The following is a 57671-nucleotide window of genomic DNA, read 5'->3' as shown; positions in this document are numbered from 1 at the left end:
TAGACTTTTCGAACGGATCCTTAGTATCGTAAGTTTACTTCGTCTCCGTCAATTCAGAAGGAACTCAACGTGACCGAACTGCACCCCGATCTGCGAGAAAATGTGCGTCTGCTGGGCGAATTACTGGGCCAGAGCATCCAGCGTTTTCCCGGGCAGGACTGCTACGAGCGGATTGAGGAGATTCGGGCTGCGGCCAAAGCTGACCGTCGGCAGGAGAGTGGCTCCGGGCAGCGCCTGGTAACACTCCTGGGGCAACTGAGCGACGATGAACTGTTGCCGGTCACCCGCGCCTTCAACCAGTTTCTCAACCTGGCGAACCTGGCCGAGCAGTACCATGGCATTCGCCGTAAGCAGGGCCACCCTTCCGACCTGATGGTGGAGTCCCTGGGTGAGGTCTTCGAGCGATTGAAATCCGGGGGCGTTGATCCTGAGGAATTGCATCAGCGGGTGGCTGACCTGCGGATTGAGTTTGTACTGACAGCCCACCCGACAGAAGTTGCCCGCCGTACCCTGATTCTGAAATACGACGAAATGTCGGATTGCCTGGCCCGGCTCGACCACGACGATCTGATGCCGGCGGAGCGTGATGAGATTGTGGCCCGCCTGTCACAGCTGATTACTGAGGCCTGGCACACCGACGAAATCCGCCATGAGCGGCCGACGGCTGTGGACGAGGCCAAGTGGGGCTTTGCGGTCATCGAGAACAGCCTCTGGCAGGCATTGCCCAGATTCCTTCGAAGCCTGGACCAGTCACTTTCTGATGCAACGGGCAAAGGCCTGCCCCTGCAGAATTCCCCGATTCGTATTGCCTCCTGGATGGGAGGGGACCGAGACGGTAACCCGAACGTGACTCACGATGTGACTCGTCAGGTCTTCCTGCTGGGCCGCTGGATGGCTGCCGATCTTTACCTGCGGGATATTCAGGCACTGAGGGCCGAGTTATCCATGTGGCAGGCCAGTGATGAACTGAGGGCGCGGGTCGGTGATTGCCGGGAACCCTATCGTCAGGTACTGGCCGAGTTGCGGGAGCGCCTGGTCCGTACCCGGGACTGGGCCGAGGCCGGCGTTAAAGGCCACTTAGCGGACGAGACCGGCATCCTGTTTGAGAACGAAGACCTGACGGCCCCCCTGGAGCTGTGTTATCGCTCACTGGTGGACTGTGGCCTTGAGCAGATCGCCAACGGCCCGCTGTTGGACACCATTCGCCGTGCTCACACATTCGGACTGCCGCTGATTCGCCTGGATATCCGGCAGGAGGCTTCCCGGCATGCGGAGGCGGTGGCGGAAATGGTGGATTACCTGGGGCTGGGAGACTATCTGTCCTGGTCGGAAGCGGACCGGCAGGCATTCCTGCTGCGCGAGCTGCAAGGCCGCCGGCCACTGGTGCCCCGCAACTGGGAGCCCTCAGAGTCCGTCAAGGAAGTGCTGGCTACCTGCGAGGTGGTGGCTGGCCAGACTCCGGAAGCGCTGGGTTCCTACGTTATCTCCATGGCCAGCAAGCCTTCGGATGTATTGAACGTGATCCTGCTGTTGCGGGAAGCGGGAATGAAGTTCCCGATGCGCGTGGTGCCGCTGTTTGAAACCCTCAGCGATCTCCAGGGCGCGCCAGACAGCATGGCCGCCCTGTATCAGGTTGATTGGTACCGCGAATACTGTCAGGGCCGCCAGGAGGTAATGATTGGCTACTCGGATTCGTCCAAGGATGCCGGTCAACTGATGGCAGCCTGGGCCCAGTACCAGGCCCAGGAAAAACTGACCCAGGTAGCCAGCCAGTATGGCGTGCATCTGACCCTGTTCCATGGTCGCGGCGGCACGGTGGGCCGCGGTGGCGGCCCGGCGAACCGGGCGATTCTGTCGCAACCACCAGGATCGGTGAACGGCAGTTTCCGGATTACCGAACAGGGGGAGATGATCCGTTTCAAGTTCGGTTTGCCCCGGCTGGCGGTTCAAAGCCTTACCCTGTACACCACTGCCGTCATTGAGGCGACCCTGGCACCACCGCCACAACCCGAGGACAGCTGGCGGGATATGATGGACTGGCTGACCGAGCGTTCCCTCAAATCTTACCGGGAAGTGGTAAGGGATAACCCGGATTTCGTGCCTTATTTCCGGCAGGTTACACCCGAAACTGCGCTGGGTAAGCTGGCCCTGGGCAGTCGACCGGCGCGCCGGAAAGCCACCGGTGGCGTGGAGAGTTTGCGAGCCATTCCCTGGATTTTTGCCTGGACCCAAATGCGCCTGATGCTGCCCAGTTGGCTGGGCAGCGATGTGGCCCTGGAGGAAGCCGCCCGGCATCAGCGCCTGCCAGAGCTGCGTGAGATGATGCGGGGCTGGCCGTTTTTCCGCACCTATGTCGACATGCTGGAAATGGTGCTGGCCAAAGCCGACCTGCGCATTGCCAGCTATTACGAGCAGACCCTGGTGGAGGATGAAAGCCTCAGGGCCCTTGGGGGTAGCCTCAGGGAACGGCTGAACGGCTGTATCGAGCGCGTGCTGGAGCTCAAGGATCAGCAAGCCCTGTTGGAGAGCGAACCGGTGTTTGCCCATTCCATGAGAGTGCGCAACCCCTACACGGACCCATTGCATTACCTTCAGGCGGAATTGCTCAAACGTGACCGCGAGAGTGAGGGCAAAGGTGAGGTGCCGGATATGGTGGAGCGGGCGCTGAAAGTCACCATGGCGGGCATCGCCGCTGGTATGCGTAATACGGGCTAACGTGCATAATAACGCCGGGGCCGGAAAGCCCTGAACCGGATAAAGGAGTCTTCCCCGTTGGCACTGTCAGAGCGACTGTCGCATTACCTCGCCCGCAAGGGTATCAGCTATCAGCAGATCGAAATTGCACCGGTAAGCAATCTCGATGCCGCGGTTCTTGCCTCTGGCAAGCCCCAGCATGATTTTATCCAGCCCACGCTGCTGATCGACATCAATGGTGTGGTCATGGCGGTGCATCGCTTTGACAGTACGTTGGATATGGACACCCTGCATCAGTTTACCGGGCGTCGCCTGCAGCCGCTAACCGCGCGCCAGACAGCAAGGCTGTTTGGCGACTGCGAGCCGGGATTCGTGCCACCGGTGGGGAATGCCTGGGACCTGCCGGTGCTGATTGACGAAGATCTCACCACCGCCGACCAGGTGGTGTTCTCAGCTGGCACCAACGATACCCTGGTTGTGATGGACGGCCGCTCGTTCCGGTTGGCACTGGCGGGTGCCCGGGAAGGGCATCTGGTTATCCGGGGGCAGGGTAATGGCTCCCGTGGCGCACTGAGCCTCGACGAAGTGGCTGACAAACTGCAGAAACTCTATCGTCTGCCGCCCATGCCGGCGCTGGCGTTGCGGATTCTGCGCCTGACCGCCAATACGGAAGCCACAGCCAGAGAGCTGGCGGAACTGATTGAGTTTGACCCGAGCATGACGGCCCAGATCATGCGCTACGCACGGTCGGCACTGTTCAATTACCCTGGTCAGATCAACTCGGTTCAGGAGGCCGTTACCCGGGTGCTGGGATTTGATCGGGTCGCCCATATTGCCATGGGTATTGCATCGGTGAGGGCTTTTGATGTGCCCAGGGGTGGAATGCTGGGCATGGATAATTTCTGGCGTCACTCACTGTATTGTGCCTTCCTGTGCCAAAGTCTGGCGGCGCGCTCCGGCCGGGACAAGGGGCTGGCGTATCTGTGCGGGCTGTTGCACAACTTTGGCCTGTTGCTGGTGGGGCACCTGTTCCCCTCTGAATTTCAGGAACTGAACGCTCTTCGGGAGATCAACCCTGAAGCAAGCATGCATTCACTGGAACAGGAAGTGTTTGGCCATAGCGAGCGCCAGGATATCCTGGCGGTTGGCCATGGTGCCATTGGCGGTATTCTGCATCGGCTCTGGCAACTGCCGGAACCGGTCATCAAGGCGGCAGGCATGCACCAGCACCCGGGTTATCATGGTGAGCATGAAGAGTATGTTTTGATGGTCCAACTGGCGAATGCACTGCTGAAAGAGCAGGGTATTGGCGACGAGTTCAACCCGGATGATATCCCCGCACTGACAGAAGCGCTTGGCCTGGAGCCCGCAACACTGGCGCTGGTTCAGGAAGAAATCCAGGCGGTTGCAACCGACCTGGATGTGCTGGCGTCGTCGCTTGCATCCTGAGCAAAACGGCGTCAGGCTTCTGTGCCTGAAGCCCCCTGTCTTCCGGTAATTCCAACCATGATACGGAGGTCGACTTTCTCTGTCGGGGCGGACTTCGTATAATGCTGCCTCAATTTTGGGCAGGCGCGCCAGCAAGTGGGCCTGAAGCCCCTGAGAGGTTGTCGCAAAGGCGACGGTTTTTGCCGCAACTTTTCAAACGATAATATAAGACAACGGGAGCACAACGTTATGAGAATCATCATGTTAGGCGCGCCAGGCGCTGGAAAGGGTACTCAGGCTCAGTTCATTACCGAGCGTTTCGAGATCCCCCAGATCTCCACAGGCGACATGCTCCGTGCCGCCGTCAAGGCCGAGTCCGAACTGGGCAAGCAGGTCAAGGAAGTGATGGCCTCCGGTGGGCTGGTGTCTGACGATATCATCATCGCCCTGATCGACGAGCGTATTCAGCAGCCGGATTGCAAGAACGGTTTCCTGCTGGACGGTTTCCCGCGCACCATTCCCCAGGCCGAAGCGCTGAAGAACCAGGGTATTGCCATCGATTACGTGGTGGAAATCGCAGTTGAAGACGAAGAAATTGTCAGTCGTCTGTCTGGCCGTCGTGTGCACGAAGGCAGTGGCCGTATCTATCACGTGAAATACGATCCGCCCAAGGTAGAGGGCAAGGACGATGAGACCGGCGAACCGCTGGTACAGCGTGAAGACGACAAGGAAGAAACCGTACGCAAGCGCCTGAACATCTACCACGAGCAAACAGCGCCGCTGATCGGCTTCTACCAGGACTGGGCCAGCAAGGCACCTGCCGACGCGCCCAAGTACGTGCGCGTGGAAGGCATTGGTAGCCTGGACAGCATCCGCGACCAGATCCTGTCCCAGCTTAAGTAATCGAAACCGGAGTAGCCCGGGAGGCTTGATTCTGTGAAGCTTTTAGCACTGGATACGTCTTCTGAGGGCTGCTCCGCCGCTCTATGGCTGGATGGCCAGATCAGCGAGCGGTTTGAACTGGCCCCACGGGGCCACACCCGCCTTCTAATGCCCATGGTTCGCGAACTGCTCGCCGAACAGGGGCTTTCCCGGAACGATCTTGACGCCCTGGCTTTTGCCCGTGGCCCGGGCTCCTTCACCGGTTTGCGTATTGCGACCGGGGTTATCCAGGGGCTGGCCTGGGGGCTTAACTTACCGGTTGTGCCGGTGTCGTCGCTGTCGGCTGTCGCCCTGGACGCCATTGAACAGCACCAGTTGGCCGATGGTGAACACATTGCGGTGGCCTTTGATGCCCGTATGGGCGAAGTGTACTGGGGTACCTTCCTGTGTCAGCAGGGGTTGCCGGTGTTGATCGGCGAGGAGCGGGTCTGCCCGCCCGGGGCGGTGAGCCTGCCGGACTCAGACGTATCAGCGAACTGGACTGGTGCCGGCCAGGGCTGGACATTAAAGGGCGATATGCCCGAAGTGGTGGTCTGCCGGATCAGAGCGGTGGATGACACCCTGGTGCCCCGGGCCGCCATGGTGGCACGATTGGCAGAACAGGATTTTCGCCATGGCATCGCGGTGCCGGCGGAGCTGGCGCAGCCGGTCTATGTCCGGGATGAAGTGGCCTGGAAGAAACTGCCCGGTCGTGCGTGAAAGGTCGTTTTCTGATCAGAAATGTTGCCGCCTGCCTTTCCAAGAGGCCCTGGTTCTTCCATAATGCAGCAACACACTTGAACCGTTTCTGTGGTTGCGCATTATGATCGGTGGTATTAATCCGGCCAATTCCTCCCTGATTCAAACGGGTAACAACAACCCGGCACGAGAGCGTACCGATGTCGCCAGGTCCCCGGCCGCTTCTCCCCAGGCCCCCGGTGCCGAGTCGGTTCGCCGTGACCTGAATGCGCCCCAGCAAAGCCGGGATACCGCTCCCGGTAACCAGACGGCTAGTGAAGCGACCGATCGTCGCGTTGAAGCCCGCAGGGCCGCTGAGGATGCCCGGCTTGAACGATTCCGCGCCGACGAGCTGCCTTTGCCAGCCTCAAGAGCGCTTTCGACCTTTGCCGGTGTGGCCGCCGCCGGGCAGGAATTCGAGGGTGGCTCGGTTATTTCCGGTATCGACATTCTCGTCTGATGCCAAACCCTTCCCATGATACTTGCCACTCCCTGACGGCGACCGTTGCCGTTGGTTGCAGCCCGCTGGGTGACCAGATGGCTGCACGACAGTTGGCGGAAGAGCTGGAGTTGCGTTGGCTGGGTATCGTCAAACCCAAACAGGTCCGGGAATTTCCGGTGCTGCTGTACATGGACGACGAAGGGCTTGCCCTCCAGTTGACCGGCAAAGGGGCGCCAGGACCGGTGCGGGCGGAGTTTGTGACCGGCAAAATGGGCTACCGTCGGGAGCATGGCGGCGGTACCGGCCAGTTGGTGGCCCGGGCGGTTGGTTTGCAGAAAACCAGGGCCCAGCTGCACGTACTGGATGCCACTGCCGGCCTCGGCCAGGACGCTTTCGTGCTTGCCAGCCTGGGTTGCCGGTTAACCCTGCTGGAGCGAAACCCGGTGATCCATGCCGTGCTGGCAGATGGCCTGGCAAGGGCCGCACTGAATATCGATTGCGCGCCCCTGGTGGCGCACATGCAGCTTGAAGCCGGCAGCTCCATTGACTGGCTTGAGAGCGCCGGCAAGGATGCGGCGGATGTGGTGTATCTGGACCCGATGTTCCCCCACCGGGACAAAGCCGCCCTGGTCAAAAAGGAAATGCAGGTGTTCCGGCAAGTTGTGGGAGACGATGACGATTCTGAACAGCTGCTTGCCGCAGCCCTGGCCTGTGCCCGTTACCGGGTGGTTGTGAAACGCCCCCGGAAGGCGCCCGCGGTGGCGGGGCCGGAGCCCACTACGCGGCTGGAAGGTAAAAGCAGCCGATACGATATCTATTCCATCAAGGCGCTGCCGGCCTGAGATAACCCGGGCCGGCCCGCCTCAAAGACTCACGCATCCAGCATGGTGACCTGCTGAATGGCTTGTCTTTTCTCAACGCTCAATACCAGCCGGGCATCTTCGGCCACCTCATCCAGACCTTCTCCGTAACAAAGCAGGCCGTTGTCATCGGTGGTCAGCACGCCGGTTTTCTGCATATTGGCGATGAAGTTCCGGAACAGGGTTTTGTCGAAGAACTCCGGCGCATTAAGGCCAAACAGGATAGACATCCGCTCGGCCAGCAGCGTGCTTTGCTCTTCCAGTTCCGCCGCGGTCAGTTTGCCCGAACCATACTTGCGGAGAATGCCCAGGGTAATGTGGTAGCGCTCCAGGGTCTGGATGATAAACCGGGACAGGATGCGGGCCCGCAGCATGGCTTCGGTGCCTTCTTCGGGGCGACCCAGGCGCTCGTCATCCAGTTGGATAACCAAGCCCTGATCAATCAGCACGTCGATCCACTTGTTAATAACCGATTCCACTTCATCCTGACCGAATTTCAGGAACAGTTCGGACTGCAGGTAAGGGTAGGCAACACTGGTAAGGAACAGAACCTTGTCTCTGCGCAGGCTGGTTTTGTTCTCGAACAGGCTGACAATCAGCGCCGGCAGTGCAAACAGGTGCTGGATGTTGTTGCGGTAGTAAGTCATCAGAATGGCGTTGGCGCCTTCCAGGGCAATGATATCGCCCAGTTTCTGGGGTTGGCGGGTGATCAGCCCCATGTTCTCACAGTAAGCAACCCAGTCCCGCGCAGAACCCTCTGGCAAGGTGACGGTGTTGGCGTACGGGTAGGCCCTGAGCAAGTGGGCATACTGGTCCATCAGCCTGATCAGCTGCCCCTCATCCATGGCCAGGCGCTCGGTGCCCAGTAAAACCGTGGCGGTCATGCCAATCGGGTTGACCGCCACCGAAGCGTTGATGTTGCTGGCTACCCGCTTGGACAGTTCATCCACGGCCTCGGTGAGCCACGTAGGCCGGTACTCGGCGTCGTAAGCCTCGCTGCGCCAGCTTTCATGGACTTCGTCCAGAACATCGGCCAGTGGTATGGCGTCACCAAAGTTCACCGCTACCCGGCCGAACGAGTTGGTCAGTTTCCGGGCCGTCTTGGCCAGGCCGAAGACGCTTTCCTTCTGTTTCTTTTTACCGCGCAGCTCGCCCAGGTAGGAGCGGCCCTCCATCACCTTCTCATAACCAATGTAAACCGGCACGAATACGATGGGTTTGCGGTGATCCCGCAGGAAACTGCGCACGGTCATCGACAGCATGCCCGGACGTGGTGGCAGCATGCGCCCGGTACGGGAGCGGCCGCCCTCGACAAAGTATTCCACCGAGTAGCCGCGGGTGAACATCACGTGCATGTATTCGTTGAAAACCGTGGCGTACAGCGGGTTATCCCGAAAGCTGCGGCGCATGAAGAAAGCTCCGCCCCTGCGCAGGATAGGGCCAACAACAGGCATGTTCAGGTTGATGCCGGCGGCAATGTGGGGCGGCATCAGGCCGTTCTTGTAAAGCACGTAGGACAGCAACAGGTAATCGATGTGCGAACGATGGCAGGGAACATAGACCACGGCATGGTCCTGGGCGACTTCCTTGGCCACCTTGATGTTGTTGACGGCGATGCCGTTGTAGATGCGGTTCCAGAGCCAGGCCAGCGCCAGTTCCAGGAACCGGATGGTCACGATGGACATGCTGGCGGCAATTTCGTCCGCGTACTTGTAGGCTTTGGCGCGAACCTTTTCAGGCGGGATGTCGTCTTTGGCGGCGGTTTCCCTTATCGCTTCCTTGACAGCCTGGGTGCGCACCAGGCCTTCCACCAGGGTACGGCGGTGAGACAGGTCAGGCCCCAGCACCGCCTGGCGAACCCGGCGGAAATGGGTGCGCAGAATACGTGCGAGTTTCCGCTTGGCTTTTTCTTCGTTGTTCCGGTATTCGTCGACCACCTGCTTGAGTGACAGGGGCTGGTTAAACTGCACATAGGTGTTGCGACCATGCACCAGAATGATCAGGAACTTCTGCAGCCGCCCGGCAACCGACCAGGTGTCTGACAACAACAGCTTGACCAGGGATTTCTCTTTATCCGGAGAACGGCCCCAAAACAATGAGACAGGAACAATCTGTACGTCCTGTTCGGGATGCTCCAGGCCAAACTGCACGAGGCCGGTGAACTCTTTGGTGGGAACCGGGGTTTGCCGACCTCCGCTGAACGGCCCGCCAATGCGTTTGTACAGATAGAAAAAGGAGTGGGCCGGCCCGTTTTTTACGGGCAGGCTGTCGGTTGCGCCGGGCAGTCGGGCATGGATGACCTCTTGCTCCAGCACCAGGCGGCTGGACAACGAGCTGTATTGGAGCACATAGCACACCGGTTTGTCCGGATCGAGCCCCAGGGCCTCCAGGGTATTGCCGCTGACATCGGTCCTGACCCATAAAAACAGGATCTTGCGGAAAAGAGACAGGATCAGGCTGCGAATGCCCTGATAAAGTCGCATAAGATGTTACTCCGGTACTGGAAACAGGCGCCAAGTTTAACGGGTTGAGGCGGGTGCGGAAAGCGGTATACAGATTCTTGGTAGTGATTGTGATGTGTTACATTGCCGCTCAGACAAACGGTTGCTGATAAGGCAAAAGCATGGTGAGCAAAAGCGAGCAGTGGTTGCCGGGCTGGCATGAGGACGCCCCAGTGCAGGGGGACCTGCTTCTGGCGTTTTCCGGAAACAATGTCCTTAAGCCGGATAACGGCTGGTTGTTGGCCTGGGGCGGTCCGGAAATGGGCGACAGTCGCCCGGAGGCCCTTGCGCTGGGTACCTGGAATGGTCGGCGCCTGTTTGTTTGTACCTTGCCAGACTCCGGGCTACCTGGCGCCCAGTTGGTTACCTTGAGGGACGCCCTGCTGGTGTCACCCGACGCGCCTGCAGATTTGCTCAGTACCGGCTTCCAGGTATTGCAGTGGTGGCAGGATCACCGCTTTTGCGGTCGCTGTGGAGAGCGAACCGAGTCACATCCCCGGGAGCGGGCTCGCTGGTGCAGCCGTTGCAATATTCCCTGGTATCCCCGAATCGCACCCTGTGTGATTGTGGTTATCCGGCGCGGCAGCCAGTTCCTGCTGGCGAGGTCTTCCAGGGTGACCCGGAATTTCTACAGCCTGATTGCCGGTTTTGTCGAGCCAGGGGAAAGCCTTGAGCAGGCCGTGGCCCGGGAAGTAAAAGAAGAGACCGGATTGGACGTTGGCAACATCCGCTACCGGAGTTCCCAACCCTGGCCTTTTCCCCATCAGATGATGGTGGGCTTTTTTGCCGATTTTCAGGGTGGCGAACTCAGCCTGCAGGAAGATGAGCTGGCGGATGCCGGCTGGTTCAGTGCCGACGATCATCCACCCATTCCGCCCGATACCACCATTGCCGGCCGCCTGATCAGTGCCATGAAACAGGAAATTGCCGAGAATGGGAGCGATGCCGGATGATGGCCGGGGCGTCTCCTCGGGTGCTGGTATTTGATTCCGGGGTTGGCGGGCTCAGCGTGGCTGCCCGAATTCACCAGTCGCTTCCCGGTGCGGACCTGGTGTATCTGGCGGACAACGCTGGTTTTCCCTACGGCGGTCAGAGCGAACAGGTGGTGATTGAGCGCTGCTGCTCTCTGATCCGGCAAAGTCTGCAACAGTCGCCTTGTGACATCATCGTGGTGGCCTGCAACACCGCCAGCACGGTGGTGCTTCCGCACCTGCGGGCCATGACGGAGCTGCCGGTTGTGGGTGTGGTGCCAGCTATCAAGCCCGCCGCCGCCTGCACCGTAAATGGTCGGGTTGGGCTACTGGCAACGCCGGCAACGGTACAGCGACCCTATCTGGACAAGCTCATTGCCGAGTTTGCCAGTGACTGCGACGTGGTGCGGCTTGGCCACCCTGGGCTCGTGTGCTGGGCAGAGCAGCTGGTGCAAGGCGCAGAACCGCCCCAGGCAGAACTGGATGCGGCTATGGCGCCACTGCGTGAGGCGGGTGTCGATACCGTAGTGCTCGGCTGTACTCACTATCCGCTGTTGTTACCCTGGCTCCGGAAAAGCCTGCCGGAGGTCACTGCATGGGTGGATTCCGGTGACGCCATCGCTCGCCGGGTCGCCTTTTTGCTGGGTGAATCCGGGCGTTTGGCGGCAGCGGAAACCCCCAGAGCGGATACCGGTGGCGTGGTGTCAGAGGCCCGCTTCACCGGGGACGCCCCGCCGGATGTTGCCCTGTTCATGGCCGAAATGGGGATTTCAGTGGCGCGGGTTTGCGAGCATTGGCCCGGCGTTACAACAGCCGGGTCAGCTTGAACATGGCGAGGAATTCCAGAGCCGGAATAGCGCGTTTATGGCAGCAGTAGGTTTTGAAGTTGTCACCCCGGAAGCGGGATTTGGTGAACTCCAGGCCTTTGAAGTTGTATAGGAAATTGCCTTTCTCGTAGATGCCGTGCATCAAACGTTTCAGTAATCGGCTTTCCTGGTGTTCCGTGGCCTGGTCCAGCGAGAGCGGAATCAGGCCCAGGTCCAGGAAGGGCACACCTTCGGCCTTGAAGGTGTCCATGGCGTGGGCCATCAGGGTGTAGAAAATGCCCTGTCGAAAATCGGCGTTGGCGCGGGAGATATTCGGTACGTAACTGATGATCTCGTTGTTGCGGTAGATCGGATCAAAATAGATGAAGCCCACCGCCTTGCCGTCCTGGTAGGCGTAAAAGTGTCGCTCGTTTTCCCGGTAGTCCATTTCCATGGGGCGAATCAGGAAGCGGATCTCGTTGCTCTTGCATTTGCGGGTGCGTATCCAGGCCTCGGAGATTTCTCGGGTGTGGTCGTCACTGAACCGCTCCATGACCGTAATGCCACTCTTCTCAGCCTGATTCAGTGCAGTGCGCAGAATCTGCTTTTTCTTGCCGGTCAGAGACCAGGACTTGAGATCAATCCGGGATTCGCAGCCAAACTGGGTGCCATACAGGCCGAAGCGAAGGTGTAGAAAATCCACCACCGATTTCGAAACCTGGATGTAGCAGGCGTTGGGAAAGGTCTGCTGGAACTTCTCCAGCATGGCGGGGAAATGTTCGGGTGCGCTCACTGGATCTGACAGGACAAAGGTACCGCCCCATTTGCGCATATAGGCAATGTAGCCCATACCCGGCACATCAAAATACTGCATGCCCGGCTGCAGGGTTGAGAACGACTGAGAGTGCTGACCGTATTTCTTGAGGTAGTTGACGCGCTCGGCGAAGCTGAACTGGCCGTCTGCCAGTTCCCTGATGTTGTCGAGGGCAAGAATCTGATCTGACATGATGAGGCTCCCGGTAACCTGTTGTTATTTTGAGTCGGAAGAGATTCAGGCTTGCTTGCGGCCAAGAATCGACCAGTAGCAATCCATGTTCAGAAGTTTGAAATGCTTTTTCTCGGTAACCTGAAGGCCCAGGCGCTGCATGTGTTCCGGGTAGTTGTAGATCTTGTGGAAGGCGTTGTTGGCAAACAGCCAGAAGATGAACACCGCCATGTACCAGTAAAGCTTCTTGAACATGCGGGAGAGGATGTTGCCGGTGGGGTAGCAGAAGTCACCAACCACCACGCTGGCGTCTGCCTTGCCCAGGCGAATCAGGTGTTCCAGCACTTTCACCATCATGTCTTCGTCAAACACGTTGAGGAAAAAGTTCGCCACTACCATGTCGTACTGCTCGAACTCGTTCACCTTCATGATGTCGCTGTGAATGCGGCGGATGGTCAGGTTCGGCGCTTCTTTCTGCTGGGCATCGGCAAACTTGCGGAGCATGGTTTCAGACAAGTCGACCACGGTCACATCGGCGCCCAGTTCGGCGGCGCGGATGGCGTCCCGGCCGTGCCCAACGCCGGCAAACAGGATGCGGTCACCGGGTTTGACGGTTTCCACGTCGAGCATGGCGGTTTTACAGCGGTGAATGTTCTTGCCGCTGTACAGGTTGCTCAGAAAGTCATAGACGGGGCCGATGTACTTGTACTTGTCGCGCATGATGACTGCTGCCTTCTTCTTGTTCGCTGGTTGAACGTCACCGTTATTGTGATTGTTATTCCGACAGCCTGTCGGACAGTCCGGTGATCGGTTACTGATAACCTGAGCTTAGAGAAGGGGTGGGTTCAAAGATGTGCAGTACTGCGCAATTCCAGATACACAAAGTAACGTATCGAAACACTTTGCAAACCGGGTCAATGTTTTAGTTAGGAGTGTCCTACAATCGAAAACCGGTTATCCGGTGTGGGCGAAGGCCAGGCCATCGCGGCTCAGCAGCCGGTCAATATCGGCCGCTGGTCGGGCGGGGCCGTAGAAGAATCCCTGCACCTGATGGCAGCCCAGGCTTGTCAGGTAGTTGAGCTGGTCGTCTGTTTCCACGCCCTCTGCGACGATCTCCAGTTTCAGGCCGTGGGCCATGGCAACGATGGCGTTCACTATGCAGGCGCCGTCCTCTCCGCTGCGAATGGCCCTGACAAAGGATTGATCCACTTTCAGGGTGTGGATGGGCAACCGGTGCAAATAGTTGAGGGAGGAGTAGCCGGTGCCGAAGTCGTCAATGGCGATGCGTACACCGCAATCCGCCAGTTCTTTCAGTTTCCGGCTGATCTGTTCCAGATCGTTCATGATCACGTTCTCGGTGATCTCGATTTCCAGATTGCCGACAGGAAAACGATGGGACTGGACCTGCTCCAGCAATGTCTCGACAAAGCGCGGATGCTCTACCTGGCTGGGTGACAGGTTGACTGCCAGGCGCAGGTTCGGATGCCCGCTGTTGATCCAGTGTCCTACGTCTCTGCAGGCCTGGTCCAGCACCCGCTCACTGAGCTTGCCGATTAGCCGGGTTTCTTCCGCCAGTGGCAGGAAGTCGCCCGGATAGATCAGCCCCCGTTCCGGATGTTGCCAGCGCACCAGAGCCTCCAGCCCCACCACCTGGTTGGACTTGGAGCAGACTTGAGGCTGGTAGAACACCCTGAGTTCGTCTCGCTCCAGGGCCAGCCGTAAATCCCGCTCAAGGCTGAGCCGGTTGGCGGTATTGATGCTCATGCTGTCGGAATAGAAACGATAGCCATCTTTACCGCGGGCTTTGACGTGATACATGGCAATATCCGCGTTCTGGATCAGCTGGTCCATGGAGTTTCCAGCATCCGGGAACACTGCGATGCCAATACTGACCCCCACAAAGACTTCGTGGTTACCCAGCTGGAAAGGATCTTTCAGGGTCTGTATCAGTTTCCTGGCAATGCCCCGGGCGTCTTCCGGGCTGTTTACCGAGGGCAGCAGCAGGGTGAATTCGTCACCGCCGAAGCGCGACAGGGTGTCGCCACGCCGCAGGCACTTTTCCAGCCTGTGGGTGACGGCCTGTAGCAGGCGGTCACCCATGGCGTGGCCCAGGGTGTCGTTGACCACTTTGAACCGATCCAGATCCAGGAACATAACCGCCAGTTTTTGCTTGGCCCGCCGGGCCTGGGTGATGGCCAGCTCCAGGCGGTCCTTGAACAGGGCGCGGTTGGGCAGTCTGGTGAGCAGGTCGTGGTAGGCCTGGAAATTGATGAACGCTTCGGCCTCCTTGCGCTCTGTTACATCCCGGGCGATGCCGTAATAACGGGCCGGCTGGGTGGTCGAGCCGCCCCGGGTGTCGCCGGTCTGGGGCCAGGTTTGCGGGTCTACCGGGAAGGCGGTGATTTCGAAATGCCGGGTTGCCTTGCTACTGCCTCGGGTTTTCAGGCGCACTTCCAGCGTTCTGGGGTTATCCACCGAGATATCCGGCCCCTGCAGGGCATAGGTGCCCCTGGCCACGTCCCGGTCGTCCAGAATGTGCCCGAAATGACGACCGCAGAGCTCCGAAGGCTGATAGCCCAGCAGGCTTTCCACCTTGTTGTTGATGAAACAGATATGGCCGGTTTTATCGAGCATGAATACGATATCCGGTGAACTGTTGACGATGTAGCGGTGCAGGGCTTCGGATTTCTCCAACCGGGTCTGGATCATTTCGTGGGCTTTGATCAGAGACTGTTTGCCCAGTACGCCCTCAACCGTGGTCAGCAGTTCCTCGGGATCAAACGGCTTGCGTATGTAGTCCAGGGCTCCCCGGCGCAATGCCCGACTGACGGTACCGAAAGATCCTTCGCCGCTGACCACAACCACACCGCAATCCGGCTGCTGGCTGGCGATGCGCTCCATCACTGCGAAACCATCGGTGTCTGGCATGTTGAGGTCGAGCAGTGCCAGGTCAAAGGCCTTCCCGGCCAGTTGTTCACAAGCCTGCTTTCCGCCATTGGCTTCGGTTACCTCGAAACCTCGGCCTCTCAGTAACTTGGCCAGGCTGGCCAGGAGGCGTGGTTCGTCATCGGCTATCAGAATCCTGGCCGGTTCGGACCCATGGAAGGGCTGCTTGCTCTGCTCTAATGCCATTGGTCTGCTTCCGCTAATTCGTCAGTCGGTACCATGCTTGTTGTGGCCTGCCGCCGGGAGCAGAATCCGGAAGGTAGTGCCTTCCTGCCCCGTGTGACAAGCGATGATGCCCTCCATGTCATCAATCAGCTGCTTGACAATGCTCAGGCCAAGGCCGCTGTGGCCCTGACCCTTCGAACTGGCTACCGGCGCATACAGGTTGCGCCTGACGGCCTCGGGAATGCCGGGGCCATTGTCGGTAATTTGTAATTCAACCCAGCGGCGCTGGTTCTGGAATATTGGTGCTGCAGTGCTCAGGGAAATCTCGCCATTGCCGGGCCCCAGGCTCTCAACGGCGTTGCGGATCAGATTGATGATGATCTGCCGGACGGCAGAGGCGCTGCCCTGCACTTGGGTGTCCTCACGGCATGGCTTCAGTTTGAGGGTGCGGTCGTTGCTGTTGAACAGGCTGTCCTGAAGGATGCGGGCAAGGCTTTCAAGTTCCCGGTTCAGGTCTGTACCACTGGCAGTGCCGGGTGCATCGCCGGTGCTGATTTGTAGCAACAGATAGCCTGCCCGATCCAGTTCCTCCTGGATTATGTCGAGGTCTTCCTGAACGGTCTCGTCATGCATCCGGGCACGAAGCTGGAAAATGTACTGTTTGATGATGGTCAGGGGGTTACTGACTTCATGTACCTGGCGACGTATCCGGTCGTGGGCGATCTGGCTGTCGACGCCTGGCCCTTCGGTTGTCTGACTTTCAATCAGCTGGGTAAGCTCGTGGATGAACAGCCGAACCAGCTGGGTAGTGACCTCCATTGATTCGGAGTCCGTGCCCAAGGCAAAGATCGCGTGTTTTTGCCCACCCTGTTGAACAGGAATCGCCAGGAGAGACGGCGTTCTCAGAATGGCCAGCAGTTGTCGGTCAAGTACGCTGGGCTCGCGTTCGTTCAGGCTGACCAGGGTGCCGCCGTTCCACGCATCGGTCAGGACGCTGCCGCCAGGCTGGGGCGACAGGCGCAGGTCCGGAAGGTTGGTGCCGGTACCGGAAAGCAGCCTGAGCTCCTCTGCCTCGGGGCCAAAGCACAGGGCCGGCAGTCCGGTCAGGACGCCTAGACTGCTGACGGTACTGGCGATCAGATCGCACGGGGTCGCGCTGTCTGTGGCTCGCAGCTCAAGGGTTTTGCTGGCGATCGCCTGGTGTATCAGCGTTTGCCTGAGCTGCCGGGCGCCTTCCTCACTTTGGTAGGCGGTGTCCAGAGGAATTCCGAAGGAGGCCGCCATGGTGGCTACTTCTTCGTTGATTCTGTCGCAGATTTCCCGTGTCAGGTCTTCCTGCAACCCAAAGATCGTTCCTGCAGCAGCAATGCCCGCTGAATCTGAGAGGGCAAGCCGGGTCGACAGGCTGATCAGTTTCACCAGGTGGCTGGCGTCCCGGAGCTGGGTTGGTAGCGACTGCTGATATCGCATGGCGTCTGCCGCCAACGGTCCTAACCCCCATACGGTTACAAAATGGGCGGCAATCTCATTCTGGTGGTTGAGGATGTCCTGTTTGCGTTCCTGGGGCTGGGTCTTGATGGCGATCAGTTCACCAATGTTGTGAACCATGCCAAGCAGGAACGCTTCTTCAGGGCTCGGATAGCGTGTCAGTGTGGCCAGGGCCCGGGCGGTCAGGGCTGTGGTCAGAGAGTGGCGCCAGAAATCCCTCAGTTGCTGCCACTCGTCGCCGCCGAGTTCAAATAGCAATTGTCGCAATGCCGATGTCAGCAGTAGGGTCTGGAAGCGGCGGGTGCCCAGGCGAAGCAGTGCCTGCTCAACGGAGCGGATGGGAGGATTACTTCTGTACAGGGCGGAGTTGGCCAATGACAGAAGTCGGGCGACGAGTGCGGTGTCCGTGGCGACAATCTGGCTGATCTCGCGGTAACTGTCTCCGGCATGACATGCTTTCAGCGCCCGCAGGGTTACCTCCGGCAGGCTCGGTAGTTGAAGATCAGCTGCAATATCCATCGCATTAGTCATCGCGCGCCCTTTGTCCTTGCTCCGTGCCATTGTGTTTGCGGGGCAAGGTTCCCTGTTCTGTATCAGAGTTTTATGACAGGGTGTTCATTCTTCTTATAAGTCAGTGAGCTTAGACAATAATCCACCTGTGTTAAACCTTTATTGCTGATTTTTTAAGCAGGGTATTTCAACTCTGTGATATGTGTACCCTTTTTACAGGTTAAAATGTCGCTTATAGTGACAAGCCTATGGATTCGTCTGTTTTCGGTTGCTCAAGCTACGAGGGAAGGCAAAAGTTGCGCCAACCAAGAACCATCGCGGTAACAGGCGGTAAAGGTGGAGTGGGAAAGACCACCGTTGCCGTCAATCTGGCGCTTGCCCTGGCCAAAGCCGGGCAGAAAGTGCTGTTGCTGGACGCGGACACAGACCTTGCCAACGTGAGTCTTCTGGTGGGGCTCTATCCGGAACGCACGCTTGCCGATGTGATTGCCGGCCGGTGTGGTCTGGCTGATGCCATTCTGCAAACCCACTATGGGCTGGACATTGTTCCAGGTGCCTCCGGGGTTCAGACGTGTATGGAGATGACCCGCGAAGACAGCCTGAAGCTCCTGAAGTCGCTGCATGAGCTGGAGCATTGTTACGATTATGTGATTATTGACACAGCATCAGGACTGCAGACTGTAGGTCTTCATATGATCGCAGCGGCAGAGTTGGCCTGTGTGGTCGTAACCCCTGACCCAGCCTCACTCACCGATGCTTTCTCCCTAATGAAAGTTCTCAAGCGCCGAGGGTACAGGCGCAGGCCGTCCGTGATCGTCAACATGGCACAAGGCGCCAGCCAGGCAAGATCGGTGTTCCAGCGTCTGAACGGTGCCTGCCAGCGGCATCTGCAGTGGACATTGCATTACCTGGGGGCACTTTGGCGGGATGAAACGCTTCGGCAGTCCGTGCTCAATCAACACCCTGTGACCCTGCTACCCACCTCTGACCCCTCATGCAGGCAGTTTCACACCCTGGCGGAAATGCTCAATGTTCACCTGGCGGCACTGCCTCGGCGCAAAGCCGGTATAGCGGCTTACTGGCATCAGGCCGCGCGCCGGCAAGCCGGGCAGGCTGAAGCCGCCATTCCCGGTGGTGAATCCGTCGGCGAGCAATGTCGTGCCCTGGTCGGGCAGTTGGAAAAATTGCTGGCGGCAAAGCCGGACGATGCCATGCTCCGGTATGACGCATTTACCCGTCTTTTTGCACTGTTGGGGCGCAACCCTGATGCCGATACCGTGGAGATCGTACAAACCGGGTTGGCATCAATGAAATGGGAGCATCTGCGCCAGGTTGACCGAGATAGGCTGGCGGCCCACCTGCGGCACCTGGCCGAGGATCTGGCGTCACCCTCGGCTCAGCCAGAGCCTGCTGCATTGCCCCAAGGGGTGGAGGGACCACTGTACGATCGAGTCAGTTTTGGCGAGCAGGATCAATTACTTCGTGTGCTGCGGGAGAAACCTTCGGATGTTTCCCTGGATGACCTCTTGCGTTCACTGGCAGGCAGGGATCCTACCCGATCGTGAACGAGCCAAGAGTATGTGCCCACTTGCTGGTCATTTTTTTAAGGATTTATGTGTCGTAATTTTGCAGTCTGTCACCGCCCTGTAACGATCATTGTGCAAGAATTGAACGAAATCGTGGCCCGCATTATGCAGGCAGCTCTGACAGGCGGATGCAAAACGGATGCATACATGTCGGGGCAAAGGAAACCGGCCCCCCGCGACTTTTGACCGGCGTTGATCGCTGGTGACATCGATCTCAGAGAAGGAGTTCTACCATGGCAAACCAGCAAGTGAATCAAAAAGAGTCTTCGTCGAAGGTGCTCGGGCAGCTCCGCGGCAAGCGGGTGCTGATTACCGGAACCACCGGCTTCCTGGGAAAGGTGGTTCTGGAGAAGCTGATCAGGTCCGTCCCGGACATTGGTGGCATTTACTTGCTGATTCGGGGCAATAAACGTCATCCTGATGCCCGCAGCCGCTTTGACAATGAGATTGCCACGTCATCGGTATTTGATCGCTTGAGGAGTGTCGATGCGGACTGGTTTGAAACCTTCCTCGAAGAGCGGGTTCATTGCATTACCGGTGAAGTGACGGAACCTTGTTTCGGTATGGGTGAGGACGCCTGGCAGAAACTGGCCGGAGAACTGGATGCCGTGATCAACTCTGCTGCCAGCGTGAACTTCCGGGAGGAGCTGGACAAAGCCCTGACGATCAACACCCTGTGTCTTGAGAATATCGCCGGGCTGGCCCGGCAGAATGCGGAGCTGGCAGTTCTGCAGGTGTCTACCTGCTATGTTAACGGCATGAATTCCGGGCCGGTCACCGAATCGGTGATCAAGCCTGCAGGTGAGTCGATTCCCCGCTCAAGCGAGGGGTATTACGAGATTGAAGAGCTGGTGCAGTTACTGCAAGACAAGATTGCCGATGTTCGCGCCCGCTACTCTGGCAAAACCCTTGAAAAGAAATTGGTGGACCTGGGTATTCGGGAAGCAAACCGCTACGGCTGGAGTGACACTTATACCTTTACCAAGTGGTTGGGCGAACAGCTGTTGATGAAGGCGCTGAACGGCCGAAGCCTGACTATTGTTCGGCCCTCCATCATTGAAAGTGCCCTGGAAGAGCCTGTCCCTGGCTGGATTGAGGGGGTCAAGGTAGCGGATGCCATTATCCTGGCCTATGCCCGGGAGAAGGTGACCCTGTTCCCGGGTAAGCGCTCGGGTGTGATTGATGTCATTCCGGTGGACCTGGTGGCCAACGCGATTGTTTTGTCGCTTTCCGAAGCCCTGGCAGAACCTGGTCGGCGGAGGATCTACCAGTGCTGCAGTGGCAGCTCCAATCCGGTCTCACTGGGGCAGTTCATCGACCATCTGATGGCGGAATCCAAAGCCAATTACGCCGCCTACGATCATCTGTTCTACCGGCAGCCCAGCAAGCCGTTCATTGCGGTTAACCGTACCCTGTTTGACCTGGTGGTCAGCGGTGTGCGCCTGCCCCTGAGTGTGACAGACAAGGTATTGAAGTTGTTGGGTAATTCCCGTGACCTGAAAATGCTCAAGAACCTGGATACCACCCAGTCACTGGCCACTATTTTTGGTTTTTACACAGCCCCGGATTACGTCTTCCACAACGATGAACTGCAGGCGTTGTCTGCCAGAATGGGTGAGGTCGACAAGGGGCTTTTCCCGGTGGATGCACGCCAAATTGATTGGGAAGTCTATCTGCGCAAGATCCACCTGGCGGGTTTGAACCGCTATGCCCTGAAAGAAAGAAAGGTCTACAGTCTTCGGGCTACCAAGCAGCGCAAAAAAGCTGCCTGATCATCCTTCCTGGGTCCGGCCAGCGGCCGGGCCTGCTCTCCCCACGTCATGTTTTGCCATTCCCCGATCTGCAACTATTCTTGATAAAGCCGCTGTTAAAGCTGCCAAGCCCTGCCTTGATCGACGCATTGCTGAACAGGTTAGCCCGAAAATGGCGGTAGGTTAGGACGTTAGTCTAATTCATTGTGCGGTGGCACACATGTTGAACTACATGCATCTGTCTTAAGGGCAAAAATCGCCCGACCACCCTGAATTTAAAAAACCGACAATGACAACAGACTCTGATTAAGGGGGAGCACAATGACTGATAAACAGGTATATCCGGTGAGTCCGGAAGTTGCCGAGCGTGCACTGGTCAGCAAAGAGCAGTATGAAGCAATGTATCGCCAGTCAGTAGAAGACCCGGATACGTTCTGGGGTGAGCACGGCAAGCGACTTGACTGGATCAAGCCCTACAGCAAGGTCAAGAACAGCACCTACGATTACAACAACCTGTCCATCAAATGGTTTGAAGACGGTGTACTGAACGCCTCCGCCAACTGTCTGGACCGCCACCTGGAGAAACGCGGCGATCAGACGGCCATCATCTTTGAAGGTGACGATCCTTCGGTATCCCGTAACGTTACCTACCGGGAGCTTTACGAAGAGACCTGCAAGTTTGCCAATGCGCTCAAAGCCCAGGGCGTTAAGAAAGGTGATGTGGTCACCATCTACATGCCGATGATCGTGCAGACCGCGGTTGCCATGCTGGCCTGTGCCCGGATCGGTGCGATTCACTCGGTGGTGTTCGGTGGCTTCTCCCCGGAAGCACTCGCGGCCCGGGTGGTTAACGGCAAATCCCGTTTTGTGATTACCGCTGATGAAGGTTTGCGCGGTGGCCGTGCCATCCCGTTGAAGAAGAACGTGGATCACGCGCTCAAGCACGAGGAAGACGCCAAGGTCGACAAGGTGATCGTGGTTACCCACACCGGCAACAAAGAAGTCCCCTGGACCGAAGGCCGTGACGTTCGTTACGAAGACCTGATCAAAGATGCGCCGGCCGAGTGTAAGCCGGAGCCGATGAACGCGGAAGACCCTCTGTTCATGCTCTATACCTCCGGTTCCACCGGTGCGCCGAAGGGCGTTCTGCACACCACTGGCGGTTACATGGTCTATGCCTCCATGACCCACCAGTATGTGTTCGACTACCACGACGGTGACGTTTACTGGTGTACCGCCGACTTTGGTTGGGTAACCGGCCACAGCTACATTCTGTACGGCCCGCTGGCCAATGGCGCCATCACCCTGCTGTTTGAAGGTGTGCCCAACTACCCGGACAGCTCCCGCATGGGCCAGGTTGTCGACAAGCACAAGGTCAACATCCTGTACACCGCGCCCACCGCCATCCGTGCGCTGATGGCCCAGGGTGAGTCCTGTATGGACGGCACTAACCGCGAAAGCCTCAAACTCTTGGGTTCGGTGGGTGAGCCGATCAACCCGGAGGCGTGGGAGTGGTACCACCGGGTCATTGGTAACAGCAAGTGCCCGATTGTGGACACCTGGTGGCAGACCGAGACCGGCGGCATTCTGATTTCTCCGCTGCCTGGTGCGGTCGACCTGAAGCCGGGTTCCGCCACCAAGCCGTTCTTCGGCGTTCAGCCGGCATTGGTGGATAACGAAGGCAACATCCTGGAAGGTAAGACCGAGGGTAACCTGGTCATCCTGGACAGCTGGCCGGGTCAGATGCGCACCATTTACGGTGATCACGAGCGGTTCATCCAGACCTACTTCAGCACCTACAAGGGCATGTACTTCACCGGCGACGGTGCCCGTCGCGATGAAGACGGCTACTACTGGATCACTGGCCGTGTGGATGACGTTCTGAACGTGTCCGGCCACCGCCTGGGTACTGCCGAGGTTGAGAGTGCTCTGGTGGCTCATGACAAGGTGGCCGAGGCTGCGGTGGTTGGCTACCCCCATGAAATCAAGGGGCAGGGCATCTACGTGTACGTGACCCTGGTACAGGGTGAGGAGCCATCGGACGAGCTGAAGAAGGAGCTGGTTCAGTGGGTTCGTAAAGAAATTGGCCCGATTGCGTCTCCGGATGTGATTCAATGGGCGCCTGGACTGCCGAAAACTCGTTCTGGCAAGATTATGCGCAGGATTTTGCGTAAGATTGCTGCTAACGAGCACGATCAGTTGGGTGATACGTCTACCCTGGCTGATCCGGGCGTAGTGGATGATCTGATCAGCAGCCGGGCGTTCCAGTAACGCCGGCGGTTGACAGCCCTAACCTGTGAGGAATCTGTTGAATGACACAAACAATTATCGTCGCTGATGATCACCCGTTGTTTCGGGCTGCATTGAAACAAGCGGTCAATCAGGCGGTGCCGGATGTCGAGACTGTAGAGGTCGACAGCATCAAGTCACTGCAGGCGGCGGTAGAGTCGCACCCGGATGCAGACCTGATCCTGCTGGATCTGAATATGCCGGGTGCCCATGGTTTCTCGGGGCTGGTGTTCATGCGAGGCCAGTATCCGGGGTTGCCGGTGGTGGTTGTGTCTGGCTCCGAAGACTTGCAGGCCATGCGTCGCTCGATTGACTACGGTGCCTCCGGGTTTATTCCCAAGAGTGCACCGCTGCCAACCATTACCCTGGCCATTCAGGCGGTTCTGGAAGGCGATGTCTGGCTGCCTGAGGGCATAGCCGACAAGATTGAGCGGATGCAGTCTGAATCCACCGATTTCTCGGAGCGCCTGGCGTCTTTGACGCCGCAGCAGTTCCGGGTGTTGGGTATGTTGGCTGAGGGGCTTCTGAACAAGCAGATTGCTTATGATCTGGATGTGTCTGAGGCTACCATCAAGGCGCATATCACGGCGGTGTTCCGCAAGCTGGGTGTTCGTAACCGGACTCAGGCGGTGATTGCCATTCAGCAGATGGAGCTTGATCCTTCGGAGCAGTCGCTTTCGGGGGGCTGAGATTCAGCTTTTAGCAGATGTATTGAGAACGGGCGCCTTCGGGCGCCCGTTTTTTTTGGAGTTAGGCGGTAGTCGGGATGGGCTTCTGAAACACGCTGTGAATACTTCCCTGTACGCTCCGCTCCGCCATCCCTGGCTCCGCAGGGTTTCAGAAGCCCATCCCGACTACCGCCCCGTACTCCGAGTGGTTTTCAGCGAACGCTTGTTTTTATTTTTCATGGGTTCTTTGATTTTTCTATTTTCCAGCCATTGTTTAGTTGTCTTTATTGGTATAAATTCGGCGAACACATGTACGCTGTAAATTTATTATTGTCGAAATTCAACTAAGCAAAGGTGAAAAATGAACGCAGCAGTGAAACCGGGAGCGGCGGAGGCCGTGGTGTATGGTAAGCCGGACGAGCGGGAGCTTCGGGACCGGATGAAGAAGGAGCTGCCCGCTGATACGTTCAAGGCCCAGACCTGGCGAGTGATCTGGTTCTTGCCCCTGCAGGCCGTTATCTGGGGTGGGCTGGCGGTGATTCTGATGGCGGGGTTGCCGTGGTATGCCAATCTTGGCCTGGCGTTGCTGGTGGGGCATACCATTGGCTGCCAGGCTTTGTTGGCTCATGAGGTGTTGCACGGGGCATTGGGCATGAGCCGGCGTTGGCAGAATTTTTTTGGCTGGCTGGGGTTTGGTCCGTTGATGGTGCCACCGGAGTTCTGGCGTAAGTGGCACAACGTGGTGCATCACGGTAATACCAACACCGGAGATACAGATCCGGACAGCTTCGGCACGCTGCGCCGTTATAAAACCAATCCCGGGCAGAAGAAGTTTCACAAGCTGGCGCCGGGTTCAGGCACCTGGTACAGCTATCTGTTCCTGACCTATTCGTTCACTTTTCACGCCCAACTGGTGCTGTGGATTCAGGCGAAACACCGAAAGCAGTTCAAGGGCTTTAACCGCAATCTGGCCATTGCTCAGGTGTTCTTGTGTCTGGCGTTGTGGGTTGCTTTGGCGGTTGTCTCAGGCCCGCTGGCGGTGTTCACGGTGCTGATTCCGTTCATGATGGCCAATGCCTTGGGGCAGGGCTATATCCTGACCAATCACTTCCTGCGGCCGCAAACGCCCACGAACAATCCGTTGGATAACTCCATGAGCCTGCGAAGCAACCCGGTTCTCGATCGATTGCATTTCCGGTTCAGTCATCACATCGAACACCATTTCTTCCCGAAAATGGCCCATAACATGGCGCCGCGGGTTCGGAAGTGGTTGGAGGAAAATGAGCCTGAGCGTTACATGGCGATGCCTCATGGCAAGGCGCTGAAAATGCTCTACACCACGCCTCGGGTTTACAAGTCCGCCACGGAGCTGGTGGACCCGAATAATGAGAGTCGAGTGTTTGATTTGCTGCCTTTGCAATCAGAATACTCGGCAGCGAACCGATCCCGTTAACCAACAAAGCAACCAATAAAGGTGTATCTCCGACAGATTCCGGTAGATGGCGAGATCAAGGTATTGATCGCAGGCCAATAATCCTTGAGAGTCCGCATGGCGGGAACTATATTGGCGGTCTGTTCTAAAGGAAAGTCGGAGATGTTCACCCCTCACCAAAGTACCTATTTTGCCCACTGGCTAACCCAATCCGGCAAAATCGAAAACCAGGTCTCCAGGGCCATGGCCTCCGCCCGTGTGGATATGAACCCACACCAGATTGACGCCGCCTGCTTTGCTCTTAAGTCGCCATTGGAGCAAGGGGTGCTGCTGGCTGACGAAGTAGGTCTGGGTAAGACCATAGAGGCCAGCCTGGTGATGGCGCAGAAATGGGCTGAGAACAAGCGTAACATCCTATTGATTGTGCCCGCCTCATTGCGGAAGCAGTGGAGCCAGGAGCTCGGCGATAAGTTTGAGCTGCCATCGGTGATCATTGATGGCAAAGTTGCTGCAAACCTCAAAAAAGAAGGAAAAGTCAATCCGTTCGATCAGGATGAGCAGATAGTTATCTGCTCGTATGAATACGCGGCTCGACAGCGTGACTATGTGCGATTGGTTAGCTGGAACCTTGTTGTCTTTGATGAAGCCCACAAACTTCGGAACCTCTATCAGACTAATGGCAGCAAGAGGGCAAAAGCGCTGGTGGAGGCCACCGAATTCGCTGAAAGCCGGGTACTACTGTCGGCGACACCGATCCAGAATAACCTGCTGGAACTCTATGGCCTGAGCCAGGTCATCGACCCCCATTTTTTCGGGGATGAAAAGTCGTTTCGGGCGCTCTACGTAAACCGGCAGCGCGATGAGAAGGCTCTGGAAGATCTCAAACGTCGCATTCGTCCATTATGCCACCGAACACTCCGGCGCCAGGTTCAGGAAGAGGGCGGTATCAACTTCACCAACCGCTATTCCATCACTCAAGACTTCACACCCTTGCCGGAAGAATGGGTGTTATATCAAAAACTGTCCCAGTATTTGCAACGGCCAGATAACGAGGCGATTAACCCCCGTGCTCGCCATTTGGTGAGCATGGGTTTGCGCAAAATTTTGGCCTCGTCGTCGTTTGCTGTAGCCGACACGCTCAAGGGCATGATTGAACGCCTTGAACAGCAGCAAAGACTCGATGAGGAGGCGCTTTCTGATATCGAAGAAATCGACGATTGGGCAGAGTCTGAAATTCAAGAGGGCGAGGGCAGCAGTGAGGGGACCAGCAACGAGGAGTCAGCCGGGTCTTCAAGCAAGCTGAGCCAGGAAATCGCCCAGCTTAGTGAGTTTCGCGACCTTGCCAAGGGTATTACCAGTAACGCCAAGGGGCAGGCGCTGCTCGCAGTGCTGGAAAAAGCCCTTACCATGACAGAGAGCCTTGGTGGGCAACGTAAAGCGGTGGTGTTTACCGAGTCTTGCAGAACTCAGCAATACCTTCAGGAGCTTTTGGAATCCGGCGGATACGCTGGCAGGACGGTATTGCTGAATGGGTCCAATAACGACCCTCGCTCCAAAGAAATCTATCAGGCGTGGCTGGAAGAGCATAAAGGGTCAGCTCGTATTAGTGGCTCGAAAGCGGCCGATATGAAAGCAGCGCTGGTGGATCAATTTCGCAGCAACAAAGCCGACATTCTCATTTCCACCGAAGCCGGCGGTGAAGGTATCAACCTTCAGTTCTGTTCCGTATTGGTCAATTATGATCTCCCATGGAATCCTCAGAAGGTAGAGCAGCGCATCGGTAGAGTTCATCGTTATGGCCAGAAGAACGACGTGGTGGTGGTTAACTTCGTAAACCGCAAAAACCCGGCCGATCGTCGCGTATTTCAGCTCCTTGATCAAAAGCTCAAATTGTTTGAGGGTGTATTTGGTGCCTCCGATGAGGTGCTCGGAGCGATTGAAGGTAGTATTGATATTGAGCGCCGCATTTATGAGATCTATCAGAAGTGCCGTACCGATCAGGAAATTGAGTACCAGTTCGATCAGTTGCAACAGTCTCTAGAGGAGACGTTGGTTGCGAGAGAGACGGCTGCCCGTGAGGCCTTACTGAATAACTTTGATCGCGATGTGGTATCAGCCCTCAAAACCCGCCGTGACCAAAGCAAGGATTTCTTGCAGGAATACGAACAAGTGTTAATGGATCTGGCTCGAGCTGAATTGCCTGAAGCCCGATTTAACACCAACCACTTCTACCTTAATGATCAGCGTTATGACTTGAGCTGGCCGCTGGCTGAGCAGAACGACTCCGAGTTTTTCCGTTTACAGGCTACCGAGCATTATCTGGCCTGGGACCTGGTGCGCAGGGCCAAGGCCCGTAACCCGGCGCCAGCACATTTGGTGTTTCATTATAATCAGCTTCAAGGACAGTACGCGGCTCTTAAAGATTATATTGGCCAGTCGGGTACGCTCAGCGCTTTTGAAATACGGTTCACCTACAACAAGGGGCGAACCCAGAACACGCGTCTGGTGGTACTTGCACAAACGAACGACGGCCGCAGACTGACACTTGAGAATGCAGACCACTTGATGTCAATACCCGCTCTTGAACAGCCGCTCAGTGACCCCGTTCCGGAACGGCTCTTCGCCGAGTGGCAGACGCAGGTGGTGGAAGAAACCGAAGCCGAAACAGAAGCGGAGTTGGATCAGTACCTGGAGCAGGAATCCGAGAAGCTTGAGCGCTGGGCGCAGGATCGCCGGAAAGCGCTCATGACCACCGTGGATGAGCTTGATGAGCAAATACGAGCCTATAAAAAAGACGCAAGACAACTGGCTTCGACAGCGGAAAAAATACAGGCTAAGAAAGAGCTTCGTAAATTGGAGCGCAAGCGGGACGATGCTCTGGCAGAATACCACCAATCCAAGAAAGCCATTGAGCAAGAGGAAGACCGCCTGTTGGACGAAGTGAGCGAAAAACTGGAATTGACCCGCGAGATCAAAGAGCTGTTTACCGCCCGCTGGACGCTCACCCACTGACGCTAATCCGATAAATAGAAGCCAGGGACCATCATGGACAGAGAAAAGCTGGTTAAAGATCTGCTGTACCAGATTCGCCTCGGGGAAGACTCCGGCTACGAGTTCAAACGCGTTGAAATACGCGGCAACAAGATCAAAGGCCCAGGCCAAAAAGACCTTGCCGACGAAATGGCCGCTTTCGCCAACCAGAAAGGCGGCTACCTGATTCTGGGCGTAGACGACAAAACCCGGCAAATCACCGGCATTCCGGCCGATATGCTTGAGGCGGTACAGAAGCGGGTGAAAGACGCCGCCATCGACAACGTGGAGCCACCGTTGCCCATTGCTACCCGCTTGCTGGAACTGCCCGACGAACACGGCGATATGAAAAACATACTGCATGTGGACATTGAAAAAAGCCTGTTCGTGCACAGCAGCAATGGCCGTTATTTCCACCGGGTGGCTGAATCCAAACAACCCATGAAGCAGGAGTACCTGGCCCGGCTGATGATGCAACGAAGCCAGTCTCGGCTGATCTGGCTGGACGAACGCCCGGTGCCTGGCACCCGTTATGAAGATCTGGATCCGAGCCTGTACCGCAAGTTCCTGCGTGAGGAAGGCCAGCCCGAACGCACTCAGCTCCGCAAACTTCGCATGCTGGTGGACGACGATGAAGGCAATGAAAAGCTGAGCGTTTCTGGGGTCTTGCTTGGTACCCCAAGCCCGGTCAACTGGCTGCCAAACGCCTATATTCAGGCCGTTTGTTACGCCGGCGACGACCGCGATGCAGACCAGCAAACCGATGCCATGGATTTCACCGGCCCTTTGGATCAGCAAATCAGCGGCGCTCTGGCATTCGTTGAAAAAAATCAGCGCGTGGCCGCCCGTAAACTGCTAGGCCGGGAAGACATTCCCCAGTACAGCTTGACTGCGATCTTCGAAGCATTGGTCAACGCCGTCGCCCATCGGGATTACGACATTTACGGCGCCCATATCCGCCTGCATATGTTTGCCGACCGGCTGGTAATCTGTTCACCCGGCGCTCTGGTCAACACCATGGAAGTGGATGAGCTGATGGCCCGGCAGGCCTCCCGCAACCAGTTAATCACCAGCTTGCTTGCCCGTTGCCCCTACGAACACGCTACCATCAACCGGTCCCGGATGATGGACAAGCGAGGAGAGGGGGTACCGGTTATCCTCAACGAGTCTGAAAAGTTGTCTGGTAAGCGACCGGAATACAAGATGGTAGGAGAGGAACTTCAGCTCACGATTTATGCGGCGAAGAAGGAGCCTTACCGCCCATGACGCTGGATGATCGCGCCACCAGGCTGTCAAAACTGGAACTGATCCGATTGCTCAATGCCGTTTACGGCGTTGAGAGCCATGTCGATGACATCATTGACCGGTACCTGGCGGCCGGGGAGGGCCCGGGTGACGAAAGCGTGGCCCTGGTGGAAACACTTTCCGCCCAGTTGAAGCAGATCGCGGACGAAGATGAATTCTATGGTTACCCGGGTAGCTATGATTTCAGTGAGCGCTTGTCTTCCGTTCTGTCTGCTATTGACAATTTATTGCGCCCACAAGATCCCCAGGCCGCACTGAGCCTGACTGAAACGTTTCTGGAGCTGGCGGACGAAGCCTTTCAGCGCGTGGATGATTCCGATGGCTATGTGGGCGGTATTTTCAAAGACGCCACCAACCAGTGGCTGGCCATTGCAGCCGAGTTGCGCCAACGGAAACCCGATGCCGAAAACTGGCCGGAAAAGGTGCTGACGTTTTTTGATAATAACGACTACGGCGTTCTGGATGACATCATCACCAATAGCGCCGCGTTACTGACAAAACACGAACTGAACCAACTGGCCGCACACTTTGAGGCCGAGGCGAAGGCTGCTTTGGCGTCTCCCCGGGAACCCGGTCGCTATAATTTTGAAGCAGCCCATGCCTGCATCGGCATCAAATCCGTGGCGGAAGCTCTGCAAGACATGGCCCTGTATGAACAGGCTACGTTGCTCACCAGTCCGGTGCCCAATACCCTGCAACTGGCCAGCATTATTGACTTCGCGCTGGCAATCGGCGAGTTGGATAGGGCAGGCTACTGGCTTGAGCAGCCCCAGTGGCAAGACGATCAGTGCCGTTATCGATCCCTGCGTTACCTCTGGCTCAAGCGCAAAGGAGACACCGACCTGCTCAAAACGGAACTTTGGGAGGATTTCACTCAGCGCCCCCACAGATACACTCTGGAGCCACTGTGGCAGATGGTCAGCGATCCAGAGAAGCAGCAACTCCGGCAGCAGGTGGAGAACCTTGCAAGAGATGCCGTCGGCCCCGAAGATTGGGTCAATATGTTATTACTCGTGGGCAGCGTAAACAGGGCAGAGATAGTCTTGCTTGAGCAGCCGGACCAATTTGCCTCTGTGCATTACGGTACCCTGCTCAGCTGGGTTGAGATCTTCGCGGAAGAGCACAAACCTCTGGCGCAAGTGATGTGTTATCGTGCGCTGCTGAATGACTTACTGGATCGGGGGTACACCCGTGCCTACCGTCACGGTGCCCGTTACTTTCATAAACTGTTAGCGCTGGATAAAGTTCTCGAAGATTACCGTGGACTGGAGGATGCGCAGGCCTTTATCTGCGGCTTACAAACCCGACACTGGCGCAAACGCTCTTTCTGGAATCTGGCGGATTACCCCAACAAACCGCCGAAAGACTAACACCAGCAAAGCCGCCGCAGGAATTCTGTTTTCGTATTGACCAAGGACAACGCAGTACCATGACCAACCCAGACACTTCGATGAACGGCCAGTCCCTGGACATTGCCGAGCAGCGCAGAAAAGAGCTCGAACAACTGTTCCCGGCCATCTTCACTGAAACCCGCAACGATCAGGGTGAGTTGAAGGTGACCATTGATCTGGAGCGCCTGAAAGCCGAGCTGGGTGAGTTCACGGATATCTACGATAGCCGTCGCGAACGTTACGGCATGGACTGGCCCGGCAAGCGGGACTGCCTGCGGCTGATCCAGCAGCCCTCCACCGCCACCCTCAAACCCTGCCGGGAAGAATCGGTGGATTTTGACACCACCGAAAACCTGTTCATCGAGGGCGATAACCTGGAAGTGCTCAAGCTGCTGCAGAAGAGCTACTACGGCAAGGTCAAGATGATCTACATCGACCCGCCCTACAACACCGGCAAGGAATTCATCTACCCGGACAATTTCAGCGAAAGCCTGGACACCTATCTGCAGTACGCCGGCCTGAAAGACAGCGAAGGCCGCACCTTCTCCACGAACACTGCCAACGAAGGCCGCTTCCACACCAAGTGGCTGAACATGATGTACCCGCGCCTGTACCTGGCCCGCAACCTGCTGCGGGAAGACGGAGTCATCTTTATTTCCATCGACGACAATGAGGTGGAAAACCTGCGGCGGATGTGTGATGAGATTTTTGGAGAAGAGAATTTTATTGCCTCTTTGATCTGGGAAAAGGGTCGGAAAAACGATGCGAAGCTTTTCTCAGTTGGACATGAGTACGTTTTAGTTTTCGCGAGGTCGCTGTCTTTTTTGAGAGAAAAAGAAGTTATTTGGCGTGAGGAAAAGCCGGGAGCGAAGGAGATTTGGGATGAGTATATTGCGATTAAAGGACAGGTCTCGGAGATTCCTGAAATTGAGGAGAGACTGAAAGATTGGTTCAACGGTCTGCCGCAATCACATCCATCTAAGAAGCTACAACGGTATAGACGAGTCGACCAGAATGGTCCTTGGCGTGATGATAATATTTCTTGGCCCGGTGGTGATGGGCCAGATTATGATGTGGTACACCCGAGAACAGGAAAGCCTTGTAAAGTTCCAGAGCGTGGATGGGTATATTCAACCCCAGAAAAAATGCAGGAAATGATCCGCCTGGGAGTAGTTGAATTTAGGGATGATCATACGCAACCTCCGATTAGAAAATCCCATCTTCGGCCGATAAAAGGTGTGGACGAGAACAGTGACGAATTGGCAGAAAATACAGACGATGATGGCTTAGCGGTTAAAGTTCGGGGTAGCTATTTCTATAAGCAGAGCCAAGTCTCAGTGAAGTACCTAAGGTCCTTGATGGGAGCCAAAGTTTTTGACAATCCAAAAGATCACGTCGAGCTTAAGAAGTTAATAAAGTATTGTTGTGGTAATGAGGGCATTGTACTAGATTTTTTCTCCGGTTCAGGAAGCACTGGTGAAGCAGTCTTTGACATTTGTTGTGAGGATGGTGCTGGACTGCGATTCATTCTGGTTCAACTTCCTGAGCCAAATAGAGAAAACGATAAAACTGGTAGCATAGCTCTCAAGCATGGCTACAAAACAATTGCTGATATCTCAAAAGAGAGACTCCGGCGCGCGGGAGACAAGATCCGGAAAGAGAGAGGTAGTGAACTTAATTTTGAGGGGAGGCTGCTCTGCGATCTCGGCTTCAAAGTCCTAAAACTCAACCAAAGCAATTTCAAACTCTGGCAAGCCCCCGCCAAAGATGTCTCCGACGAAGAGCTCCTTGAACAGATGGAGCTGAACGTCGACCACATCGACCCCAACGCCAGCCAGGAAGACCTGCTATACGAACTGCTGATCAAGGCCGGCGTGATGCCCACGGAAAAAGTGGAGCAGGTCGAACTGGCCGATCACATCCTGTTTTCCGTCGCCGAAGGCTCCCTGCTGGTGCATCTGGAAGACGACATCGACCAGGCCCTGATCGACGCCGTGCTGGCCAAAGCCCCCGGCCAGTTTATCTGCCTGGACAAAGCCTTCCACGGCAACGACCAGCTCAAGACCAACGCCGTGAAAACCTTCGAGGCCTTTAACCAGGGCAAGGAAAAAATCGACCAGATCGATTTCAAAACGGTGTAAGGGGTGTTGGCATGAAACTGAAGTTCAACCCCAATCTGGATTACCAGCAGGACGCCATAGAATCCACTCTGTCTGTGTTCGAGGGCTTGTCCACCTCTGGTGAGTCCTATCGCAAGCTGGGCATCGCCAACACCCTGACACTGGACCCGGACAAGCTGCTGGATAACCTGCACCGGGTGCAGGAACAAAACTTTATCGAGAAATCTCCGCACCTGTTCGAGCCCGGAGACGACTATCCGTTCCCCAATTTCTCGGTGGAGATGGAAACCGGCACCGGTAAAACCTACGTCTACCTGCGCAGCATCTTTGAACTGCACAAACGCTTGGGGCTGCGCAAATTCATCATTGTGGTGCCCTCGGTGGCCATCCGCGAGGGCGTGCTCTCGTCCCTGGCCATGATGAAGGGGCATTTCCGCAGCCTGTACAACAAGGCGCCTTTCGATCACTACGTCTACAGCGCTAAGGATCTTTCCAAGGTGCGCCAGTTTGCCACCGCCAACACCTTGCAGATCATGGTGATTAACATCCAGGCGTTTCAGCGGGACGCAGGGGATGTGGACAGCTACGACAGCCTTACCCCGGAAGAAATCAAGAAGCTGTCGGTGATTCACCGGGAGCAGGACCGGATGTCCGGCGTGAAACCGATCGAGTTTATTCAGGACGTGCGGCCGGTGCTGATCATCGATGAGCCACAATCCGTAGACAATACCCCCAAGGCTCGCCGGGCGGTGAACCACCTTAAGCCATTGTTCGCCCTGCGCTATTCCGCCACTCACCGCAACCCCTACAACGTGGTGTATCAGTTAGGGCCGGTTAAGGCGTATGACATGAAGCTGGTAAAGCAGATCTCTGTGGCGTCTATTCAGTCCCAGAGCAATGTAAACCAGACGTACCTGAAACTGAGCAAGATTGGCTACAGCGGAAAAGCCAAAACACCGTCGGCTTCGGTGATCATTTTTGAGGACACGCCCAACGGCACCCGGGAAAAGACCGTCAAGCTCAAGCAGGGAACGGATCTGTCAGACCATTCCAACCGCCTTGGGTATCAGGGCTATGTGGTGGATGAGATATACGCGGAGCCGGGTGCGGAATTCGTTCGCTTTGCCAACAACATCATTCTGGAGCCAGAACAGGAGAAAGGCGGCATCCACGACGATGTGTTGAAAGCGCAGATCCGCCAGACGGTGGAGGAGCACTTCAAGAAAGAGCGCAACCTGCAAAAACAGGGCCTGGATGTGAAGGTGCTGTCGCTGTTCTTCATCGACAAGGTGGCCAATTACCGCTACTACGATGAAAACGGCCATGTTCAGAAGGGCAAGCTGGCCCGTTGGTTTGAAGAAGCCTACAGCGAACTGGCCGCAAGCTCGCTGTTTAGCGACCTGCCAAAGAGGAATGTGGAGCAGGTGCACAATGGTTACTTTGCCGAAGTGAAAAAGCGCGGCAAAGTGGTGGAGCTGAAGGACACCAGTGGCACTACCGCCAGTGACGCCGAAGTCTACGAGCTGATTATGAAGGACAAGGAGCGCCTGTTGGACGAATCCGAACCGCTGCGCTTCATCTTCAGTCACTCAGCCCTGAAAGAAGGGTGGGACAACCCGAATGTGTTTCAGATTTGCACACTGCGGGAGTTCGGCAGCGAAAAGGAGCGCCGACAGACCCTTGGCCGTGGTCTGCGCCTGTCCGTAGACGCCAACGGTGACCGGGTTTTTGACCCGCAGGTGAACCGACTGACGGTGGTGGCCAGCGAGTCCTTTGAGGAATACGCCAAGAATCTGCAAACCGAAATGGAGAAAGACATCGGCGGCGGCTTCAAGTTTGGCCGGGTGCCTGTTATCGCCTTTGCGCCGCTGGCGATCAACGACACCCAAACTCTGGGCCAGGAAAAATCCCGCCATCTGTGGCAAGCGCTCAAAGCGGAAGGCTATCTGGACGCCAAGGGCGACCTCACCGCCCGTTTCCAGCCGGACGACATGTACTTCCAGCTGCAAGTGCCGCCGGAATACCAGCCGCTGGAAAACGAAATCATCGACCGCCTGCGCAGCTTTATGTTTGCAGGCCGGGTTCAGGATGCACGCAAGCGAACAGCCGTTACCTACAACAAAAGGGTGGAGCTGAACCCCGATTTCAAGGCGTTGTGGGACAAAATCAGCCAGAAAACCCGGTACTCTATTCGCTTTGATACCCAGCAACTGATTGATCTGGCCAGCCACAAACTCCAGAACATGCCCGTGGTCAAGCCGGTGACGCTCACCATTGACCATACCCAGGCCAAACTGACCGATGCCGGATTCGGCAGTGACCGGCAAATCTCCACCACCAAGGAGCGCTATGTCAGCTCCCATGAAGTCTTGCCGGACCTGATTGGCGCCTTGCAGGAGCGCACACACCTGACCAGAGGAACCTTGCTGACCATCATTCGGGGGTGCCGTCGCCTGGGTGAGTTCAAGGCAAACCCGCAGGGTTTCATCACCGAAACAGCGCGGCAAATTCAGAAAGCACTGGATGAACTGTTGGTGGATGGCATTCGCTACGAGAAATTGGCCGGCGAGCACTTCAAGATGGAGCTGTTCGATGAGCCAGAGCTGGAGGCGTATCTGGACCGCTCCTATCAGGTGCAACATGGCAATCAGGGCGATCAGGTTCAGACACCCTACGATTACATCGAGTGCGATTCGCATATCGAGAGGATGACGGCACAGGCGCTTGACGGCGCGGAGAACGTGAAGTTTTACTGCAAGCTACCCCGCTGGTTCACCATTCCCACGCCGGTCGGCGACTACAACCCGGACTGGGCGGTCGTGCTCGAGGAAGATCGCAAGGTTTACCTGATTCGTGAGACCAAAACCACCCACGATAGCGACAAGCGCCGGCTGGAGGAGAATCTGAAGATTCTGTGTGGCGAAGCGCATTTCGAGGCACTGGGGGGTGTGGACTACAAAGTGGCGGCTTCGGTGGCGGAGGTGACCGCTGTGTAATGCCGGAGCCTCATGCGGAACGCTTAATACGTTTGCACAGGCTCCTTTACTCAATCTGACTGTTGTTCATACACCCTGTGCAGCCAAGTGGAATCGGTGCGCCATTCGGTAGGCTGCCGTCCCAATGCACATTGCGTAATGGTCCTTATTTTCGGCGATTGTTTTCAGAAACTTTTTCCTTGCTTCTTTGGCCATCCACCTAAAAGCGTTCCTTGCTGGACCCAAGGGTTCGGGTACGTAGCGCATGGCCTCAGTGCAGCCGCCGGATTCCTGAATTAACTCGTAGGTCAGATTAAATAGCGGCTCATTTGGGAACCAACTTGCAGCTTGTTGGCCAAATATCGTAACCAGAAATTGTTGCAGATGGTCCCTTTCATAAATATCCATACTCATCTCTCCCTGATGTTTCTGATCAGTTCCTTATACTGTTTTTCGGTTCCCGCGATAGTCATCTGATGGATAGCAACGCGATCAAAGATATAGAGGTAACCTTCCTCATTTTGTTGGTTGTAAGTTCCCAAAATCTTGGCATTGCCAACGGTCTCTTCGACTACTTGACCCTCCGGTAGACCGAACTGGCGAGCCTGCTCTTCCGCAAGCACTTGAAGCCATTTAGGTAGAGAGTCACGCCGGGCAGGAAGGAAGATTGAATGGAGATACACTTCCTCTATGCCCGAGAGGTTGATCTTGGGATAGATCGCGGTTGAGTCTACGACTCGGTGTGACAGAGACCAGTCATCGTATTTGAGGATGAGCGTGGTGCTGCTGTGGGATATTAGCTTCGGCTCGGCGTAGTCCAGGGCCAAATCTTGAGACAAGACTAGCTCCCCGGATTGGGCCTGAAAAGCAGTTAATAGTATGGATAGCAACAGTAACCGTGTTGCCGCCATAAAACCTCCTTGTTTTAATCCAGTCGTAATTCGACGTCTGGAATTTTTGCTGGCCGGTTGGCACATGTCAATCCGAATGTCGTTAGCAATCGCCCAATGCGAAGTGGGTCTCACGGTTAGCGGAGTGGGAAACTTGAAAGTCTAACTGCCGGCGTACCCAAGCTCCTTGTTAACAAGGTTGAACAGCTCGCCACCCTTGTGCCAGCGGTCAAAGTTCTCCAGGAACTGGTCCGTCAGCGCCCGCTTCCAGCCGATGAAATCGCCCGCCATATGCGCCGTCATGATCACATTCTCCCGCTCCCAAAGCGGATGATCTTCCGGTAACGGCTCCTCCTCGAACACATCCAGGGCCGCGCCGGCAATTTCGCCGTCGTCCAGCGCCTGGATCAGATCATCCGTCTTCACAATGGGCCCGCGGCCAATATTGATCAGCCTGGCCGACTTCTTCATCGCCGCAAACGCCTTGCTGTCGAACAGTCCCTCGGTTTGCGGTGTCAGTGGTGCGGCAATCACCACAAAGTCCGCATGGCTCAACTGGTCATACAATTCATCGTTGCCGTGCACCGCTACAAAGTCCGGGTCTTTCTGCCGGGGCGTGCGGGCAATGCCATGGGCATGCATGCCTGCGGCGTTAACCAGTCGGCCGATCTGACGGCCGATGGAGCCGGCGCCCACTACCAGCACCTGCTTGCCTTCGGCCCGCTCTGTGTCCCGATGCTTCCACTCGTGCTTCAGTTGTAAGCGGATGGACCGGGGGAAATCCTTGGCGAACATCAGAATGCTGCACAGCACATATTCCGCAATGGTCCGGTCGAAGATGCCCCGGGCATTGGTCACGGTAACGTCGCCTTTGATCAGTGCCGGGAACATGAGTGCATCGACACCGGCGCTGGTGGCGTGAATCCATTTCAACCGGTCTGCGGTTGGCCAGGCGGCTTCCAGAGCTTCAGTCCGGAAATCGGTCACCATCATGACATCGGTGCCGGGCAGGGTGTCCCGGAGTGTCTGTTCATCGCAGGCGAAGCGAACTTCCGCCCTGGCCTGAACGGCTTCTATGCCGGGAGGCGGTGCCTCGCCAGGCGCTGTCAGAACAGTGACAACCGGTTTGTTGGACGCTGTCATTTCACCTCCGCAGGAATCGCAACGATTGGTTTTAGTCCATCGTTGTAGTCTGGTAGGCGAGTGGGTGTGGGTCAACCTGGCTTGACGGATCCATTGCCTCGGCGGGTTTGTTCAGTCTTTAGTCCCACTGGCCTTGTACCGCTGATTTTTACTGACTAACCTGCAGGGGTAGGTCTTTATTTACCCTGTTATCGGGAGGTGCGTATGGCGGAATCCGCGAACAAGGATGCCGGCGAGACCAAGCCGCGGAAAGTGAAGTACCGCAAGACCAAGGCCAGCTGGAACCCGGCCATGCAGGCCATTCCTGTTTCGGGGATTCGCCGGCTGGTGAATATGGCATCCACCATGAAGGATGTGATTCACCTGTCGATAGGGCAGCCAGACCTGCCAACACCAAAGCATATTATTGATGCCTATATTGACGCGCTGAACGCCGGCCAAACTGGCTACACCATGGATGCCGGCCTGCCGGAACTGCTGGTGGCGCTACGGGATTACTATGGCAAGCGCTACAACCGCAAGCTCACCCGCGACAATATTCTGGTAACAAGCGGTGCCACCGAGGCCATGTACCTGGCCATTTCGGCGACCTCGGCGCCCGGTCGTCAGTTTATCGTGACGGACCCGTCGTTCCTGCTCTACGCACCCCTTATCCGGATGACCGGCGGTGAGGTGAAGTTTGTGCCCACCCGTGCTGAGAACAACCACCAGCTGGACCCGGATGATGTGATCCGGGCCATGGGGGCACGAACATTCGCTCTTATCCTGAATAACCCCAACAATCCGACCGGAGCGGTGTATCCCCGCAGTACCGTCGAGACGATTCTCGAGGAGTGCGCCTATCGCGGGATTCAGGTATACGCAGATGAGGTCTATGACCACCTGATCTTTGATGATGATGACTTTGCCAGCGTCCTGAACTGTTCTATGGACCTGGACAACATCATGTGCATCAGCAGCTTCTCCAAGACCTACAGCATGGCGGGTTTGCGGGTTGGTTGGGTCATCTCCAGCCAGGCGGCAATCAAGTCGCTACGGCGCTACCATATGTTTACCACCTCGGTGGCCAATACACCGTCGCAGTTTGCCGGCGTGGCTGCCCTGACGGCAGACCAGCAGTGCGTCCGCGACATGGTCGATATCTATCGCGAGCGTCGGGACAAGATTGTGGAGCTGATCGACCAGACTCCCTATCTGACCGGCTACAAGCCCGGCGGCGCATTCTTCGCTTTTCCGGATTTGCCGCCCCATGTGGATGGTTCTGATCTTGCGCTCCGGATGCTGAAGGAAACCGGGGTATGTGTGGTGCCGGGTGACGCCTTTGGTGAGCACTGCACCAATGCCCTGCGCTTCAGTTTCTCGACGACCTGTGAGCGGATGGAAGAGGCGTTCGACCGGATCATCCCCTGGATGGCCAAGCAGCAGTTCTGAGTTCGCATGTCTGCGCTTGATTCAGTGCTCGTTCAATGCCCTTACTGCTGGGAGACGCTGGAAATCAGCGTCGACCCCTCGGTGGCTGAACAGGAGTATGTCGAGGATTGCCAGGTGTGCTGTCAGCCCATCGTGCTGACCGTAACGTTTGATGAACGGCTGACCCCAACCGTGCAGGCCCGTGCTGAGAACGACTGACTCCCTCACCAATCGTTAATCAACACGGCTTGCGTGGAAGGCATGCCTGCCGCAGGATAGGGGGCTCGGTTTCAGAGGAAGAAAAATGAAAACATTCATGCAGGTTCGGGCCTGGTTCCCGGTTCTGGTGCTGGCAGTACTGGCCAGTGGTTGTGCGAGCATTTCACCTTATGCCATCTCCGAGGGCGAGATTGAGCGGCATCTCAAGCGGGCCGTGGCCGACTATGATCGGCAGCATTTGCAGAGTGGATCGCCGCTCAGCCTGAGTCTTAGTGATGCAGATATTACCCTGGGGCCGGATGGTCGCGATGTCGCGGTGATTGATCTTCGGGGGCAGGTGGCTTTGAACGCACTGATGGCCAAGCTGCCGGTGGACCTGGCGCTCAAGGTTGAAGGTGCACCAGTGTATGACAGTCAGGAAAAAGCGGTGTACATCCGCCGGCTCCAGCTTCTGGAGAGCTCCATTGATTCACCCTTTTTCAAGGGCGACCTGGCGCCGGTCACGGACAACGTGATGCGGGTGGTGGCCCAGATGCTGGAAACCATGCCGGTGTATCGCCTCAATGAGGAAGACTTTGCCCAGCGGATGCTGGGCATTGTGCCCGTGGATATCCGTGTTGCCCCCGGGCGCCTGGAGTTTGTCACCGCCGACAGATAATACCGCCGTGGTTCCAGGATAGGCTCTGTGAGAAAGGCCGGATGATGGATATCATCCGGCCTTTTTCGTTTCATGAAATGGGGCTCAGGCGGTGGCTTTCAGGGCCTCCTCGAAGATGCCGGTCGCTTCATCAATCTGGTTCTGGGTGACGATCAGTGGCGGCAGCCATCGGACGATTTCCTGGTAAGGCCCGCAGCGAAGCATCAGTAATCCCCGGTTTTCGCATTCCTTGAGGATCTTGCCGGCCCGTTCGCCATCGGGGCAGTCGCCCCGGCGCATTTCAACTCCGACCATCAGGCCTTTGCCCCGGACATCGGCCATCTCCGGATAATCCTTTTTCAGGGCATGCAAATTGTCCCACAGGCGTTTACCCATGCGGTCTGCGTTTTCCACGAGGCCCTCTTCGCGAATGACGTCGATGGTAGCAATAGCTGCCGCCGCAGCCACGGCGTTGCCTCCGTAGGTGCCACCCTGTGAACCGGGCCAGCCTTTGGACATGGTTTCCTCGGAAGCCGCCAGGGCAGAGATCGGGAAGCCGCTGGCCAGGCCTTTGGCGATCATGATGGCATCCGGGGTTACGCCAAAGTGTTCATGGGCCCAGAACTTCCCGCTGCGGCCGAAGCCGGCCTGCACTTCATCGAACACCAGCATGATGCCGTGTTTGTCGCAGCGTTCCCGAAGGCCCTTCAGGAAGCGGGCGTTGGCGGGTACGTAGCCGCCTTCACCCTGAACCGGCTCAATCAGCATGGCGGCGGTTTCCTTGGGGGCCGAATAAGTTACGAAGATTCTGTCCAGCTCCCGCAGGCAGAAGTCGGTGGCTTCGTCCAGGCTCCAGCCATAGTGAAAAGCGTGTGGAAAGGGGGCAACCACAACGCCACCCATCATCGGGCTGACACCGGCCCGCAGGGCAACGCTGGAGGTGGTCATGGACAATGACCCCATGGTGCGGCCGTGGAAGCCGCCATGGAATACAATCACGTTGGGGCGTCCGGTGGCCTGGCGAACCAGGCGAACCGCGCCCTCGGCCACCTCGGTGCCGGAGTTGGAGAAGAAAAAGGCATTCAGAGGGTCTGGTGTCAGCTCTCCGAGTTTTTCCGCCAGTTCCGGCAGCCTGGGGTTCATTACCGTGGTGGCCTGGGCGTGAATCATGGTAGCCACCTGTTTTTGGGCTGCGGCCACCACTTTCGGGTGGCAGTGGCCGGTGCTGGTGACACCGATGCCGGAGGTGAAATCCAGATACCGACGGCCCTCGGGGTCAATAATATAGGCGCCTTCGCCTTTGGCGGCAGTAATGCCGGTAGCCTGCTTGAGCAGGGGAGACAGTTTGCCTTTATGGTCGGTCATGGGCACCTCCCGAAGTGAATGAAATACCTCTTTAGCAGACTAGTCAGGCCTGCAGGCGTTTACAAATGGCATCGCCAATCTGGCTGGTCGCCCGTTGCTGGTTACCCTGTTCGGCAAGGTCAGCGGCTACTGCGTCGAACAGCTCCTTCCCGGCCTGTGCCAGTTTGGGGTCTTTGCGGCCAAGCCAATCGAGCATACGCGCCGTGGTAAACAGCATGGCGGTGGGGTCTGCAATACCCTGGCCGGCAATATCCGGTGCACTGCCATGGGTGGGCTCGAACATGGACGGCATATTCGGGTCGGTCGGGTTGAGGTTGCAGGAGGGAGCAACGCCCATGCCGCCAGACAGGACGGCTGCCAGGTCGGTCAGGATATCGCCCTGCAGGTTGCTGGCCACCACCACATCAAAGGCCCAGGGGCACTGAACAAACTTCATGCAGGCGGCATCTACGAGTTCGTGGTGGGTGGCCACGTCGGGAAAGTCGTGGCTGACTTCCTCAAAGACTTCGGTGTACATGTCACCCCAGTAACGCAAGGCATTGCGCTTGGTCACCAGGCAAACCTGGCTTTCACAGCTTCGGCCATCCAGTGTGCGGAAGGCGCGGGTACGGCCTTCCTGCACCCGCTCACCGGCACGCTTGCGGGCCTGCTCAAAGCCGTAACGGATGATTCGTTCGGTGGCCCGGCGGGTAAAAACCTCCATCTGAGTGGCCACTTCGTCTGGCTTGCCCTGACGCAGTCGCCCGCCCTGACTGACGTACTCGCCTTCACTGTTCTCGCGGATCACCAGCATATCGATGTCCTTGGCGCGATCATCTTTCAGGTACTGCCTGGCGCCCGGTAAGAGTCGCGCAGGGCGTTCACACACCCACTGGTCGAAACCTTTACGCATGTCCAGCAGGGGAGCCAGTGAAATGCTGTCTGGCAGGAGGTACCGGTTGGTGTCGTCCATAGGGCCGGGATCGCCCAGGGCGCCCAGCAGGATGGCGTCATAGGCCTTTAACTGGGCAAGCGCGTCTGCCGGCCAGGATTCGCCGTATTCTTCGTGCCAGGCATGTGATGGCCAGGGGAACCGGGTCCATTCCAGTGCCAGGTTGTGCTTCGCGCGCAGGGTCTCCAGACAGCGGACAGCTTCGGCGACAACTTCCGGACCGATGCCGTCTCCGGGGGTAACTGCGATGCGAGTGGTCTGGGCCATTCCCGAGCCTCCTAACGTGCGGTGTTTGCGGGTTTTGAACAACAACCCCAGTGTAGTCCTCGGGCTGGCAGATGCCAGTGGTGGTGGCTTTAATTAATTGACGAAGTTTTACGACCTGTCGGTTGATAGCTATAGTGGAAACTAATTGATTCTTTTAAGCTTCCAGCGACATGTATCTGTTTTTGTTCCGGAGCCCGTGTGAATAAACCCGAAGTGCTATTTGATGAGTCACATTGTGAGCAGTGTGCCTGTGGGAGCGGTCTGGATTTTGCGTTCAGTTTTGCCTTCCAGCCCATTGTGGATGCGGACAACAAAACAGTGTTTGCCTATGAGGCGCTGGTGCGCGGCCCCGAAGGAGAGGGCGCCATGTCGGTGCTGTCCAGGGTAAATGAAAACAACCGTTATGCGTTTGACCAGATTTGCCGGGTCAAAGCGGTCAAGCTGGCAGCCAAGCTCGACATGCAGCCGCTTCTCAGCATCAACTTCATGCCGAACGCGGTGTACAAGGCTGAATATTGCATCCGGACCACTCTGGCGGCGGCGAAAACCTACAACTTTGATACCCGGAAAATCATCTTCGAGATGATTGAAAACGAGGATCTCAGTTCCGTAGAGCATCTGTCCTCCATCATCGAGGCGTACCAATCGATGGGGTTCAGCACTGCGATTGACGATTTCGGGGCCGGTTACTCCCGCTACAACATCATGATGCTGAGCCCGCCGGATCTCCTGAAGCTGGATATGGCGCTGGTGCGGAATATTCATGACGATTCCAATAAACAGGCGGTTGTGCTTGGAATCATCACCATGATGCGCCATCTTGGTGGTCGGATTATCGCGGAAGGCGTAGAAACCAAAGAGGAATACTTCTGGCTGCGCTCCCAGGGAATTGCGCTCTATCAGGGCTACCTGTTCGCCAAGCCGGGGTTTGAGTGCCTGCCGGAGCCCGTGTTCCCGGACTGACCACCTAAATGTAAAGGATAACTCTGTGCTGTACCGGATTATTACGCTTGTTGGCGGCCTGGTGTTTGTGGTTGCCCTGTTTGCCCTGCTGTGGTTCTTCTGTAAGAAGTTTTTAGAGCACCATGGTGTGAAAGAGCAGAGTTCGGACAGGGCTATGGTTCTGGCTACGTGGACCTTTGCGGGCATCGCAGTTGGCCTGGTGTTTGCCGTTTTGGGCTCGTTTGTGCTCGGTCCCTGGGCTTTCTACCGCACTCTGCGGGGACACGACGTGCCGGTGTCAGACGCCGCCGCAATCTGGTGGGGTTTTGGAATTGTAGTGCTTTCCCTGGGCATTACCGCTGCCGGTTTCTTTGGCTTCCTTGCCCTGGTAGGCGCCTACTGATGTTGTGGCAGGCCGCGTAGCAGGTCCCGAAACCACACCAGCGCAGGCTCCCGCTCATACGCCCTGTGCCAGTACAGGTGCACATCGATGGAGGGCATCTGTGCGGGCGGGCTCATCACTTCTATTTCACTGCGTTCGGCAATAATCCGGGCGTAGGTTTCCGGCATAGTCAACAACAGGTCGGAATTCTCCACCACCCGGCAGGCAGCATAGTAGTGCTGGCAACGTAGCCTGATGCTGCGCTGTACGCCGTGCCGGGACAGCTCAAAGTCCTCGATGCCCGGACCCTCGGTACGGGACGAAACCAGTACATGTTTTGCCTTCAGGTACGCCGGCATATCCAGCCCGTCTTTAATGGCTGGGTGCCCCTTGCGCGCCAACACCACCAGGCGGTCCTGCCGAAGCAGTTCGTGGCTGGTCTGGTTACTGACCGGCAGCAATACATCAATGGCGAAATCCAGTTTGCCGGCGGCTAACTGGGTTTCCATATCCCGCCTTGGTATCCGCTGGGAGACAATCTCCATGTCCGGGTAGGGTGCCAGCTTGCCCATCAACTGCGGCAGAAAGGTTGATTCCAGCACATCCCGCAACCCCAGGGTGTAAGTCTTGCGCTGACTGGCCGGGTCAAAGGCATGGAACTGGTTTACCGCGCTCTGCACCTGATTCAGTCCCGGCCGCATGGACTCCAGAAACCTGCGCGCTAACGGAGTGGGCACCATCTGGTTGCCCTGGCGGGTAAACAATGGGTCATCAAAGTGATCCCGCAGCCGCGCCAGGGAATGGCTCACCGCTGGCTGTGTCAGGTGCAGCGCCCTGGCGGCGCGGGTCAGGCTGCCCTCCCGATAAATGGTATCGAAAACATGCAGCAGGTTGAGGTCCAGTCGATTCAGGGCCATGAGACGCGTCCGGTTCCGGAATAAGTAAGGGTAATGATAAACGATAAGAACAATTCAGTCGCGTAATAGCGCGTTGGCTCCTAGACTGTTTTCCATCTGAACAAAAGTGCGCCCCGGTTGGGGCAGGTAAGCGCGAGGAGCTGCACCATGGATTTCAATATTTCCGAGAAAGGCCAGGATTACCTCAAACGCGTGAAACAGTTCATGCGTGACGAGATCTTTCCCATTGAAGAGCAGTACCACAAGGAGCTTGCCTCCCTGGAAAACCGCTGGGTGGTGTTGCCGATCATCAAAGAACTGAAGGAAAAAGCCAAGGCCCAGGGCCTGTGGAACATGTTTTTCCCGGACGACAAATACGGCTGTGGCCTGCTGAACTCCGACTATGCCCTGATTGCCGAAGAAACCGGTCGCAGCTTCATTGCCCCGGAAATCTTTAACTGCAATGCGCCAGACACCGGCAACATGGAAGTGCTGATCCACTACGGCTCGGAAGAGCAGAAAGCCGAGTGGCTGCCCAAAATCATGAGCGGCGAAGTACGTTCCGCCTTCTGCATGACCGAACCGGCGGTTGCCTCCTCCGACGCCACTAACATGGAAGCCACCGCGATGGTTGAAGGTGACGAAGTGGTGCTCAATGGCCGTAAATGGTGGAGCACCGGCATTGGCCACCCGGACTGTAAAGTCGGCATTTTCATGGGCGTGACCGACCCGGACGCACAGAAACACCGCAGGCACTCCATGGTGTTGGTGCCGCTGGACACCCCTGGCATCACCATCGAGCGCATGCTGCCAGTCTTCGGCGCCTACGATGAGCCATATGGCCATGGCCAGGTACTGTTCGACAACGTACGCCTGCCCAAGAGCGCCATCATCGCCGGCCCTGGCCGTGGCTTCGAAATCGCCCAGGGCCGTTTGGGGCCGGGCCGCGTGCACCACTGCATGCGTGCCATCGGTGCCGCTGAGCGCACTCTTGAGTTAATGATCAAGCGCGCCATGACCCGCGAAGCCTTCGGCCGGCCCATCGCCAAGTTGGGTGGCAACCCGGATGTCATCGCCAATGCCCGCATGAACATTGAGCAGGCTCGACTGTTGACGTTGAAGTGTGCCTGGGCGTTGGATACCAAGGGCATTATGGGGGCGTTACAGGAGGTCTCCATGATCAAGGCGGTGGTGCCGGCGATGTTGCAGCAGATTGTGGATGATGCGATTCAGATTCACGGTGGTGCCGGGGTTAGCGACGATGATTTCCCGCTGACGGCATTGTTCGGTTACGCTCGGGTTCTGCGGTTGGCCGACGGTCCCGACGAAGTGCATCGGGCCATGGTGGCTCGCCTGGAGCTTCGGAAGTATAAGTCCTGATTTTTGGATTGGGTGCTTTGGTTCGCCTGGCCTCTTGATTGGGCGTGGGGTGCCGTCGGGGTGGGGCTTCTGAAACACGCTGTGAATACGTCCGTGTAAGCTCTGCTCCGCCATCCATGGCTCCGCAAGGTTTCAGAAGCCCCACCCCGCCGGCCCCTTATCCAGCTTTGGTGAGGGATTGCGGGTAAAGACTTAGGGTAACCTCGTTCCGTTGCAAGTATGAGGTGGTCAGGGCATAAGACTTATTTTTGTTCGGAACAACCCACTGAGGCGCTTGGGAGCTGATGTCGGGTAGCACTCTCCAAAACCTTGCGGAGCCATGGATGGCGGAGCAGAGCGTACACGGATGTATTCACAGCGTGTTTTGGAGAGTGCTACCCGACAGCAGCTCTTACTCCAATGAAAAAGAAAGTGAACTCCCAAACATAACGGAGAGAAACACCGATGACACAGCGAGTATTTATAACCGGCGGGGCCAGTGGCCTGGGCCGGGCGATTGCATTGCGGTATGCCAAAGAAGGCGCGAGAGTCTGCATCGGGGACATTAACCCGGAGCAGGGCGTGGCCGTTGAGGCGGAACTGAACAAGGCCGGCGGTGAAGGCTACTTTGTTGAGTGCGACGTTCGCCGCCTGGCAGATTTTGAAAAAGTTCGTGATGACCTGGTTCAGAAGTGGGGCGGTGTGGACGTTGTGGTCAACAACGCCGGCGTTGCCTCCGCAGGCTCCATTGAAGACACCACCATTGGTGACTGGGAGTGGATTCTTGATATCAACGTACTGGGTGTGGTGCGTGGCTGCAAAGCCTTCACGCCGCTGTTCAAGGAACAGGGCTCCGGAGCCTTTGTTAACGTGGCCTCGATGGCCGGGCTCATGCTGGCGCCGTTGATGGACAGCTACAATGTTTCCAAGGCGGGGGTGATTGCCCTGTCCGAAACCCTCAGCCAGGAGCTGCGGGATTCCGGTATTCATGTTAGCTGTGTGTGTCCGGCGTTTTTCCAGACCAACCTGGCCAGCACCATGCGTTCGGATATTCCCGGCATCCAGCAGAACGTCAACAAGTTGATGAAGCGGTCCAACATCACCGCCGAAAACGTGGCCGAAGATATCTTCCGCAGCGTGAAAGACAAAGACTTCTGGGTACTGCCCCACGCCAAAGAGCGCCGTATGTGGATGCTCAAGCGCCATGCGCCCTGGGCGTTTGACTGGTTGATGCACCAGGAAACCAAGCGCTGGATGAGCAAGATGGGTGGCAAGGCGAACGCCTGAATACATCACAGGAGAGATTGAATGACTCAGATCGACCAGGCCGTAGACATCCGGGAAGGCGAAGAGCTGGATATCAGCGCCGTCGACCAGTTCATGAAACAGGCCATTCCCGGCCTGGAAGGGCAGCCGAGTATCAAGCAGTACCCCGGTGGTGCTTCCAACCTGACCTATCAGGTGGACTACGGCGAGCAGTCTTACGTACTGCGCCGGCCACCGTTCGGCAAGATTGCCAAGTCGGCCCACGACATGCTGCGGGAAGCGCGGGTGATGGACGCGTTGAAGCCGGTTTACCCCTATGTGCCCAACATTGTTGCCATCTGTGACGATCACAGCGTGCTGGGGTGTGACTTCTACGTGATGGAAAGGCTCAAGGGCATCATCCTGCGCCAGGATTTCCCCAAGGATTTCGAGCTGAGTGCCGAAGATACCCGCAAGCTGTGCCTGAACGTGATCGACAAGCTGGTGGACCTGCACACCGTGGATGCCACGGCCGCCGGCCTGGACAAACTGGGCAAAGGCGCCGGCTACGTGCAGCGCCAGATTGGAGGCTGGAGCGACCGTTTCCGCAAGGCCCGCACCGAGGATGTCGGTAGCTTTGAAAACGTGATGGCCTGGCTGAACGACAAGATGCCGGACGACATCGCCCAGGTTGTCATCCACAACGATTTCCGTTTCGACAATGTGGTGCTGAACCCGGACAACCCGTTTGAAGTGATTGGCGTACTGGACTGGGAGATGGCCACCATCGGTGACCCGCTGATGGACCTGGGCAACAGTCTGGCGTACTGGATTGAAGCGGGCGATGAAGGCCCCTTCCAGATGCTGCGGCGCCAACCCACCCACCGGCCGGGCATGCTGACCCGCAAGGAAGTGGTGGACTACTACATGGAGAAATCCGGCTTCCGGTCTGAAAAGTTCGATTTCTACGAAATCTACGGTCTGTTCCGCTTGGCAGTGATTGTCCAGCAGATCTATTACCGCTTCTATCACGGACAGACCAAAGACAAGCGCTTTGCCGCCTTCGGCCACGCTGCCAATTATCTGGAGAAACGGTGCCAGCGCCTGATCAGTGAGAGCTCGCTGTAATGGCCACGATTTATCTGGTGCGCCACGGCCAGGCCAGCTTCGGCAAGGAAAACTACGACCAGCTCTCCCCGCGAGGCTGGGCGCAGGGCAAAGTCCTGGGCCGCTGGCTGGCGGACAAAGTAGAGCCGGGAGCCATTTTTGGCGGTAACCTGCAGCGCCATCGGGAAACCGTTGAAGCGATCACCACCGGTTATGGTGCAAGCCTGCCGGATATGCAGGTGATGGAAGGCCTGAACGAGTTTGATCACGTTGAAGTGGTGGAACGCCTGCGCCCGGAATGGGCGGATAAACAGGTGATGGCTCGGGACCTCGCGAGTTTCCCGAAACCGGCGAGGGCGTTTCAGCAGGCTTTTGAAAAAGCTGTTGCCCGCTGGGTGAGTGGTGAACACGACCACGAATACGCGGAATCCTGGCAGGGTTTCCGGCAGCGGGTTAGCACTGCGCTGGATCAACTGATTGAGCTGGCGGACGGTGCCGATGTCATTGTCTCCACATCCGGCGGGCCCATTGCGGTGATTGCCCAGCACCTGTTGGAGCTTTCAGATCGAAAGGCGCTGGAGATGAACAACGTGATTGCCAACACCAGCGTGTCCCGCATTTTGTATTCCGGCCCCCGGCGTAGCCTGGCCGTATTCAACAACTACAGTCACCTGGAAGCGGAAGACCCCGCCCTGGTGACATTCCGATAAGCTGAGGAAACTCCATGAGCAATGTAAACCTGTTCGACCTGACTGGCAAAGTCGCCTTGGTAACCGGTGCCAGCCGTGGCATCGGCGAGAGCATCGCCCGCACACTGGCCCACTACGGCGCCCACGTGATCGTCAGCAGCCGCAAGATTGACGGTTGTGAAGCCGTCGCGAGCAGCATCCGTGCCGATGGTGGCAGCGCCGAGGCCTTCGCTTGCCATATTGGCGAGATGGATCAGATTGAGGCGGTTTGGGAGCACATTGCAAAAGAGCACGGCAAGTTGGATATCCTGGTGAACAACGCCGCCGCCAACCCATACTTTGGCCCCGTCGAAGATACCGACCTGGGTGCTTTCCACAAAACCGTGGATGTGAACATCCGTGGCTACTTCTTCATGTGTGCCCGTGGCGCCCAGCTGATGAAAAAAAACGGCGGCGGTTCCATTGTGAACGTGGCGTCGGTTAACGGCGTAAACCCTGGCCACTTCCAGGGCATCTATTCGGTGACCAAGGCGGCGGTGATTTCCATGACCAAGTCTTTCGCCATGGAGCTTGGCCAGCAAAATGTTCGGGTGAACGCTTTGCTGCCGGGCCTGACCGACACCAAGTTCGCCAGCGCCCTGACCACCAACGAGGCCATCAAGAAACAGGCCATGGCTCACATTCCGATGAAGCGGGTGGCAGACCCGGACGAAATGGCCGGTACCGTGTTGTACCTGGTGTCCAACGCTTCCAGCTACACCACCGGTGCCTGCATTAATGCGGATGGTGGTTACCTGACGGTTTAATAACCGCCGGAATTAAAAAGGGCCGGAGAATTCGTCATCTCCGGCCCTTTTCTCTGTCTGGTGCTCAGCTGGCCAGATCAGGAGCAGGTCAGGGCGGTGAAGTCTCGGTTCAATTTGCTTGCCCGGGCCTGTAGGTGCTCCCGGTGCTGTTGGTCGCCAGCCTGGATCAACGCACGCATCAGGTTTGCCATGGCCAGCCGGCTTTCCCTCATCATGGCCTGGTATTCGGGACCTCGGGCGTTTTCGGAGTTAATCACCAGTTCGCGGATGGCCTCATCAAAACCGGGCTGGTCCCGGCCTTTCATGGTCTCCAGCAGGGCCTTTTGCCAGTTCTTGCGGCCCTGCAGCCAGATTTCTGTTTGTTGACCGCGATCAGCAGACCACTCTTCAAGCAGAGCCTGCTGCTGTCCATTGAGGCTGCCCAGCCACCGTTCAACCCGTTTGGCGGTGCGCTCTGCCCGCGCCTTGGCAGTTTGTTGCGGGTCGCCCCCCAGCATTTCCTGTTCAAGCTCAGCCTGATCTTCTGCCATGTTCCTGGCCAGTTCGGTCACCTGGTCATCAGACAGGCTGGTCAGAAGATTCACAGCCACTGGCACGGCTCTATCCAACAAGTCCGGTACAAAGACCAGGAGTTGTTGCTGATGATATTCAATGGTGTCGATATCCGGTGCGCCATCGGCTATGTCGGCCTCAAGTTCGTCCAGCCAGGCGCGGTAGCGGGGTAGCTCCGTTGAGCAATGCCACTTGAGCAGGCTGTCCAAGTCCTGGTTCAGCTGCCGTTTCTGCGCCCGGCTCAGGGTGACATAATCTTCTACCCACCAAACCACACCCCAGTCCGCATAGCGATAGGCCATGCGGGTAGAGCTGCAGCCAGCCAGGACGAACAGGACGACAAGGGAAAGCGTTGTCAGCTTCAGGGTTTTCGTGCGGTGCCGCTGATCCATGGTGCCTGTCTCTCGGTGGTAAAACTTTACATCCCTATTATGATGTTGCGATCGCCTATCTGCGCGCTAATCACTTTAGTCTAGGTACGGATTGGCGAAAATTTCAGATGCTGTTCGCTCACAATTGCCGAGGAGGTGTCATGTCTTCCGATAAAATGACGCGTGTAGAGGATCGTTTCTGAGTGCCTGCCAGCATAGAGAAAATTGTATTCAGCTCACATTCGTGATCTCGAATGTAAAAAATTGTGAATCCGTTTTTTTACCCTCCCCGTAGATTGCTTTGACGCATTAGTCAGGGACTGAACTGGTGCAGGTTCGAACCAAATAAACCGATCGTCAAGCTTTGTACAGTGAGGAACAGCGACAATGAAAACGATAGTGGCTTTACCGGTTTTGATGGCCGGCAGCGTTTTGCTTTCTGGTTGTTTTGATGGTTCGAGCAGTACTCCAAGAACCGATGTTCGGGTTGTTCATGCCGTATCCGACGCCCCTTCTGTTAACGTCAGTTTCAATGGCGAGGCACTGGTTACCGGTGCGGACTTCAAGCAGGCTGCGACCTTGCGGCCAAATCGCGGCAATTATTCAGTTGATGTTGATGCGATCTTACCAACAGGCGATCAGTTGACCGTCATCGAGGTCGGAAGCACCCGGTTTGAGGCAAACACCCGATACGATATTATTGCGACCGGTACCGTTGGCGGCAGCGACATCGAGCCGGTGGTGCTGACAGACGATGGCCAGCGGGATGATCCGAACTCGGCTCGCTTGAGGGTGGCCCATCTGTCGCCAGCCGCTGACAGCCTGGTGCCCGCTGTGTCGGTTTATGTGACTGCTGATGGCGCCGACTTGCCAGCAGAACCCGCTTTCAGTTTTGCATTCCGTGATTCCGTTGGGCCGCTGGAGCTGGACGCCGGAACCTACCAGATCCGGGTGACCGCCGAGGGCAGCGCCGATGTGGTGTATGACAGCGGTGCCGTCGAGTTGCCTGCAGGCTCTGATCTGTTGATTGCCGCTATCGATAACACGGTGTACGGCGAGTCTCCGGTCAGCCTGCTAGTGATTAATGGCAGCGAGACGTCTGAAATTCTGGACAAGGATACCGGAGCAGGCATTCGCGCGGTTCACAACTCTTCAGATGCACCTAATGTTGATATTTATCTGAACGAAGACCCGGACGGTTCCGCAGCCGCTACCGACGTGGCCTTCGGTGAGACAGTGCCGACGTTCGCCAGACTGGGAGAGTATGTGGGACTGGAGACCGGCGATAACCGCGTCGCGGTGACGGCAACTGGCAGCCTGACTCCTGTGTTGGATGAAACTCTGGCCTTGGATAATGGAAGCCTTCTGACCATTCTGGCAGCCGGTTCCGCCGAAGCGGGAACACTCGAAGCCCTGGCCTTTGCAGACGATAACCGCCGTATTGCCACAGAGGCTCGCCTCCGGGTTATCCACGGCGCGGTAGAAGCACCGCTGGTGGATGTATTCCTTGTTCCTGCGGCGGACGCCGGTACCAACCAGGGCAATGCCATGCCGGCACTGGATGACTTCGCCTATGGTGACTCGTCGGGCTATCTTGGAGTGCCGGCCGGTGATTATGTTGTGTTTATCACCTCCGCCGATGGCACCGAGGTGCTCTTCCGTTCCGGTGAAATCAGTCTCGCAGCCGGTGGAGTTTATACGGCAGTTGCTCGTCTCGCTCCTGAAGATACCGAGAATACAGCTGGTCTGACGCTGCTGGACGATTTCGTGCCGCCAGCGACCTGATTCCTGCCTCCAGGACCCAGATGAAAGCCCCGGCCCCGTCCGGGGCTTTTTTGTCTATACCCCCAAAGAAATACCAAATTTGATTTTTGCCAAGTTTGCTCTGTTTGACTAGGGTAATGAATACACACATAAAAAAGGCGGGTTTATGGACGACCTCCAACAACTGACGCCGGAGCAGCGCAAGAGCAGCGAATTCCGGTTATTTGTCTTCATCATCGTCTTCCTGTTTCCCATCCTGGCCGTTGCCGTTGTGGGTGGTTACGGTTTTCTGATCTGGATGTCCCAGGTATTCATGGGGCCGCCGGGGCCACCCGGGGGATAGGCAAACATGGCTGTGAACGAGTCCCGCCGGCTTTTTCTGCGCGGCGGCAGAGCGGTTTCGTCTGAGTGGCGGCCGCCCTGGACAACCCAGGCCATCACTGATCAGTGCACCCTTTGCGATCGCTGCATTGAGGCCTGCCCGGAAGATGTGCTGTTTCGTGGTGACGGCGGTTTTCCGCAAATCCGCTTTACTGGCGAAGGCTGCACATTGTGTGGGGAATGCGCCAGGTCCTGCCCGGAACCGGTGTTTGACCTGGCCCGGGAGGCATTCCCCTGGCGTGCCCAGGTGCAGGATAGCTGCCTTGCCAAAGCCAATATCCATTGCCAGACCTGCCGCGACGCCTGCGAGCCAATGGCCATCCGATTTCCACCCAGGCATGCTCATGTCGCCGTCCCGGAGATTGTCGAAGACAAGTGTACCGGGTGCGGTGCCTGTGTCGCCGTGTGCCCTGAAGATGCCATCAGCCTGATTGCTCAGGCACAGCGAGAGCCGGCCCATGCCTGACTCGCAGAAAGCCGAAATCCACATTGCCAGTTTTCTGGTGCACGTGCGCCCGGAGTCTCTGGACGCTGTTCTTGAACTGCTTGAACAAACAACGGGCCTGGAGGAGGGCACTCGAGACCCGGTTGGCAAACTGGTGGTTCTGGCAGAGGGTAGTAGCCATCAGGATCTGCTCGGTGCCATGGAGTTGATTGAGAGTGCGCCAGGCGTTCTGGAATGCATTCTGGTTTACCACGAAGTGATGTCGCCCGAGGAAGCGAGCCAGCAGTTGATTGCTACAGGACCGTCAGAAACATAGCAACAGGAAGCAATGTCATGAACCTGACACGACGTGAATTCGCAAAAGCCAACGCGCTCGCCATGGCGGCATCTGCTGCCAGCCTGTCGATACCGGCGGCAGCCAGTAATCTGATCACGAATGCCGAGCTCACTGAGCTTAAGTGGAGCAAGGCGCCCTGTCGTTTTTGCGGCACTGGTTGCAGCGTGATGGTCGCAACCAGGGACAACCAGATTGTGGCAACTCATGGCGACACGCAATCGGAAGTGAACCGTGGTCTGAACTGTGTGAAAGGCTACTTTCTGTCGAAGATTCTGTACGGTCGCGACCGGCTGACCAAGCCCCTGCTGCGTAAACGCGACGGTAAATTTCACAAAGAGGGCGATTTTCAGGAGGTCAGCTGGGACGAAGCCCTGGATGTAATGGCGGAAAAATTCACCAGTGCCATCAAGGAGCACGGTCCGGAAAGCGTCGGCATGTTTGGGTCCGGCCAGTGGACCATCTGGGAAGGTTATGCGGCGAGCAAGTTGTTTAAGGCTGGCTTCCGCTCCAACAATATTGATCCTAATGCCCGCCATTGCATGGCGTCGGCGGTGGCTGGCTTCATGCGGACTTTTGGGTCCGATGAGCCGATGGGTGTCTATGACGACATCGAAAGCGCCGATGCCTTTGTGCTCTGGGGCGCCAACATGGCGGAAATGCACCCGATCCTCTGGACTCGGGTAACGGACCGTCGCTTGTCCCATCCCGGCACGGAAGTGGCCGTGCTCTCAACCTACGAACATCGCTGCTTTGATCTGGCCGACCTGCCGATGGTGATGGAGCCCCACGCCGATGTGGCAATTCTGAACTACATTGCCAATTACATCATCCAGAGTAACGCGGTGAACCGGGATTTCGTCAGTAAACATACCCGGTTTGTGCGTGGTGCAGACGACATTGGCTACGGTCTAAGGCCGGAAGACCCGCGCGAGCAGAATGCCAAGAACGCCAATAATGCCAACGACTGGGAAGACATGTCGTTCGAGGATTTTGCCCGGCATGTCCGTGAGTACGATGTGAAGAAGGCCGCCGAGATCTCCGGCGTCTCTGAGGCACGGCTCGAACGCCTGGCAAAGCTATATGCCGATCCGGACAAGCGTGTCACCACCTTCTGGACCATGGGGGTAAACCAGCATACTCGCGGCGTTTGGGTGAATAACCTGATCTATAACATCCACCTGCTGACAGGCAAGATTGCCACCCCGGGCAATAGCCCGTTCTCGCTGACCGGTCAGCCTTCCGCTTGTGGAACCGCCCGTGAAGTAGGCACCTTCGCCCATCGCCTGCCAGCCGATATGGTGGTGGCCAATCCAGAGCACAGGGCCAAGGCCGAGAAGATCTGGAAACTGCCGGAGGGCACCATCCCGGCCAAGCCAGGTTATCATGCGGTGCTGCAAAGCCGGATGCTGAAAGACAGCAAACTGAAGGTGTACTGGACCCAGGTCACCAACAATATCCAGGCTGGTCCCAATACCATGCAGGAAACCCTGCCGGGCTGGCGTAATCCCGACACCTTTATCATTGTCTCCGACATTTATCCCACGGTTTCGGCGCAGGCCGCAGACCTGATTCTGCCCGCCGCCGGTTGGGTTGAAAAAGAAGGGGCGTTTGGTAACGCTGAGCGCCGGACTCAGTTTTGGCGCCAGCTGGTGAACGCTCCTGGAGACGCCCGCTCAGACCTCTGGCAAACCTTGGCCCTGTCTCAGCGAATCAAAGTGGCCGATGTGTGGCCAGAGGATCTGATTGCCAAGGCACCAGAAACGCGGGACAAAACCCTGTTTGACGTGCTATTCCGCAACGGCAATGTAGACCGTTATCCACTGGACGCCCTGCACCCGGATTATGAGAACCAGGAGTCGAAAGACTTTGGTTTCTACATCCAGAAGGGCATTTTCGAGGAGTACCGCCAGTTTGGTGCCGGCAAAGGCAAAGACCTGGCCGATTTCGAGACCTACCACGCCACCCGCGGCCTGAGATGGCCAGTCGTTGACGGCAAGGAAACCCTGTGGCGCTATCGCGAAGGGTCAGACCCCTACGTGGAGAAGGGCCGTGGTTTCCAGTTTTACGGCAACCCGGACAACCGGGCACGAATTTTCGCGGTACCCCATGAGCCGCCTGCAGAGTCTCCGGACGACGAATACCCGTTCTGGCTGTGCACTGGCCGGGTACTGGAGCACTGGCACACCGGTTCGATGACCCGCCGTGTGGCAGAGCTGCACAAGGCGATACCGGATGCGCTGCTGTACATGAACGCCGATGATGCCCATGACAAGGGCTGGCGGCGCGGCAGTGAGGTGAAGGTGATCAGCCGCCGGGGAGAAGTCCGGGTTCGGGTGGAAACCCGTGGCCGTGTTCGTATGCCCAAGGGCATGGTGTATGTGCCTTTCTTTGATGCCGGAAAGCTGATCAACAAGGTCACGCTGGACGCAACGGACCCCATTTCCAAACAGACCGACTTCAAGAAGTGCGCTGTCCGTCTGGAACTGGTTAACCTGGCTTAAGGAGACGTCACCATGAGAACGTTTGTCTTGTTGCTGACGGCCTCCGTGGCCTTCCTGGCTTACGCTGAGAGTGATCATCTGTCACCCTCTTCGCCTGAAGGCCTGCGCAAAGGCGGAACCCTCGGGCAAACCCTGCCCGCGCCGCCTATCGCCGGTGATCCCCGAGAGCTAAAACGGGAGGTGCGTAACTACCCGGAGCAACCACCGGTGATTCCTCATGCCATCCGTGACTATCAGGTAGACAAGAACTTCAACCGGTGTCTGGATTGCCACAGCCGCGAGGCAGCCGTGGAAGCCGGTGCGCCCATGGTGAGCGTGACCCACTTTATGGACCGTCACTTTCAGGTACGGGCTGAGGTAACACCGGGGCGATATTTCTGTACCCAGTGTCATGTGCCCCAGACTGACGCCCAGCCGCTGGTGGAGTCAGATTTCAAAGCCGTAGATGAAGTGATCCGTGCCTCCAACAGAGGAGATCGCTGATGATGAAACGGCTGAAGTTCTACTGGAATCTGTTGCGCAAGCCCAGTGTGCACTACAGCCTCGGTTTCCTGACGCTCGGCGGCTTTATTGCGGGGATCATCTTCTGGGGTGGTTTCAACACGGCGCTGGAAGTGACCAACACCGAGCAATTCTGCATAGGGTGCCATGAGATGTACAGCAACCCGTATCAGGAGCTGAAAACAACCATCCATTACACTAACCGATCAGGTGTACGTGCCGAATGTTCAGATTGCCACGTGCCCCACGGCTGGACTCACAAGATTGGTCGAAAGATGGAAGCCTCGAAAGAAGTCTGGGGTTGGATATTTGGCTCCATCAACACGCCGGAGAAATTCGAGGCCAAGCGACGTGAGCTGGCGGAGCGGGAGTGGCAGCGGCTGAAAGCCAACGATTCCCTTGAGTGTCGTAATTGCCATGAGTTCGATTCGATGGACTTCACGCTGCAGGATCCAAGGGCGTCCCAGGCGCACTCAACGGCATTGGCAGACGGCGAGCAAACCTGCATCGATTGCCACAAGGGCATCGC

Annotated in this window: 47 protein-coding genes; 35 read left to right on the top strand and 12 right to left on the bottom strand. The window is 57.0% G+C overall.

What is annotated here, in order from left to right:
- The first annotated feature begins 69 nt into the window (after positions 1–69).
- The 6 genes from ppc to J122_RS10485 all read left to right on the top strand — a co-directional run bounded on the left by ppc (position 70) and on the right by J122_RS10485 (position 7065).
- Positions 70–2715 (top strand): phosphoenolpyruvate carboxylase, encoded by a 2646-nt coding sequence (gene ppc / locus J122_RS10510; RefSeq protein WP_082780556.1) that lies wholly within the window; start codon positions 70–72, stop codon positions 2713–2715.
- 57 nt (positions 2716–2772) lie between these two features.
- The gene (locus J122_RS10505; RefSeq protein WP_058091708.1) at positions 2773–4143 is read left to right on the top strand and encodes an HDOD domain-containing protein; all 1371 of its coding nucleotides are present in this window, start codon (positions 2773–2775) and stop codon (positions 4141–4143) included.
- Positions 4144–4371: 228 nt separating this feature from the next.
- Positions 4372–5025: an adenylate kinase gene (adk, locus tag J122_RS10500; protein ID WP_061332267.1), complete on the top strand. Its 654-nt coding sequence runs from the start codon at positions 4372–4374 to the stop codon at positions 5023–5025.
- Between the two features lie 33 nt (positions 5026–5058).
- Entirely contained in the window at positions 5059–5763 is a 705-nt protein-coding gene (gene tsaB / locus J122_RS10495) for a tRNA (adenosine(37)-N6)-threonylcarbamoyltransferase complex dimerization subunit type 1 TsaB (RefSeq protein ID WP_061332266.1), read from the top strand.
- 103 nt (positions 5764–5866) lie between these two features.
- Positions 5867–6241, top strand: coding sequence for a hypothetical protein (locus J122_RS10490; protein WP_061332265.1), 375 nt, complete (start codon positions 5867–5869; stop codon positions 6239–6241).
- On the top strand, positions 6241–7065 hold the full coding sequence (locus tag J122_RS10485) for a class I SAM-dependent methyltransferase (RefSeq protein WP_061332264.1): 825 nt from the start codon (positions 6241–6243) through the stop codon (positions 7063–7065). Before J122_RS10490 ends, J122_RS10485 begins: the two co-directional genes overlap by 1 nt.
- A 29-nt stretch (positions 7066–7094) precedes the next feature.
- Here J122_RS10485 and plsB read toward each other — a convergent pair whose 3' ends face one another.
- Complete coding sequence (gene plsB, locus J122_RS10480; RefSeq protein ID WP_061332263.1) at positions 7095–9566, bottom strand: glycerol-3-phosphate 1-O-acyltransferase PlsB; 2472 nt, start codon at positions 9564–9566, stop codon at positions 7095–7097.
- 140 nt (positions 9567–9706) lie between these two features.
- Here plsB and nudC point away from each other — a divergent pair, with 140 nt between their 5' ends.
- On the top strand, positions 9707–10537 hold the full coding sequence (gene nudC / locus J122_RS10475) for an NAD(+) diphosphatase (RefSeq protein WP_061332262.1): 831 nt from the start codon (positions 9707–9709) through the stop codon (positions 10535–10537).
- Entirely contained in the window at positions 10537–11382 is an 846-nt protein-coding gene (gene murI, locus J122_RS10470; protein ID WP_082780564.1) for a glutamate racemase, read from the top strand. The genes nudC and murI overlap by 1 nt, the downstream gene beginning before the upstream one ends.
- Here murI and J122_RS10465 read toward each other — a convergent pair.
- The 4 genes from J122_RS10465 to J122_RS10450 all read right to left on the bottom strand — a co-directional run bounded on the left by J122_RS10465 (position 11360) and on the right by J122_RS10450 (position 17476).
- Positions 11360–12367, bottom strand: a complete 1008-nt coding sequence (locus J122_RS10465; RefSeq protein ID WP_061332260.1) for a DUF2156 domain-containing protein — start codon at positions 12365–12367, stop codon at positions 11360–11362. The genes murI and J122_RS10465 overlap by 23 nt on opposite strands.
- A 45-nt stretch (positions 12368–12412) precedes the next feature.
- The gene (locus J122_RS10460) at positions 12413–13066 is read right to left on the bottom strand and encodes a class I SAM-dependent methyltransferase (RefSeq protein ID WP_061332259.1); all 654 of its coding nucleotides are present in this window, start codon (positions 13064–13066) and stop codon (positions 12413–12415) included.
- 234 nt (positions 13067–13300) lie between these two features.
- Positions 13301–15478, bottom strand: a complete 2178-nt coding sequence (locus J122_RS10455; RefSeq protein WP_061332258.1) for an EAL domain-containing protein — start codon at positions 15476–15478, stop codon at positions 13301–13303.
- Positions 15479–15499: 21 nt separating this feature from the next.
- Entirely contained in the window at positions 15500–17476 is a 1977-nt protein-coding gene (locus J122_RS10450) for an HDOD domain-containing protein (protein ID WP_227510168.1), read from the bottom strand.
- Between the two features lie 227 nt (positions 17477–17703).
- On the opposite strand from J122_RS10450, the gene J122_RS10445 reads away from it, so the two are divergent.
- The 10 genes from J122_RS10445 to J122_RS10400 all read left to right on the top strand — a co-directional run bounded on the left by J122_RS10445 (position 17704) and on the right by J122_RS10400 (position 36023).
- A complete protein-coding gene (locus tag J122_RS10445) occupies positions 17704–19020 on the top strand; it encodes a MinD/ParA family protein (protein ID WP_061332256.1) in 1317 nt (438 codons plus the stop codon).
- 254 nt (positions 19021–19274) lie between these two features.
- On the top strand, positions 19275–20813 hold the full coding sequence (locus J122_RS10440; protein WP_061332255.1) for a fatty acyl-CoA reductase: 1539 nt from the start codon (positions 19275–19277) through the stop codon (positions 20811–20813).
- A gap of 300 nt (positions 20814–21113) precedes the next feature.
- The gene (acs, locus tag J122_RS10435; protein ID WP_061332254.1) at positions 21114–23063 is read left to right on the top strand and encodes an acetate--CoA ligase; all 1950 of its coding nucleotides are present in this window, start codon (positions 21114–21116) and stop codon (positions 23061–23063) included.
- A 41-nt stretch (positions 23064–23104) separates the two neighbouring features.
- A complete protein-coding gene (locus J122_RS10430; protein WP_058090659.1) occupies positions 23105–23770 on the top strand; it encodes a LuxR C-terminal-related transcriptional regulator in 666 nt (221 codons plus the stop codon).
- Between the two features lie 340 nt (positions 23771–24110).
- Positions 24111–25202, top strand: coding sequence for a fatty acid desaturase family protein (locus J122_RS10425; protein ID WP_061332253.1), 1092 nt, complete (start codon positions 24111–24113; stop codon positions 25200–25202).
- An 84-nt stretch (positions 25203–25286) separates the two neighbouring features.
- Entirely contained in the window at positions 25287–28193 is a 2907-nt protein-coding gene (locus J122_RS10420; protein ID WP_156471746.1) for an SNF2-related protein, read from the top strand.
- A gap of 33 nt (positions 28194–28226) precedes the next feature.
- Complete coding sequence (locus tag J122_RS10415) at positions 28227–29477, top strand: ATP-binding protein (protein WP_061332252.1); 1251 nt, start codon at positions 28227–28229, stop codon at positions 29475–29477.
- Positions 29474–30886: a DUF6880 family protein gene (locus J122_RS10410; protein WP_061332251.1), complete on the top strand. Its 1413-nt coding sequence runs from the start codon at positions 29474–29476 to the stop codon at positions 30884–30886. The genes J122_RS10415 and J122_RS10410 overlap by 4 nt, the downstream gene beginning before the upstream one ends.
- Positions 30887–30945: 59 nt before the next feature.
- The gene (locus J122_RS10405; protein WP_061332250.1) at positions 30946–33048 is read left to right on the top strand and encodes a site-specific DNA-methyltransferase; all 2103 of its coding nucleotides are present in this window, start codon (positions 30946–30948) and stop codon (positions 33046–33048) included.
- Between the two features lie 11 nt (positions 33049–33059).
- The gene (locus J122_RS10400; protein WP_061332249.1) at positions 33060–36023 is read left to right on the top strand and encodes a DEAD/DEAH box helicase family protein; all 2964 of its coding nucleotides are present in this window, start codon (positions 33060–33062) and stop codon (positions 36021–36023) included.
- Between the two features lie 66 nt (positions 36024–36089).
- Here J122_RS10400 and J122_RS10395 read toward each other — a convergent pair whose 3' ends face one another.
- The 3 genes from J122_RS10395 to J122_RS10385 all read right to left on the bottom strand — a co-directional run bounded on the left by J122_RS10395 (position 36090) and on the right by J122_RS10385 (position 38035).
- Positions 36090–36410: a hypothetical protein gene (locus J122_RS10395; RefSeq protein ID WP_061332248.1), complete on the bottom strand. Its 321-nt coding sequence runs from the start codon at positions 36408–36410 to the stop codon at positions 36090–36092.
- A gap of 2 nt (positions 36411–36412) precedes the next feature.
- Positions 36413–36913: a hypothetical protein gene (locus tag J122_RS10390; protein ID WP_061332247.1), complete on the bottom strand. Its 501-nt coding sequence runs from the start codon at positions 36911–36913 to the stop codon at positions 36413–36415.
- A 141-nt stretch (positions 36914–37054) separates the two neighbouring features.
- Positions 37055–38035 (bottom strand): D-2-hydroxyacid dehydrogenase, encoded by a 981-nt coding sequence (locus J122_RS10385; protein WP_061332246.1) that lies wholly within the window; start codon positions 38033–38035, stop codon positions 37055–37057.
- A 204-nt stretch (positions 38036–38239) separates the two neighbouring features.
- Here J122_RS10385 and J122_RS10380 point away from each other — a divergent pair, with 204 nt between their 5' ends.
- From J122_RS10380 to J122_RS10370, 3 genes are all read left to right on the top strand, one after another.
- Positions 38240–39466 (top strand): pyridoxal phosphate-dependent aminotransferase, encoded by a 1227-nt coding sequence (locus J122_RS10380; protein ID WP_061332245.1) that lies wholly within the window; start codon positions 38240–38242, stop codon positions 39464–39466.
- Between the two features lie 6 nt (positions 39467–39472).
- Positions 39473–39664, top strand: coding sequence for a CPXCG motif-containing cysteine-rich protein (locus J122_RS10375; RefSeq protein ID WP_058090649.1), 192 nt, complete (start codon positions 39473–39475; stop codon positions 39662–39664).
- Positions 39665–39749: 85 nt separating this feature from the next.
- On the top strand, positions 39750–40322 hold the full coding sequence (locus J122_RS10370; protein ID WP_058090648.1) for a DUF1439 domain-containing protein: 573 nt from the start codon (positions 39750–39752) through the stop codon (positions 40320–40322).
- 84 nt (positions 40323–40406) lie between these two features.
- Here J122_RS10370 and J122_RS10365 read toward each other — a convergent pair whose 3' ends face one another.
- Both J122_RS10365 and J122_RS10360 read right to left on the bottom strand, forming a co-directional pair.
- Entirely contained in the window at positions 40407–41666 is a 1260-nt protein-coding gene (locus J122_RS10365) for an aspartate aminotransferase family protein (RefSeq protein WP_058090647.1), read from the bottom strand.
- Positions 41667–41709: 43 nt separating this feature from the next.
- Positions 41710–42864, bottom strand: coding sequence for an isocitrate/isopropylmalate dehydrogenase family protein (locus tag J122_RS10360; protein ID WP_061332244.1), 1155 nt, complete (start codon positions 42862–42864; stop codon positions 41710–41712).
- A 198-nt stretch (positions 42865–43062) separates the two neighbouring features.
- Here J122_RS10360 and J122_RS10355 point away from each other — a divergent pair, with 198 nt between their 5' ends.
- Together J122_RS10355 and J122_RS10350 are read left to right on the top strand one after the other, a co-directional pair.
- A complete protein-coding gene (locus J122_RS10355; protein WP_197463839.1) occupies positions 43063–43827 on the top strand; it encodes an EAL domain-containing protein in 765 nt (254 codons plus the stop codon).
- Between the two features lie 25 nt (positions 43828–43852).
- Positions 43853–44209, top strand: coding sequence for a hypothetical protein (locus J122_RS10350; protein WP_061332243.1), 357 nt, complete (start codon positions 43853–43855; stop codon positions 44207–44209).
- On the opposite strand, the gene J122_RS10345 is transcribed toward J122_RS10350, so the two are convergent.
- On the bottom strand, positions 44203–45105 hold the full coding sequence (locus J122_RS10345; RefSeq protein WP_061332242.1) for a LysR family transcriptional regulator: 903 nt from the start codon (positions 45103–45105) through the stop codon (positions 44203–44205). The genes J122_RS10350 and J122_RS10345 overlap by 7 nt on opposite strands.
- 147 nt (positions 45106–45252) lie before the next feature.
- Between J122_RS10345 and J122_RS10340 the strand changes: the two genes are divergently transcribed.
- From J122_RS10340 to J122_RS10320, 5 genes are all read left to right on the top strand, one after another.
- Positions 45253–46464 (top strand): acyl-CoA dehydrogenase family protein, encoded by a 1212-nt coding sequence (locus tag J122_RS10340; RefSeq protein WP_061332241.1) that lies wholly within the window; start codon positions 45253–45255, stop codon positions 46462–46464.
- Positions 46465–46908: 444 nt separating this feature from the next.
- The gene (locus J122_RS10335) at positions 46909–47730 is read left to right on the top strand and encodes an SDR family oxidoreductase (protein ID WP_061332240.1); all 822 of its coding nucleotides are present in this window, start codon (positions 46909–46911) and stop codon (positions 47728–47730) included.
- Positions 47731–47751: 21 nt separating this feature from the next.
- Positions 47752–48816, top strand: coding sequence for a phosphotransferase family protein (locus J122_RS10330; RefSeq protein ID WP_061332239.1), 1065 nt, complete (start codon positions 47752–47754; stop codon positions 48814–48816).
- Complete coding sequence (locus J122_RS10325) at positions 48816–49505, top strand: histidine phosphatase family protein (protein ID WP_061332238.1); 690 nt, start codon at positions 48816–48818, stop codon at positions 49503–49505. Before J122_RS10330 ends, J122_RS10325 begins: the two co-directional genes overlap by 1 nt.
- A 14-nt stretch (positions 49506–49519) precedes the next feature.
- Positions 49520–50290: an SDR family oxidoreductase gene (locus tag J122_RS10320; RefSeq protein WP_061332237.1), complete on the top strand. Its 771-nt coding sequence runs from the start codon at positions 49520–49522 to the stop codon at positions 50288–50290.
- 77 nt (positions 50291–50367) lie between these two features.
- Here the strand turns inward: J122_RS10320 and J122_RS10315 are convergent, their stop codons facing one another.
- Complete coding sequence (locus J122_RS10315) at positions 50368–51234, bottom strand: DUF6279 family lipoprotein (protein WP_061332236.1); 867 nt, start codon at positions 51232–51234, stop codon at positions 50368–50370.
- Positions 51235–51600: 366 nt separating this feature from the next.
- Between J122_RS10315 and J122_RS10310 the strand changes: the two genes are divergently transcribed.
- The 7 genes from J122_RS10310 to J122_RS10280 all read left to right on the top strand — a co-directional run.
- The gene (locus J122_RS10310; RefSeq protein ID WP_061332235.1) at positions 51601–52998 is read left to right on the top strand and encodes a DUF4397 domain-containing protein; all 1398 of its coding nucleotides are present in this window, start codon (positions 51601–51603) and stop codon (positions 52996–52998) included.
- A gap of 145 nt (positions 52999–53143) precedes the next feature.
- Complete coding sequence (locus tag J122_RS10305) at positions 53144–53320, top strand: periplasmic nitrate reductase, NapE protein (protein WP_061332234.1); 177 nt, start codon at positions 53144–53146, stop codon at positions 53318–53320.
- A gap of 6 nt (positions 53321–53326) precedes the next feature.
- Complete coding sequence (gene napF / locus J122_RS10300; RefSeq protein ID WP_061332233.1) at positions 53327–53824, top strand: ferredoxin-type protein NapF; 498 nt, start codon at positions 53327–53329, stop codon at positions 53822–53824.
- Complete coding sequence (locus J122_RS10295) at positions 53817–54119, top strand: chaperone NapD (RefSeq protein WP_061332232.1); 303 nt, start codon at positions 53817–53819, stop codon at positions 54117–54119. Before napF ends, J122_RS10295 begins: the two co-directional genes overlap by 8 nt.
- A 17-nt stretch (positions 54120–54136) precedes the next feature.
- On the top strand, positions 54137–56641 hold the full coding sequence (napA, locus tag J122_RS10290; protein WP_061332231.1) for a nitrate reductase catalytic subunit NapA: 2505 nt from the start codon (positions 54137–54139) through the stop codon (positions 56639–56641).
- A gap of 12 nt (positions 56642–56653) precedes the next feature.
- A complete protein-coding gene (locus tag J122_RS10285; protein WP_061332230.1) occupies positions 56654–57124 on the top strand; it encodes a nitrate reductase cytochrome c-type subunit in 471 nt (156 codons plus the stop codon).
- Positions 57124–57671: NapC/NirT family cytochrome c (locus J122_RS10280; RefSeq protein WP_061332328.1), on the top strand; the 548-nt coding region annotated here is incomplete at its 3' end. The genes J122_RS10285 and J122_RS10280, both read left to right, overlap by 1 nt.

The sequence above is a fragment of the Marinobacter excellens LAMA 842 genome, assembly GCF_001574445.1.
Taxonomy (GTDB): Bacteria; Pseudomonadota; Gammaproteobacteria; order Pseudomonadales; family Oleiphilaceae; genus Marinobacter; species Marinobacter shengliensis.
The sequence above is the reverse complement of the archived record's forward strand: the minus strand, read 5'-3'. Positions and strand labels throughout refer to the sequence as shown.

Coding starts and splice junctions, on each gene's coding strand:
- adk (WP_061332267.1), top strand. CDS start 4,372: ATGAGAATCATCATGTTAGGCGCGCCAGGCGCTGGAAAGGGTACTCAG.
- J122_RS10490 (WP_061332265.1), top strand. CDS start 5,867: ATGATCGGTGGTATTAATCCGGCCAATTCCTCCCTGATTCAAACGGGT.
- J122_RS10485 (WP_061332264.1), top strand. CDS start 6,241: ATGCCAAACCCTTCCCATGATACTTGCCACTCCCTGACGGCGACCGTT.
- plsB (WP_061332263.1), bottom strand. CDS start 9,566: ATGCGACTTTATCAGGGCATTCGCAGCCTGATCCTGTCTCTTTTCCGC.
- nudC (WP_061332262.1), top strand. CDS start 9,707: ATGGTGAGCAAAAGCGAGCAGTGGTTGCCGGGCTGGCATGAGGACGCC.
- murI (WP_082780564.1), top strand. CDS start 10,537: ATGGCCGGGGCGTCTCCTCGGGTGCTGGTATTTGATTCCGGGGTTGGC.
- J122_RS10465 (WP_061332260.1), bottom strand. CDS start 12,367: ATGTCAGATCAGATTCTTGCCCTCGACAACATCAGGGAACTGGCAGAC.
- J122_RS10460 (WP_061332259.1), bottom strand. CDS start 13,066: ATGCGCGACAAGTACAAGTACATCGGCCCCGTCTATGACTTTCTGAGC.
- J122_RS10455 (WP_061332258.1), bottom strand. CDS start 15,478: ATGGCATTAGAGCAGAGCAAGCAGCCCTTCCATGGGTCCGAACCGGCC.
- J122_RS10450 (WP_227510168.1), bottom strand. CDS start 17,476: ATGACTAATGCGATGGATATTGCAGCTGATCTTCAACTACCGAGCCTG.
- J122_RS10445 (WP_061332256.1), top strand. CDS start 17,704: ATGGATTCGTCTGTTTTCGGTTGCTCAAGCTACGAGGGAAGGCAAAAG.
- J122_RS10440 (WP_061332255.1), top strand. CDS start 19,275: ATGGCAAACCAGCAAGTGAATCAAAAAGAGTCTTCGTCGAAGGTGCTC.
- acs (WP_061332254.1), top strand. CDS start 21,114: ATGACTGATAAACAGGTATATCCGGTGAGTCCGGAAGTTGCCGAGCGT.
- J122_RS10430 (WP_058090659.1), top strand. CDS start 23,105: ATGACACAAACAATTATCGTCGCTGATGATCACCCGTTGTTTCGGGCT.
- J122_RS10425 (WP_061332253.1), top strand. CDS start 24,111: ATGAACGCAGCAGTGAAACCGGGAGCGGCGGAGGCCGTGGTGTATGGT.
- J122_RS10415 (WP_061332252.1), top strand. CDS start 28,227: ATGGACAGAGAAAAGCTGGTTAAAGATCTGCTGTACCAGATTCGCCTC.
- J122_RS10410 (WP_061332251.1), top strand. CDS start 29,474: ATGACGCTGGATGATCGCGCCACCAGGCTGTCAAAACTGGAACTGATC.
- J122_RS10405 (WP_061332250.1), top strand. CDS start 30,946: ATGACCAACCCAGACACTTCGATGAACGGCCAGTCCCTGGACATTGCC.
- J122_RS10400 (WP_061332249.1), top strand. CDS start 33,060: ATGAAACTGAAGTTCAACCCCAATCTGGATTACCAGCAGGACGCCATA.
- J122_RS10395 (WP_061332248.1), bottom strand. CDS start 36,410: ATGGATATTTATGAAAGGGACCATCTGCAACAATTTCTGGTTACGATA.
- J122_RS10390 (WP_061332247.1), bottom strand. CDS start 36,913: ATGGCGGCAACACGGTTACTGTTGCTATCCATACTATTAACTGCTTTT.
- J122_RS10385 (WP_061332246.1), bottom strand. CDS start 38,035: ATGACAGCGTCCAACAAACCGGTTGTCACTGTTCTGACAGCGCCTGGC.
- J122_RS10380 (WP_061332245.1), top strand. CDS start 38,240: ATGGCGGAATCCGCGAACAAGGATGCCGGCGAGACCAAGCCGCGGAAA.
- J122_RS10375 (WP_058090649.1), top strand. CDS start 39,473: ATGTCTGCGCTTGATTCAGTGCTCGTTCAATGCCCTTACTGCTGGGAG.
- J122_RS10370 (WP_058090648.1), top strand. CDS start 39,750: ATGAAAACATTCATGCAGGTTCGGGCCTGGTTCCCGGTTCTGGTGCTG.
- J122_RS10365 (WP_058090647.1), bottom strand. CDS start 41,666: ATGACCGACCATAAAGGCAAACTGTCTCCCCTGCTCAAGCAGGCTACC.
- J122_RS10360 (WP_061332244.1), bottom strand. CDS start 42,864: ATGGCCCAGACCACTCGCATCGCAGTTACCCCCGGAGACGGCATCGGT.
- J122_RS10345 (WP_061332242.1), bottom strand. CDS start 45,105: ATGGCCCTGAATCGACTGGACCTCAACCTGCTGCATGTTTTCGATACC.
- J122_RS10340 (WP_061332241.1), top strand. CDS start 45,253: ATGGATTTCAATATTTCCGAGAAAGGCCAGGATTACCTCAAACGCGTG.
- J122_RS10335 (WP_061332240.1), top strand. CDS start 46,909: ATGACACAGCGAGTATTTATAACCGGCGGGGCCAGTGGCCTGGGCCGG.
- J122_RS10330 (WP_061332239.1), top strand. CDS start 47,752: ATGACTCAGATCGACCAGGCCGTAGACATCCGGGAAGGCGAAGAGCTG.
- J122_RS10325 (WP_061332238.1), top strand. CDS start 48,816: ATGGCCACGATTTATCTGGTGCGCCACGGCCAGGCCAGCTTCGGCAAG.
- J122_RS10320 (WP_061332237.1), top strand. CDS start 49,520: ATGAGCAATGTAAACCTGTTCGACCTGACTGGCAAAGTCGCCTTGGTA.
- J122_RS10315 (WP_061332236.1), bottom strand. CDS start 51,234: ATGGATCAGCGGCACCGCACGAAAACCCTGAAGCTGACAACGCTTTCC.
- J122_RS10310 (WP_061332235.1), top strand. CDS start 51,601: ATGAAAACGATAGTGGCTTTACCGGTTTTGATGGCCGGCAGCGTTTTG.
- J122_RS10305 (WP_061332234.1), top strand. CDS start 53,144: ATGGACGACCTCCAACAACTGACGCCGGAGCAGCGCAAGAGCAGCGAA.
- napF (WP_061332233.1), top strand. CDS start 53,327: ATGGCTGTGAACGAGTCCCGCCGGCTTTTTCTGCGCGGCGGCAGAGCG.
- J122_RS10295 (WP_061332232.1), top strand. CDS start 53,817: ATGCCTGACTCGCAGAAAGCCGAAATCCACATTGCCAGTTTTCTGGTG.
- napA (WP_061332231.1), top strand. CDS start 54,137: ATGAACCTGACACGACGTGAATTCGCAAAAGCCAACGCGCTCGCCATG.
- J122_RS10285 (WP_061332230.1), top strand. CDS start 56,654: ATGAGAACGTTTGTCTTGTTGCTGACGGCCTCCGTGGCCTTCCTGGCT.